General features: G+C 60.9%; 38 protein-coding genes (1 of these 38 cut by a window edge). 25 read left to right on the top strand and 13 right to left on the bottom strand.

Annotated features, from left to right (window positions below; translation table 11 throughout):
• Both VI340_RS18495 and VI340_RS18490 read right to left on the bottom strand, forming a co-directional pair.
• A protein-coding gene (locus VI340_RS18495; protein WP_008308257.1) for an acetamidase/formamidase family protein crosses the window boundary here: on the bottom strand, nt 1-282 show its start. 630 nt of this gene lie to the left of the window's left edge; the window shows 282 of its 912 coding nt (coding positions 1-282); it begins with the start codon at nt 280-282; its stop codon lies beyond the left edge, outside the window.
• 119 nt (nt 283-401) lie between these two features.
• Complete coding sequence (locus tag VI340_RS18490) at nt 402-1,508, bottom strand: tubulin/FtsZ family protein (RefSeq protein WP_336358925.1); 1,107 nt, start codon at nt 1,506-1,508, stop codon at nt 402-404.
• Nucleotides 1,509-1,704: 196 nt separating this feature from the next.
• Here VI340_RS18490 and VI340_RS18485 point away from each other — a divergent pair, with 196 nt between their 5' ends.
• The 14 genes from VI340_RS18485 to VI340_RS18420 all read left to right on the top strand — a co-directional run bounded on the left by VI340_RS18485 (nt 1,705) and on the right by VI340_RS18420 (nt 22,869).
• Entirely contained in the window at nt 1,705-2,853 is a 1,149-nt protein-coding gene (locus VI340_RS18485) for an FAD binding domain-containing protein (RefSeq protein WP_442905129.1), read from the top strand.
• A gap of 121 nt (nt 2,854-2,974) precedes the next feature.
• Nucleotides 2,975-3,484 (top strand): universal stress protein, encoded by a 510-nt coding sequence (locus VI340_RS18480; protein WP_049942820.1) that lies wholly within the window; start codon nt 2,975-2,977, stop codon nt 3,482-3,484.
• A gap of 255 nt (nt 3,485-3,739) precedes the next feature.
• Nucleotides 3,740-6,934, top strand: coding sequence for a molybdopterin-dependent oxidoreductase (locus VI340_RS18475; protein WP_336358924.1), 3,195 nt, complete (start codon nt 3,740-3,742; stop codon nt 6,932-6,934).
• Nucleotides 6,934-8,115, top strand: a complete 1,182-nt coding sequence (locus VI340_RS18470) for a 4Fe-4S dicluster domain-containing protein (RefSeq protein ID WP_336358923.1) — start codon at nt 6,934-6,936, stop codon at nt 8,113-8,115. Before VI340_RS18475 ends, VI340_RS18470 begins: the two co-directional genes overlap by 1 nt.
• Nucleotides 8,116-8,125: 10 nt before the next feature.
• The gene (locus VI340_RS18465) at nt 8,126-8,845 is read left to right on the top strand and encodes a TorD/DmsD family molecular chaperone (RefSeq protein WP_336358922.1); all 720 of its coding nucleotides are present in this window, start codon (nt 8,126-8,128) and stop codon (nt 8,843-8,845) included.
• The gene (locus VI340_RS18460; RefSeq protein WP_336358921.1) at nt 8,838-9,863 is read left to right on the top strand and encodes an ethylbenzene dehydrogenase-related protein; all 1,026 of its coding nucleotides are present in this window, start codon (nt 8,838-8,840) and stop codon (nt 9,861-9,863) included. The genes VI340_RS18465 and VI340_RS18460 overlap by 8 nt, the downstream gene beginning before the upstream one ends.
• On the top strand, nt 9,860-10,774 hold the full coding sequence (locus tag VI340_RS18455; protein WP_336358920.1) for a HEAT repeat domain-containing protein: 915 nt from the start codon (nt 9,860-9,862) through the stop codon (nt 10,772-10,774). Before VI340_RS18460 ends, VI340_RS18455 begins: the two co-directional genes overlap by 4 nt.
• Nucleotides 10,775-10,776: 2 nt before the next feature.
• A complete protein-coding gene (locus VI340_RS18450) occupies nt 10,777-11,388 on the top strand; it encodes a hypothetical protein (RefSeq protein WP_336358919.1) in 612 nt (203 codons plus the stop codon).
• A gap of 1 nt (nt 11,389) precedes the next feature.
• Nucleotides 11,390-12,637 (top strand): P-loop NTPase, encoded by a 1,248-nt coding sequence (locus VI340_RS18445; protein WP_336358918.1) that lies wholly within the window; start codon nt 11,390-11,392, stop codon nt 12,635-12,637.
• A 160-nt stretch (nt 12,638-12,797) separates the two neighbouring features.
• Complete coding sequence (locus VI340_RS18440) at nt 12,798-13,565, top strand: hypothetical protein (protein ID WP_008308278.1); 768 nt, start codon at nt 12,798-12,800, stop codon at nt 13,563-13,565.
• A complete protein-coding gene (locus tag VI340_RS18435) occupies nt 13,562-17,245 on the top strand; it encodes a hypothetical protein (RefSeq protein ID WP_336358917.1) in 3,684 nt (1,227 codons plus the stop codon). The genes VI340_RS18440 and VI340_RS18435 overlap by 4 nt, the downstream gene beginning before the upstream one ends.
• Complete coding sequence (locus VI340_RS18430) at nt 17,242-17,823, top strand: BREX protein BrxB domain-containing protein (protein ID WP_008308280.1); 582 nt, start codon at nt 17,242-17,244, stop codon at nt 17,821-17,823. Before VI340_RS18435 ends, VI340_RS18430 begins: the two co-directional genes overlap by 4 nt.
• Nucleotides 17,820-21,662: a hypothetical protein gene (locus VI340_RS18425; RefSeq protein ID WP_336358916.1), complete on the top strand. Its 3,843-nt coding sequence runs from the start codon at nt 17,820-17,822 to the stop codon at nt 21,660-21,662. Before VI340_RS18430 ends, VI340_RS18425 begins: the two co-directional genes overlap by 4 nt.
• A gap of 163 nt (nt 21,663-21,825) precedes the next feature.
• Complete coding sequence (locus VI340_RS18420) at nt 21,826-22,869, top strand: hypothetical protein (RefSeq protein ID WP_336358915.1); 1,044 nt, start codon at nt 21,826-21,828, stop codon at nt 22,867-22,869.
• A gap of 119 nt (nt 22,870-22,988) precedes the next feature.
• Here the strand turns inward: VI340_RS18420 and VI340_RS18415 are convergent, their stop codons facing one another.
• A complete protein-coding gene (locus tag VI340_RS18415) occupies nt 22,989-23,240 on the bottom strand; it encodes a hypothetical protein (protein ID WP_336330859.1) in 252 nt (83 codons plus the stop codon).
• A 151-nt stretch (nt 23,241-23,391) separates the two neighbouring features.
• On the opposite strand from VI340_RS18415, the gene pglX (VI340_RS18410) reads away from it, so the two are divergent.
• The 5 genes from pglX (VI340_RS18410) to VI340_RS18390 all read left to right on the top strand — a co-directional run bounded on the left by pglX (VI340_RS18410) (nt 23,392) and on the right by VI340_RS18390 (nt 37,671).
• Complete coding sequence (gene pglX, locus VI340_RS18410; RefSeq protein WP_336358914.1) at nt 23,392-27,762, top strand: BREX-5 system adenine-specific DNA-methyltransferase PglX; 4,371 nt, start codon at nt 23,392-23,394, stop codon at nt 27,760-27,762.
• A 9-nt stretch (nt 27,763-27,771) separates the two neighbouring features.
• Nucleotides 27,772-28,203, top strand: coding sequence for a hypothetical protein (locus VI340_RS18405; RefSeq protein WP_336358913.1), 432 nt, complete (start codon nt 27,772-27,774; stop codon nt 28,201-28,203).
• Nucleotides 28,204-28,205: 2 nt separating this feature from the next.
• Nucleotides 28,206-30,398, top strand: coding sequence for a BREX-5 system phosphatase PglZ (pglZ, locus tag VI340_RS18400; protein WP_008308300.1), 2,193 nt, complete (start codon nt 28,206-28,208; stop codon nt 30,396-30,398).
• A gap of 78 nt (nt 30,399-30,476) precedes the next feature.
• Entirely contained in the window at nt 30,477-34,673 is a 4,197-nt protein-coding gene (gene pglX, locus VI340_RS18395; protein WP_336358912.1) for a BREX-5 system adenine-specific DNA-methyltransferase PglX, read from the top strand.
• An 82-nt stretch (nt 34,674-34,755) separates the two neighbouring features.
• The gene (locus VI340_RS18390) at nt 34,756-37,671 is read left to right on the top strand and encodes a helicase-related protein (RefSeq protein ID WP_336358911.1); all 2,916 of its coding nucleotides are present in this window, start codon (nt 34,756-34,758) and stop codon (nt 37,669-37,671) included.
• 662 nt (nt 37,672-38,333) lie between these two features.
• Here VI340_RS18390 and VI340_RS18385 read toward each other — a convergent pair.
• The 5 genes from VI340_RS18385 to phnD form a co-directional block, all read right to left on the bottom strand.
• A complete protein-coding gene (locus tag VI340_RS18385; RefSeq protein ID WP_336358910.1) occupies nt 38,334-39,596 on the bottom strand; it encodes an RNA-guided endonuclease InsQ/TnpB family protein in 1,263 nt (420 codons plus the stop codon).
• A 297-nt stretch (nt 39,597-39,893) separates the two neighbouring features.
• Entirely contained in the window at nt 39,894-40,688 is a 795-nt protein-coding gene (gene phnE, locus VI340_RS18380) for a phosphonate ABC transporter, permease protein PhnE (RefSeq protein WP_008308309.1), read from the bottom strand.
• Entirely contained in the window at nt 40,688-41,503 is an 816-nt protein-coding gene (phnE, locus tag VI340_RS18375; RefSeq protein ID WP_008308311.1) for a phosphonate ABC transporter, permease protein PhnE, read from the bottom strand. Before phnE (VI340_RS18375) ends, phnE (VI340_RS18380) begins: the two co-directional genes overlap by 1 nt.
• 5 nt (nt 41,504-41,508) lie before the next feature.
• Nucleotides 41,509-42,324, bottom strand: coding sequence for a phosphonate ABC transporter ATP-binding protein (gene phnC / locus VI340_RS18370; RefSeq protein WP_008308314.1), 816 nt, complete (start codon nt 42,322-42,324; stop codon nt 41,509-41,511).
• Between the two features lie 15 nt (nt 42,325-42,339).
• Complete coding sequence (phnD, locus tag VI340_RS18365) at nt 42,340-43,518, bottom strand: phosphate/phosphite/phosphonate ABC transporter substrate-binding protein (protein WP_336330904.1); 1,179 nt, start codon at nt 43,516-43,518, stop codon at nt 42,340-42,342.
• A gap of 299 nt (nt 43,519-43,817) precedes the next feature.
• On the opposite strand from phnD, the gene VI340_RS18360 reads away from it, so the two are divergent.
• Nucleotides 43,818-45,119, top strand: a complete 1,302-nt coding sequence (locus VI340_RS18360; RefSeq protein WP_008308317.1) for an MgtC/SapB family protein — start codon at nt 43,818-43,820, stop codon at nt 45,117-45,119.
• A 122-nt stretch (nt 45,120-45,241) separates the two neighbouring features.
• Nucleotides 45,242-46,033 carry an HAD-IIA family hydrolase gene (locus tag VI340_RS18355; protein ID WP_336358909.1) on the top strand — a complete coding sequence of 264 codons (792 nt, stop codon included), beginning with the start codon at nt 45,242-45,244 and terminating at the stop codon, nt 46,031-46,033.
• 48 nt (nt 46,034-46,081) lie between these two features.
• Here the strand turns inward: VI340_RS18355 and VI340_RS18350 are convergent, their stop codons facing one another.
• From VI340_RS18350 to VI340_RS18330, 5 genes are all read right to left on the bottom strand, one after another.
• Nucleotides 46,082-47,026 carry a glycerophosphodiester phosphodiesterase gene (locus VI340_RS18350; RefSeq protein ID WP_336358908.1) on the bottom strand — a complete coding sequence of 315 codons (945 nt, stop codon included), beginning with the start codon at nt 47,024-47,026 and terminating at the stop codon, nt 46,082-46,084.
• A gap of 371 nt (nt 47,027-47,397) precedes the next feature.
• A complete protein-coding gene (locus VI340_RS18345) occupies nt 47,398-48,537 on the bottom strand; it encodes an ABC transporter ATP-binding protein (protein WP_008308320.1) in 1,140 nt (379 codons plus the stop codon).
• Between the two features lie 10 nt (nt 48,538-48,547).
• Nucleotides 48,548-49,450, bottom strand: a complete 903-nt coding sequence (locus tag VI340_RS18340) for a carbohydrate ABC transporter permease (protein ID WP_336358907.1) — start codon at nt 49,448-49,450, stop codon at nt 48,548-48,550.
• A gap of 1 nt (nt 49,451) precedes the next feature.
• The gene (locus VI340_RS18335; RefSeq protein ID WP_336330902.1) at nt 49,452-50,336 is read right to left on the bottom strand and encodes a carbohydrate ABC transporter permease; all 885 of its coding nucleotides are present in this window, start codon (nt 50,334-50,336) and stop codon (nt 49,452-49,454) included.
• Nucleotides 50,336-51,532 (bottom strand): ABC transporter substrate-binding protein, encoded by a 1,197-nt coding sequence (locus VI340_RS18330; RefSeq protein WP_336330909.1) that lies wholly within the window; start codon nt 51,530-51,532, stop codon nt 50,336-50,338. Before VI340_RS18330 ends, VI340_RS18335 begins: the two co-directional genes overlap by 1 nt.
• A 421-nt stretch (nt 51,533-51,953) precedes the next feature.
• On the opposite strand from VI340_RS18330, the gene VI340_RS18325 reads away from it, so the two are divergent.
• The 4 genes from VI340_RS18325 (at nt 51,954) to VI340_RS18310 (ending at nt 57,472) form a co-directional block, all read left to right on the top strand.
• Nucleotides 51,954-53,090, top strand: coding sequence for an oxidoreductase (locus VI340_RS18325; RefSeq protein ID WP_442905128.1), 1,137 nt, complete (start codon nt 51,954-51,956; stop codon nt 53,088-53,090).
• A gap of 189 nt (nt 53,091-53,279) precedes the next feature.
• A complete protein-coding gene (locus VI340_RS18320; RefSeq protein ID WP_008308328.1) occupies nt 53,280-54,449 on the top strand; it encodes a thiolase C-terminal domain-containing protein in 1,170 nt (389 codons plus the stop codon).
• A 32-nt stretch (nt 54,450-54,481) separates the two neighbouring features.
• On the top strand, nt 54,482-54,913 hold the full coding sequence (locus tag VI340_RS18315) for a Zn-ribbon domain-containing OB-fold protein (RefSeq protein ID WP_336358973.1): 432 nt from the start codon (nt 54,482-54,484) through the stop codon (nt 54,911-54,913).
• A 1,371-nt stretch (nt 54,914-56,284) separates the two neighbouring features.
• Nucleotides 56,285-57,472, top strand: a complete 1,188-nt coding sequence (locus tag VI340_RS18310) for an orc1/cdc6 family replication initiation protein (RefSeq protein ID WP_008308330.1) — start codon at nt 56,285-56,287, stop codon at nt 57,470-57,472.
• The last annotated feature ends 199 nt before the right edge of the window (nt 57,473-57,671 follow it).

The following is a 57,671-nucleotide window of genomic DNA, read 5'->3' as shown; positions in this document are numbered from 1 at the left end:
CGTAATTACGCGACCCAGATCCTCGGTGACTCGGACGTCTTCGATCTCAACCTTGAGGACATCGCCGGGTGTGGCTCCCTCGACAGCAACCGGCCCTGTAGCCGCATTCACTTCTTCAGGGATCGCATCCATCAGATCAGCGTCTGACTGAACGGCTTTGTTCAGGCTATCGATGGTTTCAAACGTGATCGGCTCGCCGTCGGAAGCCGTATACAGCGGTTCCATATTCGGGGAGAACTCGTAGACGTGGCCGTCTTCGTATGATATGACAGTCCGTGTCATCGTATGGTTTCGTTGAAAACTGTCACTTATAAATCTATTTGAGTATAATCCGCTTTGTCTCGTTTTTTCCGCACTTCAGACGGTCTGGCTCCAGTCCCACGAGAATCTAACGGGCCGTCTCATTCCGATTCGTCGACCAGCGTTTTGAGTTCCACCAGCCGCGGCAGTTCTGTGACGCCGCTAAGTACGACCAGGACAGACAACGTGTCCCGGTCTGGCGTCGGCATATCGCCGCTCCGCACCTCCGGTGACTGGAGTTCCTCCGTGAGCCATCGCCGCCCGTCGGTAACGGCATCCCGGATCAACCACGCGGGCGGTCCGGCAAACACGGCAAGGGCTCTATCAACCGAATCCAGCTCGCACTGGGCCGTCAGTTTGCCGCGTACAGCGCGGCGAAGTGTCGTCTCGACGGCGTTGTATGCCTCGATTTCGTCGACGTTGTCCGAGTTGTCGCCGAGAAAACGGTTCTTGAGCTGGTCTATGACTGTCCCGTCACTGCCGCCATCGTCCGCTTGCAGGTCCTGACTGGCGTAGCCAAGCGTAGTGAAACCCGAGTCCGAGAGGGTGTTGATTATTTCGCTGGCGTCGACGACGCTCTGGCCGACTGCGTCGGATGCCGTCGCCTCACCCGCTGCGAATAGGGCACCCAGCCGTGTCACGACAGTCTCGTTCAGCGTCTCGGCGGCCGTCTCGACCGTCTGTCCGCTTCCGAGCCACGCTTCGTTGTCGAACAGTATCTGCCCGTCGACGGTCGCTTCCAGCGCTCGAAGTGCTTGGATGGTGTTGGTGGCTGCTTCGTCGTCTCTGCCGGCAGGCAACACCGACAGGCAGTAGACCGGGATCGTGTAAATCTCTCTGAGTGCGTCGGCAATGTGGGCCGTAGCGCCACTGCCCGTCCCGCCCGCAAGTCCGGCCACGAGGACGAGAGCGTCGATATCGCTCGTTACCAGTTGGTCTATCGGCCGGCGCACTTCGAGCCGTTCGTCTTCGATGGCGGCAGTACCGTTCGTCCGGTCCCCGTTCGTTCCGGCCCCGTTTGTTTCGGAGAGTCCGAAGGCATGCCGCCGGTCGTCCGGAAGTGCGTCGAGTTCGTCGAGCGCTTCGGTGTCCGTATCGACGGCACAGGCCGCGCCGAGATACGTCGTCTCGCGGCGTTCGTTGTCCTGCCACAGCCGCTCGACGATCCGTCCCCCGGCACCACCGATTCCGACTGCCGCGACTCGCATACGTCGTGTTTAGTGTCGGCTGACATTAATAGTCCGACTCGGTGCGAGGCAACCACTGGGACTTCGTAGTATGATGAGTTACAGCGGAAGCGACAGGGGAACTTCAGGAGCGCCTCTCGGGGCTGGTGTTCGGGAGCGATACTGTCATCGGTCGGTGGACCAGAGGCCTTTCGTACGGCAAGCGCTGAGAGGGGCCGTGTCACAGGACCTCGCCAACGAACCATCCGATTCCCTGTCCGTCACCATCTCCGGCGGGTCGATGGGCGGCCTGTTTACCGGCATCGCTCTCGACAATGCAGGCCACGACGTGACGGTCGCCGAGCAATCGGCCGGCGACCTCCGAAGTCGCGGCGGCGGCATCGTCGCCCAGCAGTCGATCCGACAGTTCCTCTCACGCCACGACATCGTCGACCCGGCGACCATCACCACCCGAGCCAGTGAGCGGCGGTTTCTGACTGCTGACGGCGATGTACGGACGTCGACATCGGATTCGATGGTGTTCACCTCGTGGGACGCGGTCTACCGTCAATTGCGGGCGGCGTTCCCGGACGACCGGTACCACACCGGCCGGACTGTCACCGGTCTCAGGGCCACAGACGGCGCAGTTCGGTTCGCCGATGGGGACCGGACGGCGGCCGATCTGGTTGTCGCTGCCGACGGCGGGCAGTCGACGGCCCGTGCGCAACTGTTTCCCGAGACCGAACCGGAGTTTGCCGACTACGTCGCGTGGCGTGGTGTCGTCCCGGAGACTGACGTTTCGGACGCAGTCATCGACGCGTTCGACGGCCGTTTCACGTTTTATCAAGGGGAGCGGACGCTCATCCTCGCGTACTGTATCCCCGGCGGCGACGGAAGCACGGCTCCCGGTGACCGCCGTCTCAACTGGGTCTGGTACGACACACTCCGCGGGCGCGAGCGTGATATTATTTTCACTGACACGACAGGAGCGAGCCAGCAGTTCAGCGTGTCGCCGGGGCACCTCCAAAACCCGGTCGAAACGCGCCAGCGTGAGCGGGCGACCGAGATACTGCCGCCCGTGTTTGCCGACCTCGTGGCAACAACAGCAGCCCCCTTCGTGCAGGCGATTTACGACCTCAAGACCCCCCAGATGACAGTCGATAGGGTCTGTCTGCTCGGTGATGCGGCGTTCGTCGCCCGTCCACACACTGCCGCTGGTACTGCGAAGGCGGCCAGCGACGCCGTTGAACTAAAAGCCGCTCTCGACCGCCACAGTTCGCTCGGAGATGCGCTGGCGTCATGGGACGACGCCCGGACCGACTACGGAGAGCGTCTCGTTGCGCAAGGCAAGCGAATGGGCGACGAACGGTTATCCCTCGGGAGTTGATGGACTACCGTTCTGCGTGTCTCGGGTCTGGGTGCAGTACTGGCTCTTCGATTGCGGGCTGTCTTCTCGCGTCGTAAGAACGGACGGTATGTTACTTGTCTACGGCTCCGGTAATCAGCGTATGACACTCGTTGTGCCGTTCGACGGCTCCGAACTGGCCGAGGCAGCACTCGTTCGGGCGACGGAGTTCGGCACTGTCTTCGAAGAGGACGTGTTGGCCGTCAGTGTCATTCGAAAGGGGAATGCCGAGTACGCCCGGGAACACGGCTGGATCGGGCCGAACGAAGAATTCGATCTGGAGACAGTCGTCACCTCGCTGCACGAGCAGATGACGGATCTGTGTCCGAGTTCGGATTTCCGACATACAGTCGTGGATCGGTACGCGCCGGCCGGGTCGGTGGCGAAAGCCATCCGCAAGATGGCCAAGAGAGAAGACGCATCAATGGTATTCATCGGGAGCGAAAACGCCGGCCATCTCGTCACGAGCATCAGCAGTGTCGGCGGGTCGATCGCCTCGGACGACGCCTACGACGTCGTCATCGTCCGCCATCGGAACCCGTCCAAGATCGCTCAACTCAGGAACACGTCTCCGCACAGACAATCGAAATCTGATTTTTATCTCCCGGAGTAGGTACCGATAGTCTTCGACAAGTCAATACTGTTGGCTGTAACTATTTTAAGATATTCGCCACCCCGGGTGGCGAAATTCTTTACAGACTTACAGCCGACAGTAAAGTATTGAAAACAGAAGCCCGTCCTTGGACCCTTTTTCGCCGAATATCTTCGTGCCCCGTCTCACCAATTGGGAACCTGTGGTATTGTTCATTTAGCAATAGCCGTGGGTACCCGACATGCAGATACGCGCTGTCCAACGGAGTGATGTCCGGTGAAGCTGTCACGGCGCGACTTCCTGACCGCAGCGGGCGCTGGGACGGTCGGCGCGCTCGCCGAAGGAGCATGGGGCGCGACACAGTCCACGGAACCCATAACGAGCGTGGACAACCCGCTCAAGTCCTATCCGAACCGGGACTGGGAGCAGGTGTACCACGATATCTACGCGTACGACGAGGTGGACTGGACGGTGTGTCACCCCAACTGCACCCAGTCGTGTGCGCTGAACTTCTACATGAAAAACGGGGTCCCGATACGGGCCGAGCAGGTGTATCACAACGAGGAGCCCTCGGTCGGCCCGTCGGGCTACGAGGACGCCGGCGTCAGTCAGCACTGGAACCCCCGTGGCTGTATGAAGGGGCTCTCCCTGCACCGCCGGACGTTCGAGCCATCGCGCATCAAGTACCCGATGGTCCGCAAGGGGTGGGACCCCGAGGACCCCAACCCCGAGGGCCGCGGCGAGGACGAGTTCGAGCGCGTCTCCTGGGACGAGGCCATCGACCTCATCGCCGAGAAGATGGCGAACTTGGAAGACAACAAGCGGTTCCACATCTTCAACGCCATCAAATGCGACGGGCTGTTCACCCGGCACGGCTCGGGCCGCCGACTGGCGTCCATCTTCGGCGGCTGTGAATGGACCGAGTACGACTGGTACGCCGACCTGCCGCCGGGCCACGTCATCACAACGGGGTATCAGACCTCCGACTCCGACGCCGTCGCCTGGCGGAAGGCCGATTACACCATCATTCAAGGGAAGAACCTCATCCACAACAAACTCGCGGACAACCACTTCTTGCAGGAGACCCGCGAACGCGGTGGGAAGATGGTCGGCGTCTACCCCGACTACTCGCCGACGGTCCAGAAGTGCGACCGGTGGCTCCCGATCCGCCCCGGGAGCGACCCGGCGTTCGCCCTTGGCATGGCCCACGTCATCATGGCCGAGGAACTGTACGACGCCGAGTTCATGCGGAAGTTCACGAGTCTTCCCCTACTCATCCGGGAGGACACGGGCAAATACCTTCGCGCACACGAGGTGTTCGAGGACGTCGAACCGCCCGCGGAGGACCTCGACGAGCAGCACGAGCACAACGACTGGGGCGACTTCGTGGTGCTGGGTGAGGACGGCCAGCCCGTAGCGATGACCCGCGAGGAGGTCGGCGAGGAGATGCCGACCACGCCGCAGCTAGACGTCGACAGCGAGGTGGCACTGACCGACGGCTCGACCGTTGCCGTCAGGAGCGACTTCGCCCGCCAGCGGGACAACATCATCGAGAACTACGATCCGGAGACGGTCGAGGAGATCACCACGATTCCGGCGGACAAGCTCGCCCAGACGGCACGCGAGTTCGCCGACGCCGAGAAGGGTCAGTGGTTCACCGGCGAAGGGATCAACCACTGGTTCCACTCCAACGACGCGCTCCAGCGGGCGGTGTTCCTCGTCCAGGCGATGCTTGGCAACATCGGCGACGCCGGCCAGGGATACTACAACTACTCCGGCCAGTACAAGATCGAACTGCTGGACGGCTACCCCCACTACGTCAACCCGGACGGCAACGCCGCCCACGGGATGTATCCGGGCTACGCCTTCGCCTTCTTCGGCGGCGAAAAACTCGATCCCCACGAGATTCGCGGCGACTTCGACCGCGAGATGGACCTCGTCCCGCAGGGCGACGCCGAGGAGCCGGTGATGCCGGAGAACGCGGGGTCGTACACGATGTCCAAGCCGTCCATCCTGTGGACGATGAACTGCAACCTCCTGAACCAGACCAAGCATCAGGAGCACGTCATTGAGAACTTCGTCAAGCACCCCGACACCGAGAACGACCTGTTCGTCGTCTCGGACATGCATATGACCTACTCCGCCCGGCACGCCGACATCGTGCTCCCCGTGCCGTCTTGGCTGGAGTGTGACTACCCCGACATCACAGTCGGGCCGGAGAACCCCTTCGTCCAGATGGACCACGGCGTGATGGACCCCATCTACGACACCAAACAAGACGGGGAAGCCGTCGCGATGGTGGCCGAGAAACTGGACGAGAAGATTCCGCCCGAGGAGCGAAACGTCGACTCCTACCGGTCGTACTTCGAGGAGTTCCTGGAGGAAGACGGCGACGTGACCAACTACATTCAGGAGACCTTCGACCGCGGGATGACGACCCAGAGCATCGACGTCGAGGACCTGGAGGACGGCCCCGAACGGCTTGACCTGAAGACCTATCCGCGGATTCCGTTCTACTCGCAGGTCCACGAGGACCGGCCGTTCTACACGAAAACCGGCCGGATGGAGTTCCACAAGGAGGAAGACCGGTTCATCGAACTCGGCCGGGACGACATCGACCACGTCGAGAGCGTCGAGGGGACTCCCTACGGCGTGAACAAGAAGTGGGACGAGGCCAAGGACGAGGAGAACCCGCTGTATCACGACGAGGGCAACCAGTTCTACTACAACACCCCACACCCGAAGTACCGGACCCACTCCTCGTGGGGGATGACCGACTGGAACCTCATCTGGGCCTCGCGTGACTTCGGCAGCGTCAGCGGCGATCCGGAGGGGACCGACCGGCTGGTCGACGACTTCTCGTTCCCCACCGGCGACGGCGAGTCCGAAGACGTCGCGCCCCTCGGTGAAGCGTTCGTCGAGATGCACCCCAGCGACGCCAAAGACATCGACGTGGAGAACGGCGACTACGTCCGCATCACCGGGAAGCGCGGCGACCTCGTCGTGCGAGCGATGGTCAGCGAGCGCCAGCGTCCGCGGTCAGCCGGCGACATGGGGCAGTTGACGCTGTGGCACGGCTGGTGGCCCCAGCACTTCCCCGACGACGAGGCCGACGAGGACGGCGTCAAGGGGTACAACACGATTACCAACATCTGGCTCGACCCGCTGCAGGAGACCGACGACCTCGTCCACAAGGCGGTGTTCGGCGACCCGAACGTCTCCGACATCGTCGACGAGGACATCGCCTGGCACGGGGCGGAACTGGAACACGGTTACGAGGAGACGGTGTGGGCCCCGACGGGGACCAACCGGGACGACCTCGTGGACGTCGAGAAGTACGAGGAGGCGGACTGGTGGCCCGGCGACGCCCGCCGGGACGACCTCGTCGAGGACTACATCGGCGGGTCACTGCAGCCCAGCGGCAGCGGCTCTGGTAGTACCGGGACATCGACCCCAGGAGGCGACGACTGATGGCACAAACGTACAACCCACAACTCGGCCGCGAGCACAGCTACCCCTACGAACACCGCGAGGAGGAGCGCGACTACCACTGGGGGATGGTCATCAACACGAACCGGTGTATCAACTGCAACACCTGCTCCTTCGCCTGCAAGTCCACCTGGACCAGCGGCGAGGGCGAGGAGTACATGTGGTGGATGAACGTCGAGACCGAGCCCTACGGCGGCTACCCGATGGGCTGGGACATGCGGTTGCTCGACGACCTGGAGGCCGATCAGACCATCTTCGACGCCGCCGACAACGGCGAAAAGGTCCGCGGCTACATCGCCGAGAAGCAGGCCTGGGAGTACCCCGCGCTGGGCGACGACCAGGTCCACGGGGAGTACCCCGAAGGCGAGGTCGTCGAGTCCGACCTGGAGAACGACGAGTACCACGACATCTGGCAGTTCTACCTCCCGCGGCTCTGTAACCACTGCAAGAACCCCGCCTGTCTGGCGGCCTGTCCGCGGAAGGCCATCTACAAGCGCGAGGAGGACGGCATCGTCCTGCTGGACCAGGAGCGCTGTCGCGGCTACCGCCGCTGCGTGAAGGCCTGTCCGTACCACAAGCCGATGTACAACCCCGAAACGGGCGTCACCGAGAAGCCCGTCGGCTGCTACCCCCGCATCGAGGAGGGGAACGTCCCGCGGTGTGTCTCCTCCTGTATCGGGAAGACGCGGCTCCACGGCAACATCAACCGCGGGCCGGACGCCGGGCCGGCGGGGGGCAAGTCCTCCGCCGCGTCGGGGCGTTCGCCGATCAACTACCTCGTCCACTCCGACGAGAAGGTGGCCCTGCCGCTGTACCCGCAGTTCGGGACCCAGCCGCAGGTGTTCTACATGCCCCCCTACCACGTCCCGCCGGAGTTCCTGACCCAGATGTTCACGCCCAACACCGAGGTCAAGGAAAACGAGTGGCCCGGCGACACCTACGAGGAGTCGGTCCGCATCGTCCAGGAGCGGGCTCGCAACCCCAGCCACGAGGTGCTGGGCATCCTCCAGCTGTTCGGCGCGACGACGCGGCTCATCGAGACCTACAACGTCAAGGAGAACCGCGTGAAGGGATGGGACCGCAACGGCGAGAAGGTCGTCGACGTGCCCATCGAGGAGCCCATGGAGGTCCGCGAGGGTGAACAGTGGACCAATCAGCCCTGAGGTGCGTACAATGAAGAACACGCCACAACACCACACGCGACGCGCCGCGCTGTACGGGTTCGCCGCGACGGCCTTCCAGTACCCCGAGGAGGCCGTCATCGCCGATCTGCAGGACGATGAGGTACAGGACGCCGTTCGACAGGCCGGCGACGCGCTCGGTCTCGACAGCGAGGTCGAGGCGCTGCTGGACGCGCTGGACGGTGTCGACCGCGACTCGCTGGAACCGGCGTACAACCGACTGTTCGGGCTGCCCGGCGACGGGGGAACCTATCCAGTCGTCCCCTACGAGGCCCACTACACCACCGGCGACGAGGTCAACGAGAGCCAGCGCCGCATCGCCACGGTCGTGGGCCTGTTAGAGGAGTTCGGCCTCGAAATCAGCGACGAGTTCGACGAGCGCCACGACCACGTCACCGTGGAACTGGAGCTACTGCAGGTGCTGGCCGCCCAGCGGGCAGTCGCCCTCGACGGCGGCGACGACGAGACGGCCGTTCGCCTCGCACGAGCGGGTGCGACGGTGCTGGACGAGCATCTCGGCGACTTCATCCCCGCGTTCGCCCATCGGGTCCGGGAGACCGTGAACGGCGGCGGCAGTTCCGACCGAGACGTGCCCGAGGCGAGCGCCGTCTACGCCGCCGCCGCGGACTTAGCGGCGGCCCTCATCGAGTTCGACGAGGCGAGCCATCCCGACCCGGTCTCGCCCGGAACGGGGGTGAGAGCCGATGGTTAAGCTTGATTACGAGGCGGCCCGCCGGGCGACGACAGCAACGGCGGTCGTCATGGCGCTTCTGGTGGCCGGACAGATGGCCGTCGCTGCGGCCGTCACCGGCGGCCAGCAACCCCTTGTCGCGACCGACGAGGTCCCACAGACCGCCGACAGCGACCGCTGGTCGGAGGCCCCGTCACGGACCGTCTCGCTGTCGAAACAGCAGATGGCCGTCCCCTACGGCGGCGGGAGCATCGACGAGATGGAGGTACAGGCGCTGACCAACGACACCCACGTCGCTTTCCGGCTGACTTGGACGGACCCGACGAAAGACACGAACATCCGGTCGCCGAAGAACTACAGCGACGCGGCGGCCGTGATGCTCCACAGCGGCGAGAAACCGCCGATCACGATGGGAGCCGGCGGCGACCCGGTCAACATCTGGTACTGGCGGTCGCAGTGGCAGTACGGGACCGACCAGAAGGCCGAATGGAGCGGGGACATGTACGCCTACCCGCACCCGGACGAAGAGACCAAACCGGGGCGTGCGGCCGGGAACCCGCTGTCACAGGGCCAGTACGAAAACTACGGCCAGAACTACTACGCGGCCGGCTACGGGTCGCTGAGCAATGCCCCACAGCAGAACGTGGACGCACAGGGGACTCGCAACGGCGACGAGTGGTCCGTCGTCTTCGTTCGAGAGCACACCGGCGAGGGCAAACACGACGCGACGTTCAGCCAGAACGAGACGATGTACCTCGCCTTTGCCGTCTGGAACGGGAGTAGCGACGAGGTCAACGGCAAGAAGTCGCTGACGATGCAGTACAGCACGCTCGACACCGAATCGGGCGAACTCACGGCACCCGAGAGCGGCGGCAGCGGGGACAGTTCGAGTTCAGGTAGCGCCGCCAGCGGCGGCGACTCCAGTAGCGGCGACGGCGGTTCGGGCGGCAGTAGCAACCCGCTGTACACGTCGCTCGGGACGCTCATCGCGGCAACGGTCGCCGGCTGGACGGTCCTCTACTGGAGGCTGGCGCGATGAGCTACGAGAACTGGAGCGCACGCGGTCGGACGCCGGGCGAGACCGAGACAGAGGTCCGCAGCGCACTCGACGCCTCACGGGTCCGAACCCGGCAGGACGCCGCCATCGCACTTGTGGATGCGGCCGAGTCCGGCCTCGACCGGGAGACGGTTGACGCGCTGGGAGAGCGCGCACTGGAAGACGACGACCCCGAAGTACGACAGTTCGCCGTCGAGGCGCTCGGAGTCGCCGGGGCCGCGCCGGCCGTCGTCCGGCAGGCGCTTGACGACCCCGAACCGTGGGTTCGGGCCGAAGCCGTCGTCGCCCTCTCGCGGACCGGCGGCGACGCCGACCAGCTAAGGGGGGCACTGGACGACGACAGCGGTTGGGTCCGACGGAACGCCGTCATCGCGATGGGCAAGCGCGGCGACGCCGACCAGCCGCTGCTGGTCGAGTGTATCAAGACCGATCCCCATCCGGCGGTCCGTGAGTACGCCGCGCAGTTCCTCGGCGGCGTCGCCGAGGACGTACCGGAGGCCGAACGCATTCTGGCCGCGATGCTGGCCCGGGAGCCAAACGCCTTCGCCCGGGCGAAAGCCGCCGAGAGCCTCGGCGAACTCGCGACCGACCGCGCGGAGCAGGCCCTCGAAGCCCACGGTGTGACCGACCAGAGCGAGGACGTCGCCCGCGCGGCCAAACAGGCGCTCGCGAGCGCTCGCGGGACCGACCCCGAGGCGCTAGATGTCGAAATCGGGCCGCCGTCGGCTCCCGGAAGCGGACCGGACACGCCTGCAGAGCAGTCCGTCGACGGGTACGACCCCGCCGGCTCCTTTGGCTCGGCCCGATCCGGGAGCGGGTCGCCGGCCCCCGGCGGCGCGCCCGGGTTCGAGCCCCGGCGCGACCTGAACACCGACCCGGAGGACAGGACCTGACGATGCCATACGAACTCGACTCGACCGGACCGGCAGCGGAACAGGGCGAAAACAAGTCAGAGAACGACGATAGCGGCGGTCTTGAGTCGTCGCTGGGCATGACCATCCCGGAGGACCACGTCGGCGCGTTCGTCGCCGAGGCGCTGGAGGACCCCGAGCGAGCGACGACCTGGGACGACGTCGTCGACACGCTGGTCGCGCCCGTCGCCCGGGACGCCTGGGCGGCGCTGAGCCCGGTCGAGCAGGCCACCGAAGTGCTCTCGAAGGCGGCCGAGTTCGACCGGCGGGCCATCGAGTACTTCGAATCTGTCCCGCTGGACGGGGACCGGAGCGAAGCGGAGACGGACATCGACGAGGGGCTGCGGTGTCGGCGCAACGCCGACACGTTCCGGGACGGCGTCGCCGCCGCCTACGGCGGCGGGCGGCTCGACGACGACGGCCTCGTCGACGCCCTGGAAGCCGCGGAGTTCGATACTGAGATCATCGCCAGGCGCGAGGACCTCATAGAGCGTATCGACAGCGTGTTCGAAATCGACTACCGCCCCTACGGCGGCACGTTGATGGACGACGACGATGGTCCCGAACCGGAAACCGAACACGGGGAGACGTGGTAACATGTCCGGAGAGCAGCCCGAACCAACGGAAGACGCTGTCAGGGACGCGCTTCGGACTGTGGCCACGCCCGAGAGTGACGAGGACGTGATCGCCGCGGGGCTGGTGTCGTCCGTGGCTACCACTGACGGGACCGTCAGCGTGGAGACGGCGCTGTCCGGCATGGACCCTGCCACGGCGGACGCGCTCGCCGACCGGATGCGGGCGGCGGTGCTAGAGTGTGGCGGTGTCGAGGCAGTCCGCATAGAGACGGACATCGCAGAGCCGGACCACGGGACCGTCGTGCCCGGCGTGGACCAAATCATCGCCGTCGCCAGTGCGAAAGGCGGCGTCGGCAAGACCACCGTGGCGACCCAGTTGGCGCGCGGACTGGCCGCGTCCGGCGAGCGGGTCGGCCTGTTCGACGCCGACGTGTACGGTCCGAACACGCCGGAGTTACTCGACATCGGGGGGCCACTCGGCTCGACCGAGGACGGCCGCGCCGAGCCGGTCGAGGTCGACGGCCTGCAAGTCGTCAGTGTCGGCCTGATCGCCAACGACGAACCGATGGCATGGCGCGGCGCGATGGCCCACGAGGCCGTCGAGGAACTGCTGACCGACGCCGCCTGGGACGTCGACACGCTGGTGCTCGATCTGCCGCCGGGGACCGGCGACATCGTGTTGACGACGCTGCAGTCGTTCCCCGTCGACGGCGCGGTGTTCGTGACGACGCCGTTTCCGACCGCGGCCAGTGATACGGAGCGCTCGACGGCGCTGTTCCGCGAGGAGGGCGTCCCGGTACTCGGAGCCGTCGTCAACATGGCCGGGTTCACCTGTCCCACCTGTGGCGACGACCACGCGCCGTTCGGCAGCGACCCCGACCTCAGTACGGACGTACTCGCGGAGCTCCCCATCGACGACTCGCTTCGCTCGACCGAGGGAGACGTCCCAGCAGCCTTCCGGGACCTGGGCGACGACGTACGCGAAGCCCTTACGGACCGGACGACGGTGACGGTTCCCGAGACTGCGCTCGACCTTCGCGGCGTCCCCGACCGGGCGCGTATCGAACAGGTTCGCGCGGAGTTCGGCGCGCTCGCTCCCGGCGAGTCGCTCCATCTCGTGACGGACACCCGTCCGGGCGACGTCAGCGGAGCCCTCGAAGATCTCACCTCGGCACCGCCACGGGTGGCCGTAGAACAGAAGCGGTCCGGCGTGTGGGCGCTACAGATATTCAAGACCGCCCCTGACCCAGCCGAAGACGTACCCTGCTAACCGACGGTCGAACACCCGGGTTACCGGACGCCTCCGATTCGGTTTTCCCTATCAACTAAGTGGTGTGGCCGGTTCGAGATGATATATGACTCTCCGCACCGACGGGAGGGGTGTTTCTCTACCGTCGCTCGACTCGACATTTTCTGACGACGAAGTGACGATGGTTCTTACTAGATGCGGGCTTCTCGTTGACAGAGCGGAGACGCTCGCTCGACTGTACGCCCACCATCGGGACTGGACGGTTGTCGAAGAGAAGTGGATCGAAGAGCGATTCGACGAGCGCAGCACGCGTGGGAGTTCGAAGGGCATTTACCGAGCTCTCAGTTCGCGGTTCAAGACCGCTGGCAGCGAACTTCCCTCTATTGTCCAGCTCCCCTCTGTACTCGACCGGTGTGAGACGGTGCGTGACAAAGCGCAGGTGTTGTATTTCTATTTGCTGGAAGACGACCCCCTCGTGAAGTACACGGTGCATCGATACGTCGACCGCCTGCAGGAGTCCGGTGTCGACGGGCTGGGCTTCGAGCAGGAGACGATAGAGCGCCTCCTGAGCGAGTTCCATTACGAGGACGGGAGCGAGTTTGACTATGCTGAATCGACGACGCGCCGGTGGGGAGAGGGGCTCCGGTCGGTGCTGCGCGATATCGGTGTTCTCGACACACAACAGACCTTGCAGGGACAGATCCCAAACCTCGGGTCGACGCCGTTACTCGTCGCATCAGGCTACTCGTGGGAGATCCACGGCGACGACTGGCTCTCCCAGCCGACCGGCTGGCTCTACCTCTTCCAGTCGGACCAGTACTGGGACGCCCTGGCCGAACGCGTGAGCGACGATCCGAACTGGGAAGCGAGCGGGATTCACGGTGAGTTGCGGCTCCAGCCGGTCGATGACACGTACGGCTGGGCTGAACCGTGGGAGGGCGAAGTGTGACGGACGAGGGCTGGTTCGCTGCCGACGTCGGGAGCGATTTCGAGGAGTCCGTGCGCATCGACCGCGAAGACGACGGTCGGGATCATCGGCTGGAATCGATCGACACCTACCACGTAACGGAGGAGTCCGAGGAGTTCATATCCGACTTCTTCTCGCGGCTACTCGGTCGGTCCGAGGATATGCGGTCGGGCGCGAACTACTGGCTCTACGGGTACTACGGGAGCGGAAAGAGCCACCTCCTCAGCGTGCTCCGCGGACTTCTTGACAGCGAATGGCTGCGACAGCGAGACGATGTCTGGGAACGGCTACCCGACGGTCGGTCGCTAGAGACGCTCGAGTCAACGTGGTCATCGATTCACGAGGAATACGAGGTCATTCCGGTCTCGGTGAACCTCCTGAAGTATCAGGGCCAGAAGAAACTGAGCTTCAGCGAGATCGTCCTCCGAAGCGCCCACACGTCGGAACGACTCACTGGTGCAGAGGGAGGGCTCTCCTCGCAACTCGACGTTGCCTTCTTCGAGGACTGGTACCGGACGACCGACGCGTGGGACGACCGGACCGCCAACACCCACACGGCACTCCGGGGTACGGTTGACAGCCCCGAGAAGTACAACTGGGAGGACGTGCAGCAGTACAACGCTCTAGCCGATGCCGTTCTCCCGACACTCTTCGAGCAGGAGACCGGCACGGCGGATGGTCTAGACGACCTGATGCCGTCGGATCTCGACCCGCAGGCGATGGTCGAGCGCCTCGAACAGTTGCGGAGCGATCGCGAATCGGAACTCGGCCGCCCGGTCAAACTCGTGCTGTTGCTCGACGAGGTCAGTCTCTTCATCGGGACGGATTTCGACCGCCTCACCGAGTTGCAGACGCTCGCGGAGAGCGTCGACGAGACCGGCGACGGCGACATCCAACTGGTGGCGACAGCACAGGCCAAAATCGAGGACGTCCAGCCGCAGTTCGCGGCTCGCGGGGCCGACTTCAGCATCGTCAAGGACCGGTTCCCGCATCGGTTTGGCCTGCCGAGCCGACACGTCGGCGAAATATCGACGCAACGGCTACTCAAAAAGTCGGAAGCCGGGAGGGAGGACACGGAGCGCGTCCTCGACCGTACCAGCAACGAGCCCGAGACACTGCTCGTGTACTCCGGTATCGAACAGAACACCGAACCGCCGCTCGACAACATCGATCGCGAGCGTCTCATCGAGTTCTATCCGTTCCTCCCGTATCAGCCACCGCTGTTTCTCGAAATTCTCTCGAACCTCCGGCAGGAGGCCCACGATCCGGCGAAGTCGATTTTCTCGGGAACCGCACGGGCGATTCTGGCCCTCGTTCACGGCCTCCTGCAAGAGTGGCTAGAGGCCGGCGACGAGACTCACGTCATTTCGCTTGTCGACTTCTACGACCTCATCGAGCCGGAACTCGATGACATTACGCCACAGGACGTGGGAGTCATCGAGGAGATCGAGGAACAACACGAGGCAGGCGAACTGGAGGAGATCGACGTGGCTGTCGCGAAGGCCGTGTTGCTCCTCCAGCACATCTCGGACACGATTCCGATGTCCGAGCGGAATCTCGCAGTCGCCGTGTTGAGCGACCTCGACGGCCCGACTCAGTTCCAGATGGAGAACCGCGTCGAGGACTCGCTCCAGCGGCTTCGGAAGTTCATCCGTCCGACGCACGACGAAACCGGGCCGAAGTACGCGTTCACGCATCCGGAAGAGCGCGAGATCATCGAAGCCGCAGAGCGGAACCTCGACAACCCGGACTGGCAGTCCATCATCGAAGCCGTGGACGGGTATCTCTGGGAGGACATCGTGCGCGACCTCTCGCTCCCGACGTCGGCCGAGTACGGAGAGACTGGCGAGCAGTACCCCGTTCGCTACGGGTTCAGTATCGACGGGATAGAACTCGATACGACCGTCGATGCTGCGGACGCACTCGATGTCGAGGTCGCCGTCAGAGGTATTTCACCTGCGGCGACAGACGTCGACCACGACGGCGACCCGCTCGAATGGACGATCGGTCAAGACGGGCTCGACGACCTCCGAGATAGCCTCGTCGAGTGGTGGTCGCTCAGAGATGCCGTCGGAGACCACACGCTCCCACAGTCTGTCGAACGGGATCTCTCCGATCGCGCGGCTCGCGTTCAGAGCAAGCTCGTTGGGGCTCTCAAGAGTGGGGCATTCGACGTCAAGGATCGCGGCGATCAGATCGGGGGAATGGGCTCGGGAGTCGAGGAGTATCTCGACGTCACCTATCCCGACGACTTCCATCCCGTAATGTTGCAGGTCGGCGACGAACACTTACAGGAGCTCCGGGGGCTCTCCGCCCAGGACCCGCTCCCTGCGTGGGCCCGGCAGATCGATGTCGCGACGGAAGACCCCGAAACGCACGGCGGGTCGATCCAGAACAACGTACGCGCCTTCACCGGCCGACAGTTGAAGCAACGCGGCGGGAACCTCGCGATGGCGACGATCCTCGACGGCATCGTGAAGAAGAAGCCGATCTACGAGGACGCTCGCCCCGCGCTGTGTGCGATTATCTGGGGGCTCTGCCGGAAGGGGGACTTCCTGCCCGTCGACGAAACGGGCGACTCCCTCGAACTCGACGCCGTCATCGACCTGAACAAACTGACGACGACGCGTCTCAAGATTTCGGGGAGTGGCGGTGTCCGAGGGATTCTCCGCGAGGGCGGCTTCATCGACTCGACGGAGACCATACCGGACGGAATCGTCAGGCTCCAGTCCGCGAACGACACGCTCGCGGGCCGACTCGGGAGTCTCGTAGAAGACGTCACACTGGTCGCCGAGAGTGACATCCAAACGCGCGCCGTTCGCACCCTCATCGAGTCGTTCGCGGAGGCGCTCGAAGCCGAGCAGCAGAGCGCTATCGACCGAAGAGAGGCCGTCAAGTCACGCGATACCGACTGGGCGGCAGTCGTCGAAGCAACCAACGACGCACAGGGATGGTACGACGACGCCGAGGAGGTGTGGAGTTTGCGCCTGCCCGCGCTCACACGAATCGACGCGCAGCTAACGCTCGCCCAGCAGTCGTACGACTGGCTGACCGAGGAGTGTGACACGGCCAGCCAGACGCTCCGTGGGAGTATCGACGGCTACGGGGGCGAGTGGTGGACACACGATGGGTGGGATCGGTTCAACGACGCCCAAACCACCGCACCAGCGCTCGACGACGCGATCGGGACCGCGTGGGACTCGTTCCGAGAAGAAACCGGGGTCGATGCGTTCGTCGACGAGTTACAGGCGCATCCGTGGATCCAGCCCCTGAGCGAGTTCGAATCGAACGTTCGGCCGGCTTTCGAGAGTGAATACATCACACCGCTCCGCCGCGCCGCATCGTGGTACGCTGACGTCTCGAACGCAGTGTCGACGGTGACTGGCGGAACGACCAACGCCGAAGCTGACGACTTCATTCGAGCGACGAACACACTCCTCGACAGCGACCCTCTCGCCGTGGTTACCGGTAGCGACATCGGCGAGTTACGAGCGACGTTCGAAGAGCTACAGACACTCGTTGGGGAGCAGTCTCCCGCGGACGTCACGGCGATCGGGGTGCTCCCGTCGGATCGCGGATCGCTTGACTCCGAACTGGAACGGCTCGTCGAACACCACGACCTCAGTGTCGAACGGACTGAGACGGGGGTGGTCATCCGATGACGACCAACCGTCCCTTCCGGGACTTCACGGACCGGGTCGCACAGTTCGCCGACGGGCGACGGGGCATCCGAAACCCGTTCGTCATCGTTCCCGTCCAGCCGAAGTACGAGCGACGCGTCGCCGAACGGCTCACCGAGTGGGCGACGAACCCGCATCGAACCGAGGAGTTCCCGGACGACGGGACCGTCCAGATCCTCCGGTTAGACGAGGCGTTCGTCGAAACAGAAGTCTTCGAACTCGCAGTTGACCTCGGGAAGCACAGCCAACCAGCGACGATCACCGAGACGATGCAAGACCGGCTAGCGGCAGAACTGGTCGGGATTATGCTCGATAGGATCGAGGCACCGGGCGAGCAGCGACACGTCGTTCTCCTCACGCATCTCGGCAGCCTCTACCCGTTCACGCGTGCGTCGGAGCTCCTCGACGAACTCGACCGTCGCAACGTCCAGTCCACTATCGGTATTCCGTTCCCCGGAGATATCGTCGGTGGGAAGCTGAGTTTCTTCGGCGAGGAATCGCGTAACTACTACCCGGCCCACCAGATCGAAGGCCGGGTTGAGGGGGTGCATCTCCAATGAGCGACACACATATTCACGACATCTTCCAGCAATCACCGACTCGCGAACTTGAAGAGGTCCAGAAGGTAAACGCCAGAGCGCAGGCCGAAAACGACGTCCGCGAGTTCTACGAGACCGACAGCGCTCGCGACGTGCTCACCACGCTGGGGGACCTCGTCGACAAGTATCCACACGAGCAACCGCGTTTCCTCTACATCTCCGCGACGTTCGGGTCGGGGAAGACACACCTCCTGAAACTCATCGGGTTCGCCGCCGATACCGAATCGGAGTTCACCGACCTCGGCGAAGAGCTGGCGAACAGGTGGCCGGGGTTCCAGTCGTTCCGACAGAGCGTCGCTGACTCGCACGTCGACCGGCTGAAACCCGTGTTCCTGAACCTCCTCAACCGGGACGCAGCACAGGAGCCGCCGCTCCCGTATCTCATCTACGAGGCGATCGGCCGCGAACTCGGCTATCCGACTGATCCGAACTGGCTGCTCGAGTGGGCGTGGCAGCTCGACATGAACCACGGTGACTGCTGGGAGCGGCTACAGCAAGTCGAGCACGACGGACAGACGTTCGAGGATGTGTACGACGAGCGGGCGTCGCTACGGAGCTGGCTCTACGACGCCGTTCCGACGCTCGATGACTCACCGTTCGCGTCTCGGGCAGAGGTCAAGCAGTCGATCGACGACGCCATCGCGGAGGTCGATCCCGACGAGTTCGACCCCGAGGAGCTCGTCGACCGCGTCGAAGCGGCGCAAGCGTCGCTGAGCACGCCGGAGACCGAGACGGAGTTGCTGATCGGGCTCGACGAGGTGGCGCTGTTCATCGGCGATGGCCGCCATCGCTACAGGGAGTTCCAGGAGACGATGGAAGCGCTGACCGAGCTCGGCGTCGGGCCCAATCCCCCGGTCATCGGGACGGGACAGTATCCGATCGAGCGTATCCACGGCGAGTTCGACGATACGGAAGTCACGGAGCAACCGTGGTACGGTGCCCAGGAACCGTTGGAGGGTGCCGACACCGAAATCATCGTTCGGAAACGGTGGCTGCAGAAGGATGTCGAGGGCGGACAGGCCGTCGAGACCGCGCTCCGGGAGATGCCCGACCTGACACTCGACGCATACACAGATATCGCCGGGGCCGATCCGGACGCGGTCGAGTCGTACCCGTTCCGGGAGTACGACCTCGGGTTGCTCCGGACGGTGATTCAGCAACTGATGCCGCGTGGACGCGTGACTGAAGAGGAGTACGTGCAGGGTCGGGCGTTGCTCATCCTCGTCCGCTCGCTGTTCACGCGGTTCGAGTGGGGCGACAAGCAAGTTGGTGCCCTCGTCACATGGGACGAGCTGTACGACCTGTTGGTCGAAGAGACGACCTACATCCCGCTATGGGTACAGGAGATGGTCGAGAACAAACTCGTTCCCTCGGCCGGCGGCGACGAGAACGCGTTCTCAGTTCGGGTGGCAAAGGCGCTGTACCTGCTGAATCAGGTTCGGTCCGCGGTGCCGTCGACGCCGGCGAACCTCGCCCGACTGATGGTCACGTCGACCGACGAGTCGTTCGAGTCCGTCCGGGACGATGTCGAATCGGCGCTGTCTGCCCTCCTCAAGGATCGGAAAGTACTGACGGAGACGAACGACCGCGGCGACGAGGAGTACCTGCTGGTCTCCGAGGAACAGGAGGACATCCTGACGCGGGCGAAGACTCGCGCACAGCAGATTCCGTCGCATCGGCTGTCGGCCAAGTTGGAGAACTCCATCCGAGAGGGAAGCGATCGCCTGCTCTCTGCTGGCAGTCGACACGAGGTGGATTTCCAGGGAGAGCGCAAAGTCCCGCTCCGGTTCGGCTACTCCGTCCTGGATCCGATCGAGCAAGCACCGACGCCGGAGTTCGACGCTGTTCGTGTTCGGCTGGTCGCGAACCGCGACGCCGAGATCAGCGACCAGGTTGCTGCGTGGCAGGCAACAAACGAGGGGTGTGACGGTGGTGAGCATATCCTCGTCGCCGTCAGTTTACAGCAATCGACAATCGACCGCCTGCGGGACGTGATGGGGATGCAGGAAGTGCTCTCGGAAGAGACGGACACGTATCCGGACCTGGAGTCCGATCACCGCGACGAACAGCGGGCACTCGAATCGACGATTCGCGAGCAGCTCGAAGAAGCGGACGTCTACGTCCGGACGGGCGGGACGAGAGGGCGGTACGAGGACGCATTCGAGCAGGTCGTTCAAACGGAAGTTCAGTCCGTGTTCAGCGGAACGCGGTTCGTCCTGACGAACGGTATCACGGAAGTCGACGACGCCAAGCGGATGGCACAGTTCTTCCGCGGTGTCGCCGACTGGCCGCTCACGAGCGAGGACGCTGTCACGCTCGGGGTAGATACAGACCGCGCCGAACTCGCCGACGGCCGGTGTCAGGAATTCCTCGACGAGTACGCGGACACCCAGTCGCTTCGTGCGGAAGACGTGCTTACCCAGACTGTCCAGCGTGGCGGCGCGTATCGCGGGACGCCCCAGGAGTCGATCTCGGCACTGCTGATCACGCTCGCAACGGCCAACGAGATCGCACTCCGGCGGGACGACGAGTACATTACCGAACCGGAGGAGATCGGCCGAGCGGTCAGAAACAAGACGAACCTGACCGAGGTACAGATCCGCTTCGAGTCGATAGGCAAGATCGATCCAGAGCAGATTCGGGACACCGTCGAGACGCTGATCGGCGAGGAGCCGGACGGGACCGACCCCGACGCGTGGCTCTCCGCGTTAGCCGAGTGGGGTGACGAGAACAGCGTGCTGGTGAAACGCGTCCTGCGAGGCGTCAGCAGGGAGTTCGGCGACGGCGCTTCGCTGGACGAACTCGAAACGGCGCTCCAGCCCGCACTCGGGGGCGGATCGCTCGAAACGGATGCGTTCGCGTCCGAGACGGTCGAACGGCAGTCCGAGCGGTTCGCTCGGGCCAGCGGGCTCTTCCAGCCGAGCGAAGACGGCCAGTCCCTCTGGGAGCAGTTCAGCCAGCGGACAGTGGAGATGAAGCGGCGCTACCCCGGTCCGGACATTACGGGGGAGATGCAAGCAGTCATCGGCGGGGACGAAGTGCCAGATGCCGACCGGCTTCGAGCACTACTCGAAGAAGCTGACACGCACAGGCGTACCGTCGTCCGTGCGCAGTACGAACGCATCACGGGCGGACCGCCGACGGACGAGGAGCCCGAGAGCGTGGTGTCCAGTCTCGCGACGTGGCTCTACGCTCACGATGGGAGCAGTAAGGAAATTGCCGACCGCGTCGCCGTCGAATTCGACGGCGTAACCATCGACGACCTCTACGATCTCTTCGAGACGGCGTGGCGGGGTGACTCGTTCTCCGAGGAAGCCCTCGTCGACCCGACGGTCGTCCAGCAGGCCAAGCGGTACGAGCGGGCACGGCGGCTCCTCGAAGCATCCGGTGGCGAGGCCTCGCTCTGGTCGCAACTCCGCGACGCGTCGAAACGACTCGCCGAAGACCATCCGAATCACCCAGTCACGGCCGACGTGAGCGAGATGCTCAGTCGGTCGCAGCCGCCGAGTGTCGACGATGTAGAGCAACTCCTCGATGCGGCGGAGAACCCGTTCACGGTCGACGAGCGGCTCGCGGAACTCGCCGCGGACCTGCAGTCCGAGCACCCCGACCACGACATCACCGACGAGATTGTCGATGCAGCAGCGGGTGCCCGCTCGCCGAGTGAGGAACGAGTGGGTGAATTGATCGAAGAAGCTGAACAGGTGCTTGCGGGCGTGGACGAGCAGTTGCGGCGGATTCAGGAGACGATGGATGACCTACCGGATGGCGCTGTCGTGTTGATCGAGTCGCTCGACTGACACACCGGCGTTGCAAAACACCGAACTCATTTATGTTCAATTCGTAATTACGCAACATAGAGACGTTATCACGGTTGAAACGACGTGCTTGTCCGAAATCGCACTCATCGTTTACTGGTGGCTCCAAAGGATTATCATGCGTCTGTGATACTATCTCGACATCATGCTTAAAGTCGGAGACGAAGAAGACGTTTCCACATTAGAGACAGTCTCCCTGAAAGACGAGGGGTTTCGTGAGGATGACCTCCGAGAGTGGATCATCAATAGTCCCGAGAGCATCCTCGGAGAGGATTTTCGACTCATCGGTCGGGAGGTCTCGGTGAAGCAAATCGGGGACGGCATCGATCTTCTCGCCATCGACCGGGACGCTAATGTAGTCGCCATCGAACTCAAACGAGGCGCGTTGAAGCCAAAAGTCGATTTTCAGGGGCTCAAGTACGCCGCCTACACCTCGCACTGGGATTACTCCAAACTCCGCGACCAGTTCGAGAAGTTCAAGTCGACGTCATGGGGTCGGACGCTCTACGAAGAGGAAACCACGTTCACCGAGGTACTCGACGAGTTCTGCAACGAGGACTACACGCTTAATCAGGATCAGCGAATCGTCTTCGTCGGTGAGTCCGTCCGCGAGCGGCTGGACATCGTGCTCCGGTGGCTCAGCGACAGATCGATCGACATCTCCGTCATCGAGTTCCAACTCCTCAAGGACGGCGACCGGCTGTATCTTGATGCAGAGCAGACAATCCCGACGCCGGAGCACACCGTGACGGACGTGAGTCCAGACACCTCTGACGAGCCGTGGAAGGATGACGGGCAGAGTTGGCACCTCAATGAGCGTTCAAACGAGGAAACAGCCGGTTTGCTGGAAGATGTCACATCTGCACTGCAGGAACTGGAGTTCCTCAACGGGCCGGAGTGGGGGCAGAAGCACTACGTCGCGTTCAACAAGGGCCGAAAACGTCGCATCGCGATCCGGACGAAGCGGACGCTGTTCCACATCGACCTGTACGACGTCAATACGGCGTCGCTAGACGCTGCGGAGATTGCGGATGCACTCGGGATCGATGCTGAATCGGTTGCAGTCAAAGGGGATATGCGGGGTAGTGGTCGGAGCGGAGTGCGAATTACCTGTAACCCGAATCAGAAGATCGATTTTGACGCGCTTGAATCTCAGGGTCGGGAGATACTCGACGAGACTACTGAGTGAGATAGGGACAGCAGAGGCTGCATTCCCATTCTTTTAGAACCTTGACCCAACACTGGGTCGGCTTTCGCTGTGTCGGCTTTCTGTTCACGGAAGACGCTTAGAATGCTGTGCTGTGGCAGTTAGAATCCGCTATTCTCGGCCATTTCCAGAGCTTTCATCAGCACAATAAGGATTAGCGCGACGATCGAGAAGAACCCTGCAAGCTCAAAGAGCGCCATCGGGTTCTCTACGAACCACCAGAAGATTGGTTCGAGAAACTCGATCCCGTAGAAGTCCGCAAGTATCTTCGATATCACGGCACCGAAGACGGCTATCAACAGTAGATACAGGAAGTACCGAAGCTTTCGAGGACCGGCGAAGTCATCAACCATACCTCAGCTTCCACATTTTGGCATAAATGCTTCGTGGGGGGTTACCCCCGTCGGCCTATCACCGAGTGCTAATCCAACCGCCGTCCGAGAGATCGAGGGACAATCTTCAAGACATCGCAATGGCTCTGCTTGAAACATCACGGATTCTCGTATGGACGGACAATCTACCCACCCCCGCAAGGCCCAGCTCGACAAGGAAGAACGCGAGCATCTCGAAGCCGTCGTCACCGAGATGCGCGACCGGGTCGAGGCGAACGTTCGCTACCAGCTCGAAGACGAGTACGGCCTCGACGAGAAGCCGGACACCGTCGGAGCAAGCGCCGACGAGTCCTCCCTCGCTGCCGCTCGCGAGGACGGCGACGCGTCCCTGAGCGAGACGCAGGAAAACCTGGTCGAGGCTATCGAACTCGAAGCCGCCGATGGCCACGATTGGGAGGCCGCTCACGAGCAGTATATCACGGGCGTCGGCTACACTATCGTCAACCGTCTGGCGGCGCTCCGTTGTATGGAGGTTCGGGACTTCATCGACGACGAAGTCACGTCGTTCCGCGACGACGGCCTTACACCGGCCGCTGACCGGTTGGTTACCGAGGAGTTCATGCTGGAGGAGGAGGCCGTCCTCGAAGCCTATCGGAACGAATGCGACGCCCTCGCTGATGAAATAGAGATCCTCTTCGACCGCTCGACCGCCTACAGCCTGATCGACCCCGACGACGACACCTACGAAGATCTCTGCGGAATGCTGGACGAGGTCCCCGACGAAGTCTGGCGGGCCGACGACGTGCTGGGGTGGGTGTACGAGTATTACAACGTCAAACTCCTCGATGACCTGCGTCGGAAGGGCGACCGCGAAGGATTAGAGCCCGAAGACGTGCCGGCGGCGAACCAGTTCTACACGCCCCATTGGGTCGTCCGGATGCTCACCGATAACTCGCTCGGCAAACTCTATCTCGAAGACAACGGAACGCTGCAGGAGACCGTCGAAGCACAGGACGCGCTGACGCCGGACGAGCGCAAGAACCGGCCACTCTCCCCCGACGAATCCCCGGACTTGGCGGATTTCTGTACCTATCTCGTTCCCTCGGAGGAGGAAGGCGAGCCACCGGCGTTCGACGGCCCAGAAGACATTCGCGTCATCGACCCGGCTTGTGGAAGCGGCCACTTCCTCCTGTACGCGTTCGACGTCCTGGAGCGCATCTGGCGAGCAGAGACCGACCTTGACCACGCGGAGATTCCGCGGGAGATTCTGCGGCACAACCTCCATGGTGTCGACCTCGATATGCGGGCCTGCCAACTGGCCGCGTTCAATCTCTATCTGAAGGGGCGGACGCGTGCCGAAGCCGAAGGGGCAACTGGCTTCGATATGCCAGAAGTCGGCATCGTCTGTGCTGACGCGAAGGTGGCCGACATCGAGGGCGTCGAGGAAGTGTTCGACGAGGTCGCTGATGGGAAGGGTGATGTTGAGAACGCACTGCGGCGGATTCTCGATGCATTCGAGGAAGTCCACGGCCTCGGAAGCCTGCTGGATGTTCGTGGGACGCTTGGCGAACTGTTTGAAGACGGAATTGATCAAGAGAGCGTCCAGATTACTTTGGAAGATGACCCGACTGAGCATCACACGCTCGGGCAGATTCTCCACAGCCTTCGAGAGGCTGTTGACGAGCACCGGGAGGAAGACTCGTTCTTAGCGCAGGATTTGCGGAGCTTCGTACGCCTGTTGGATGTGTTGGCACAGGACTACGATGTGGCGTTGATGAATCCGCCCTATGGGTCACGAAGCAGAATGCCGAGTACCGTTCAAGATTATGTCGAGAGCCATTACGAATATACTCCTGAATTTTATATCAACTTCTTTGAGGTTTGTGAGCAGCTTACTCTTGAGAACGGTCGGATTGGGATGCTGGTTCCCAGATCATTTATGTTCAAACACCAGTTCTCTGACTTCCGTAAGGACTTCATCGGGTCGCGAGGAAGTTTTGACTTCCTAGCGGAATATGGAATTGGAGTTTTGGATAATGCAACTGTAAGGACTGTTGGAACAGTAGTCCGATCTGAAAAGAACCAAGACACAAGTGGAACGTTCCTACGACTCCATGATGTGGAGACTGAGGCGAAGGAAAGGGTATTCACTGAAATCTTGTTAGGTGAATCGGATATTACCCGTCTCTTTGAGGTTGACATGGAGGAGTTCAGAGCTATCCCTCGTTCTCCAATCTGCTACTCGGTACCAGAAGAGGTTCGAGAGCTACATGAAAGAGATTTAAAGGTGGATGCAGAACAAGCGCAGGTTGAGGGAGACTCGGCTTGTCATGCGATTCCGGGCCTACTCACAGGTGATGACGATCAATTCGCGAGGTATCACTGGGAGGTAAACTCCTTCGAAGAGTTCAGCCCGATTTCGGAGGGTGGCTCTCTATCTTGGGTTATACCGCATATCACAGAAACGGTCTTTTGGGGGGCAGACGGTAAAATTCTTAAGCGGGCGAACCACTCTGTCCGCACTCCTAATGAAAACCTCTACGGGAGTGAAGGTCTAACTTGGACATATATTAAGGATACCGGTAGAAGATTTGGTTATTATCCCGGTGGCTTGTTTAGTCATAATGGGTTCTTGCTCGTTCCGCAAGAGAAAAAGTCTCTCTGGATGATGTTGGCGGTAATAAACTCAAATCTGTACCATAATCTCATACTGTCGCAAACTATTGAGAGAAATTGGAATGCTGGTGAAATAGGAAGCATTCCGTGGCTGAGTGAGCTTGAGGAAAATTTGGAATTAGAGGAGTTTGCTAAGAAGCAATACCAAACCGTGCTCAAACAAAGACTGGAAGAGCCGACAAGTCCGTACTATATCGGCCCATCACTGTTGCCAGACAGCTACTCTCCGTCTTTGGATATAACCCATCCCCATCGAAAGGACATACAGGCAAGCTTCGATCTGACTGCTGATTCTGAATCTCCTGCTTCTCCAGTTACAGAAGCGGCTCGATACGCACGTAAGAAGCAGATCAAACGAAGAGAATATCTCGAAAACTTAGCGGAAAAGATCGACAGTACAATCTATGATGAGATCGGAATCTCTGAGAGCACCCAAAAAGATATTGAGGCGGAAATCTTCCTCCGAACCTCCGAAGACCCCGAAGACCGCGAAGTCCCCGACCCTGAGTCCGTCCCTGAAGTCCCCGACAACCTCGACGAGCAGGTCAAAGACCTCGTCCACCACTTCGCGATGGAGGCTGTCCGCGAGGAATCTGATGGCATCATCCCAGTCGAAGGCACGGACGAACAGGCGGATATGCTCGACCGTATCGTCGAGCGGTTCGAGGACGCATACGGTGAGTACGCCGAAGACCGACTCGTCGAAGTTGACGACATCCTCGGGGCCGAGTCCGCCGCCGACGAGGCCTACCCCAACCTCCGGGCGTTCGTCGAGGACGACCTCTTCGCCTACCACGTCGACACGATGGAGAACACGCCGATCCTCTGGAAGCTCAGTACGGCGCGGCTCCTCGCCGACGCCGAGAGCGAGGGCTTTGCGTGCTTCGTCGACTATCACCAACTCGACGCCAGCCTCTTCGACCGCCTCGGCAACACCTATCTCGAACCACGGAAATCTGCCCTCCGCGACCGGCAAGCGGCGGCGAACCAGCGCCGGAACGACGAGTCGCTCTCTACGAGCGAACGCGCCGACGCGACCGAGGAGTTCGAGTTCTGTTCGAGCGCCCTCGAACAGATCGCAGAATTCGAAGCGGTACTTCAGGAACTCGGGTCGACGAGCGAGCGGGACTTCGACGACGGCGACCGCGAACGCGTGGATGGACTGGCCCCCAAGGTCGCCGCGTTCCGCGAGGAGACTGCGGCGCGCATCGAGACGCTCGAACGACTCCGCGAGGTGAACGGCGAGGAGTGGTTCCAAGACACCTTCTCCGATGGCTTCTGGGACAAGGTCGACGAGTGGCGCGACGAGTGGCTGGACGCCCTCGGTGAACTCGAACACGCCTGCGAGGAGTACGCCAAGCCCAGCGACGAGCCCGTCGAAGCCCACCTCGCCGACCTCTTCGACTACTTCAACTGGCGGCTCAAGGGTTCGGACCACTACTCCAGCACGGGCATCCTCTTCATGACGTACTACTTCGAGCGCGAAGGGAGCGACCTTCTCGATGAGGACGGTGAGCCATTCGGCACCCTCACCGAAGATGAGGAACTGCTCGCGTCGCTCGCGACGGGCATCGACGACGCGTCCGTCCTCGACGACGAGTACCTCCAACAGATTGCAGCCGAGGAAGATGTCGACGACGTGGACGAACTCCCACCGTTAGCGGAGTTCAAGGCGCTCGCCGCGGAGATCGACGACCGCTGCCAGACTGTGGACAAACAGATTCCCGCGGACTGGGCAGACCGAGCGCTGTCGGAAATCACGACCGCCGGCTACCAACCCAACCACAAACACGGCGTCGCGATCAACATCACGCCGCTGGCCGAGCAAGACATCGTCCCCGAAATCGTCGAGGACAAAGTGCTGTAAGTCGGACCCATGAGCAACGAAGTCGAATTCCCGGTCGGGAAAGCGATTCTTGCGATGCTCTGCGGAGCATCGCTGTTCCCGATTAGCTACCCTGTATCGTACTTTTTCGGGTACCTCGGCGTACTGAGTTGGGACTCCGTCGCGATGTGGGGCTTTCTTGGCCCGATGTTCGTCATCGGTGTCCCAGTCGTGCTGTATGATCTCCCTGAGCGGTTTGCGGAGAAGCTGACCGGGTACTGGCTACTCGTGGCTAGCGTCGGGTGGGTGACACTCATCAGTACAATGCAGTTTTTCAATTCAGCCGTCCCAGAGTCACGTATGAATGTCTACGCGATGGGCACGACGTTGCTCATTGTTGTTTCGACTCTCTCGATAGCAGCCTACCTTGACTACACCAACGCACCGGTAGACGAGTATCTCGACGGTCTCCGTCCCAACTGATTATGCAAGCAACGCAAACGCTCCCCGAAGCCGCGAAAGACACCATCCGAAACGAGTTCGACCGAGCCGAATCAGCGGACCCGATTGTCCTCTGGTGGGACGACGGGAACTACCTCGAAGACGTCATCGAGCAGGCCTGTGACGAACTCGGCGTTCACCTGAAAGTCGCCGAGGAGACGCCGCTGGAACTCCGTGCCAACCCGGTCGACGGCGAACAGGTCTGGTACGTTCCACACGTCAAAGAGCCCGAAGACGCCGAGGGCGACTTCGACTGGTTCCGCGACGTCGAGCACACCGGCGGCGAGGTGGAGATGAGCATCGAAGACCTCACCGTCCACGCGTTCGAGCGCGGGCAACTCGACGCGTGGGAGCTGAAAACCACGACGCGGTCGGACGACCCCGCAAAGCGCCGCGAGATCGCGCGGATTCTCCACGACCAGCTCACCGGCGGCCAGCTCCCGACGCTCGAACAGCTCCGCACGCGGATCGTCACCGGCGGCTACACCGACCCGGTCGCGTTCGTGCTGGAGAACGGCTGGGGCGACATCGACGACAGCCCCGGAACCATCGAGCAGATGCAGGACTTGCTGACCAGCGAGGGCGTCGACGCGGTCGCCAGCGAGGACGAACCCGCGGGGATCGTCGCGGCGACGCGTCGGTGGGCCGTCGCCGAGTGGCTGATCCACGCCGGTGTCGACGCCGAACGGTTCCCGACGGAGTGCCGCGCCGAGACGGCCGGCGATCACGACCTCCCCGAACTCAAGTCGCTGTTGAACAACACCACCTCGGCCGGTCTCCTCGCCGACCGCTACCTCGGCGAAGCGACCTGGCCCGATGTCGTCGCGGACGTCGACGACCCGTGGGACCTCGCGGACTGTCTCGTCGACGCCGCGCTCGAACGGCGACTCTGGGAGGAGTGGCACGCGTCCTTCGACGCCGGCGACTACGAGACGTGTCTCACGCGCGCGGCGGAGCGCTACGACGCCCTCCTTGGCAGCGAGGACTTCCGGGGCACCTACCGCGGTGCCTACGGCCCGGACAGTCCGTGGACGCAGACGTGGGAGCAGGCCGCGGAGGTCGCCCGCCTCGCACACCAACTCGAGACGTGGGACGAGGGGGCCACCGACGACGTCGTCTCGCTGTACGCCGACCCGGACGACGGAACGTGGCAGATCGACAACGCGATGCTCAACCTCGTCGTCGCCGGCGCGCCCGAGTCCGACCTCCCTGCCGACCACCCTGCCGTCGATACCCTCGACGACCTCCGCACCCAGCTCCAGTCGGAATACGTCGAGTACCTCGAAGCCCTCGGCGACCGCGTCACCGAAACTGTCGAGGCCGGCGCTCCGTTCGTCGACGAGGACCACTCCTATCAGTTCTTCACGAAGGAGTCCGCCGGCCTCGAAAGCGGCCAGACGGTCGCACTGTTCGTCATCGACGCCCTCCGACTCGACCTCGCGCGCCGGCTCGCGGACGAGTTGCGCGACTACGTGGCGACGCTCCCGGCCGACGCCCCCGAATTCGCCGTCGACGAAGACGTCTGGCTCGGGACGCTGCCCTCGGAGACCGAGTTCGGGAAGGCCGCACTCACGCCGGGAGAGATCCAGATGTTCGACGTCTCGCTGGTCGACGGCGAGTTACAGCCCCTTCGAAACAACCGAAAGGTGAACACGAACCGGCGGAACTCGCTGTTGGGCGGCGACGGCTGGACGGTCACTCGCGACACCGAGGACGGCTGGCAGTCGACGCGCGTCGCCTACTTCAAAAACGACCTCGACGACATCGGCGAGAAGGAACTCAGCGACCTCGAGGCGATGCTGGCCCGACGCGTCGACTCGCTCGCGGAGTTCATCGGGACGAAGCTCGAACAGGGAGAGTGGGACCAGGCCTACGTGCTGACCGACCACGGGTTCGTCCTGCTCCCGGACAGCGCGTCGCCGGAGAAGATTTCTCGGCCAGCGGAAGCGTCCGACTCCGGACGCCGATGGATCGCTGGGGAGGACGTGGACGAGGATTCGCCCGGCGTGTTACTCGACTCCAGCTCCCGGCTGGGGTATCTCGATGCCAACGTCAGCGTCCTGGCGAGCCCGCTCAAGCGGTTCAAAAAGCAGGGCCTCGGGGACGCACGGTTCTACCACGGTGGCCTGCTCCCACAGGAGTTCGTGCTCGATTTCATCAGCATCACGCAGGGGTAGCTGTCCTGGTCGAGCCATCGCGATGGGGCAATATTCAAGAGACCACAGTTGTACTGGGAGAATATCACTGACTCTCATATGGATGGGAACGCTCTGGCCCCCCGAAAGGCGCAACTCGACAAGGAAGAGCGCGAACACCTCGAAGCGGTCGTCACCGAGATGCGAGACCGTATCGAGGCGAACGTTCGCTACCAGCTCGAAGCGTCTGATCTGGCAGACCGTCCTGATGACGCGTCCCTGAGCGAGACGCAGGAAACCCTCGTGGAAGCTATCGAACTCGAAGCCGCCGATGGCCACAATTGGGAGGAGGCCCACGAGCAGTACATTACGGGCGTCGGCTACACGGTCGTCAATCGGCTGGCCGCGCTTCGCTGCATGGAGGTCCGGGACTTCATCGACGACGAAGTGACGGCCTTCCGTGACGACGGCCTCACACCGGCCGCTGACCGGCTTGTCACCGAGGAGTTCATGCTGGAGGAGGAGGCCGTCCTCGAAGCCTATCGGAACGCGTGCGACAAACTGGCCGCGGAGATCGAGATCCTCTTCGACCGCTCGACCGCCTACAGCCAGATCGACCCCGACGACGACACCTACGAAGATCTCTGTGGAATGCTGGACGAGGTACCCGACGAAGTCTGGCGAGGCGACGACGTGCTGGGCTGGGTGTACGAGTACTACAACCGCCCGGTCGTCGAAGCGCTCGACGCGAAGAACACGCTCGAACCGGAGGACGTGGGACCGGCGAACCAGTTCTACACGCCCCATTGGGTCGTCCGGATGCTCACCGACAACTCGCTCGGGAAGCTCTATCTCGAAGCCACGGGACAGGAAGACGCCGTTCCGCAGCCGGACGCACTCAGCCCCGAAGAGCGAAAAGAGCGCTTGGTCACGCCGGAGGACAGCCCGTCCGTTCCCGAACTCTGTACGTACCTCATCCCGGACGAGGAGGCCGGCGACGCACCGGAGTTCGACCATCCGTCGGAACTGCGGGTCATCGACCCGGCCTGTGGGAGCGGCCATTTCCTCCTCTATGCGTTCGACGTACTGGAGCGCATCTGGTGGGCCGAAACCGATCTCGACCGCGCCGAGATCCCGGCGAAGGTGCTGGAGCACAACCTCTACGGCGTCGACATCGACCTGCGCTCGTGTCAGCTCTCGGCGTTCAATCTGTATCTGAAAGCCAGAACACGTACCGAAGCGGAAGACGGCCAGTTCGAGATGCCCAGCGTCGACATCGTCTGTGCGGACGCCCGCGTGGCGGACGTCGAGGAAGGCGCAGAAGTGCTGGACGACATTACCGGCGAGGGAACGGACCTGCGTGCTGCGCTGGGCGAGATCATCGACACGTTCCAGCACACGGAAGCCCTCGGGAGCCTGCTCGACGTGAGTGGGACGCTCGAAGACGTGTTCGAGAGCGGTCAGACGGACCTCTCGGACTGGGGCGACGGAACACACCAGTCGCTGAACTCCTTCTTGAAGGCACTTCGAGAAGCCGTTGGTGAACGCTCGTCAGATTCGTTCGGCGAACAGAACCTCAAGAGTTTCCTGAATCTGCTGGTAGTGCTAAGCCAATCGTACGACGTGGCGCTTATGAACCCGCCGTATGGTTCGGGGGGACGAATGCCGGACACCGTGCAGGAATACGTCGAAGAGAACGAGAATTACAAATATACGACGGAGTACTACATCAACTTCTTCGAGGCGTGTGATCGGCTGGCCAAAGCCGACGGACGCACGGGGATGCTCGTTCCGTGGTCGTTCATGTTCAACAAGTCCTTCCAGACCTTCCGGGAGGATTTCGTCGGTGGGAGAGGTGCGTTCGACTTCTTCTCGGAGTTCGGGTACGACATCCTCGACAACGCGACCGTCGGCACTGTCGGGACAGTTGTTCGCTCCGAGGCAGACAGCGGGCAGACAGGGACGTTCATCCGCCTCCCGGATGTTGCAAAGGGTGAGAAGGAAGGGGAATTCATCAGCGCGTCTTTCGAGGCTTCTGAAACCGGTGTCAAGCGACTCTATCATCGAGACCTGTCCGAGTTTGCGATGGTTCCCGGCACGCCGCTTTCTTATTGGGTGCCGCGAGGCCTGCGAAGCATCTATCAGTCCGATACCGTTCTCGACGCGGATAATGCGGGCTTAGAGGACCGGGAGACGCTTGGAGACATCAAACAGGGTACCGCAACCGCAGACGATTCCCGGTTCGTGCATAAGTTCTGGGAAGACAGGGGCGCTGAATGGGTGCCGTTTGCGAAGGGGGGCGCTGATGCGTGGCTTTTGCCTCGAATAAAGAACACCATCCTCTGGGGAGAAGACGGGACGGAAGTCGATAGATACCCGAAATCCTACCCCCGCAATACAGACGCCTACTTCAACGAATCATTAACGTACACCGTCGCAAAGCGAAGCGGTCGGAGGTTCGGGTATCTCCACGATTCGTCCGTCTTCGGTCACAAGGGCTCGGTTCTGATTCCGGACCGGGCTATCTGGAACGCCCTCTCGTACACGAATAGCCATCTATTCACGTATCTGATGCTTGCACAGACCTCCGAGCGAATGTGGGAGGTCGGGTTCGTCTCGAAAGTCCCGTGGCGGAAAGACCTCGAAGAGATCGACGAACTGGCGACCCTCGCCCGGGAGGCCGTCGGGCACCTCATCTCGAAGCGGCAGTACGACTTCGTGTCGCCGCATTACGATGGGCCTGTCCTGCTCGATGCACTCGGTGTCGATGACCCGCTACCGCAGTACGACCATCCACACCGCGAACTTCGGGACGAGCTTGCTCTCGATAGCCCGACACAAACTGTGTCCACGGCAGACTCGCTCAATCAGGTCGGAACTGCCGCCGCGAAGCACTTGGCGCGAGTCGAGCAAACCCTCCAGTCCTGTGCGAACGACATCGACGATGCCGTCTTCGATTGCTTCGACATCACCGACGGGCAGCGCGAAACGATCCTTCAGGAGATCGCGCTCCGAACCATCGAAGATCCACGCGAACAGGAGGCGTATGCTCCAGCGGCCATCTCAGAGCCGTCTAGCGACTTCCCGCAACAGGTCAAAGACCTCCTTCTCCACTTCACGCTCCGAGCGATCAACGACACCGATGACGGCATTATCCCGCTTTCCGAAATCGACGGCACGGACGACCTTCTGACCCACATCGAGGCGGAGTTCGAACGTGTCTGGGGCGAGCACGCGACCGACCGCCTCGCGGAAGCCGACGCGGTACTCGGGAACCGTAGTGCGAGCGACGAAGCGTACCCGAACCTTCGGGCGTGGCTCGAAAACGACCTGTTCGAGTACCACGTCGCGGAGTTCGACCGAACGCCGATCCTCTGGCGGCTCTCGACCGAGCGACTCGTTTCCGACGCCACGGGCGAGGGCTTCGGCTGTCTCGTCGATTACCATCAGTTGGACGCGAGCATCTTCGACCGGCTGCAGAACCAGTATCTCGAACCGCGGCGGACGCACCTTCGCGAACGGCAGGCGGCGGCAAACAGCCGTCGGAACGACGAATCGCTCTCGACCACTGAGCGAGCCGACGCCGCCGAAGAGTACGACCAGTGTGAGAGCGCCCTCGAACAGCTCAGCGCGTTCGAAGAACGGCTTGGCGACCTTTCGCAGGCCACCCCGCGTGACTGGCCCAGCGTGAATCAGGAACGCGCGGCCGAGGCAGCCGAACGCGTGGCGGAGTTCCGGGAGCGGACAGCATCACGGCTAGACACTCTCGAAACCCTCGCCGACCTGAAGGACGTAGATATGGCAGACCTGTTCAGTCCCTCGTTCTACGAAACGGTACAGGAGAACAAAGACGAGTGGGTCGATGCGCTCGACGACCTACAGACTGCCTTCGAAGCGTACGCCGAAGACGGCTCCGAACCCGTCGAAGCTCACCTGTATGACCTCTTCGAGTACTACGACGATCTCGTCGGCTCCGCCCACTACGCGAGCAACGGGATCCTGTTCATGACGTACTACTTCGAACAGTTCGAGGATGCCGAGCAGTCACAGATCGGAGACACCGGCGTCGCCGAGCGGCGGCGACTGCTCGCAGAACTCGCGGCCGACGTTGACGAGTATCGGCAACTGGCCGACGAAATCGCTGCAAACTGCGACGAGGTTGCGACCGATATCTCCGGCGATTGGGAGGAACGGGCGCTCTCAGAAGTCGTGACCGCGGGCTACCAGCCCACCCACAAACACGGCGTCGCGATCAACATCACGCCGCTCGCCGAGCAAGACATCGTCCCGGAAGTGGTGGCAGACAACGTACTCTGAGGCGGTGGGGAACCGATCTCCGACAGAGGCGGTGGCTGACAAGGTTCAAGAGTCTATGCCGTTTTGGAACACGTAGCACTCGATGACGGATTCTTCATTCTCGTCCGGGCAACGAGTCCTTCTCAACGGAACGCCGGCTGAAGTCATCAAAACACAGACAGTCGGCGAGATCGAATATTTGAGAGCATACATCGACGGGGAAGGCGTCAAGACTGTCTGTCTCGACGATGTAGAGATTCAGCCACAGCAGTCCGGAATCGAGGAGTTGGCCAACCAGCGAATCGACGACCTTCATCCGGATCACGATGCGGTCGCGGCGCAGTGGTTCGACCTCCGGACGCAGGCGACGAAGCTCAAACTCGCTCACGAACAGGGACAGCTCCTGAGCATCTCGAACTCGCTCGTTCGACTGGAGCCGTATCAGCTTGACGCCGTAAACTGGGTGATGCAGAAGCTCCGGCAGCGGGCGCTTATCGGTGACGACGTCGGGCTCGGGAAAACGATAGAGGCGGGCCTCGTCCTCAAGGAACTCGCTGCACGGAATCGTGCTGACCGCGTCCTGTTCGTCGTTCCCGCCCACCTCCAGAAGAAATGGATCCGGGATATGGACCGCTTCTTCGACATCGACCTGACCGTGGCAGACCGCGCGTGGGTGGAAGGTGAGCGCCGACGGCTCGGCGAGGAGGCTAACATCTGGGCCCAAGACCAGCAACGGCTCGTCACCAGCATGGCGTTCCTGCGGCAGGACGAGTTCCGGCCTGCACTCCGGGACGCGTTCTGGGACGTCGTCGTGGTCGACGAGGCCCACAAGGCTGCAAAGCGGGGGGATTCACCGAGCAAGACGGCACGGATGATTGACGCCGTCACGGGGAACTCCGACTCGTTGCTGCTTCTCAGCGCGACGCCACACGACGGGAAGGGCGAGGCGTTCCGCTCGCTCGTGGAGTACATCGATCCGTTCCTCGTCGCCGAAAACCAGGAACTCTCACAGGAAACAGTCGACCGCGTAATGATCCGTCGCGGGAAGACCGACATCTACGACGAGGACGGTGACCGCGTCTTCCCGGACCGCGAGGTCAACTCAGTATCGGTCTCGATGACTCACGACGAACGACAGTTCTACCGGGCGGTCACCGACTACGTGAAAAACGTCTACAACCGCTCGGAGAAGCTGAACGAACCCGCGGTCGGGTTCGCGATGGCGCTCATGCAGAAACGACTGGTGAGCAGCGTCGGCGCGATTCACGCGACGCTCCGACGACGACTGGACGACCTTCTCGACGAAGAGGCAGAAACAGACGGTCTTTCCGAGGAAGCACGAGCCTACCTCGACGGCGAGGACCTAGACGAGGACGACAAGCAACACGCGGAAGACGAGATCGCCGGTCTGACCGTCACTAGCACCGACGAACAGCTCCAAGAGGAGATCGATACGCTCCGCGACCTCGTGTCCCTGGCGGAGGATCTACCGGTCGACTCCAAGGCCCAGAAAGTCAGACGGTTCATCTCCCAACTCCTCGAGGAACAGCCGGACGAGAAACTCCTGTTGTTCACGGAGTACCGCGATACGCTGGACTACCTTCTCGAATTCGTGCAGGACGAGCCGTGGGCCGACGAGATTCTGGTGATTCACGGCGACGTTGACAAGGACGAACGGACCCGGATCGAAGACGAATTCAATCACGGGCAGTCACGACTCCTGTTCGCGACCGATGCAGCGAGTGAGGGGATCGATCTCCAGCACAGCTGTCACATCATGGCTAACTACGAGCTTCCGTGGAACCCGAACCGCCTCGAACAGCGGATCGGCCGCATCCATCGCTACGGACAGGAAGAGGAGGTCAAGGTCTGGAACTTCCTCTTCGACGACACCCGCGAGAGCGAGATCTTCGAAATGCTCCAGACCAAGGTCGAGGAGATCCGCTCCCAGCTCGGAAACACAGCGGACGTGCTTGGCATCCTCGACGACATCGACGTGGATTCGCTCATCATGGAGTCCATCGAGAACGACGACCCGCCGAGTGCGACCAAAGCGGAACTCGAGGAGCTGATCGAGGAGCGCCAGCGGACGCTCGAGGAGTGGTACGAGCGGAGCCTCGTCGATACGAGCACCTTCGACGCGGAGAGTCGCCGGCAGATTCAGGAGGTCGTCGACGAGTCAGCGGACGTCTACGGAAGCGAGGGAGACATCCGCGAGTTCTTCGAGCGAGCAGTCGAAGCCTTCGGAGGCGAATTCGAGAAACGCGGTACCAACCTCTATCAAGCCGAGTTGCCTGATGGGATCAATTCGCCCGGCCAAGATGCGACGTTCGGCCCGTTCACGTTCGACCGCGACTTCGCGATGGATCACGAGGACATCACCTACCTCGCTCCGGACACGGACGTCCTGCAACGGCTCATGGCACGCGTGTTGGAGGACGAGCGCGGTGCGGTCGGACTCAAACTGCTGCCGTTCGTCGACACGCCGGGGATCACCTACAACTATCGCGTAGCGTTCGAGGACGGCACTGGCGATGTGATTCGAGAGGAGACCATCCCCGTCTTCGTGGATGCGACGCAAGAGGACGCTCAGCAGGCGCTTGGTGAACGTGTCGTCGAGGGCGATTCGGTAGCAGCAAAGCCCGACGTCGACGGCTTGCGAACGGTTCTCGACGCTCAATCCGACTTACGGACGGCCGCCGACCGGTACGTGAGCGTGCGTGTCAACGAGATCAAGAACCATCTTCAGGAGAAACGTCACAAGGAGACCGCCCAGGAGTTGGAGAATCTCGAGGAGTATGCACAGGCGGAACGAGAACGGATCGAGTCCTTCATCGAGGAGTACGAGCGCAAATCCGACGCCGGCTCGGATATGGACATCGCGATCCGTGGCCAACAGGAGCGACTTGAACAGCTCGAAGAGCGAATCGAGACACGTCGCCGTGAATTAGAGCGCCGAGAACAGATCATCTCACTGGCGCCCGAGGTTGAGAACTACTGTTTGACTCTCCCATTATGAATCGGTTTCTGAACGAGACTACCCCAGTGTCGGAATTCCGACGGGCTCGCTGACAGTCGGCTGAATAATTTTCCTTCCGAGAGCGCGTTCGTGGCCGCGCAATCACAGAACCGATAGACTGCAAGCCGATATCACAACTGTTTTTGTTACCAACTGTGTACCGGTAGGTGGGTTCTGGTCCTCGCTCCATTTCCCCCTTGAATCCGATTCAGATCATCGATTGGCCCGAGTCCAGAACCTGTCGTCGTGGATGACGACTTCGAATGGTGCGTTGCACGCCACTCCCCCCCGGCTGCCCACCATTCCGTTGCTGACCTGAGTGAGGAGATAGCAGCCCTCGTGACACGTATCCGGGAGTTCGTCTGCCGTCACTACCAGTCTCTCCAGCAGCGGGGCGGCCACAGACTGGTTCGAGTATATCAGCGTGACCCTGGTGTAAGACATCGTAAGCTCACGTATACACATTGGTGCGAGCATCACGGTCAGGCAGGAGATCCACTCCGGTATCCGGGCCGCACCGACGGCCCCGATATCCTGCTTCCTTGCGGAATGACTTGTCTCGCGACGCTGTATCCGTCGATAGAGGCACTCTTGACTTCCTCCACACGACTGAAGTCGTGGGATTCCCACGGCACCGCACCGCTTGATTGGGATATTATGGTTCACGGAACGACCTGTTCTTGTGGGGCTACTTGCCCCGTGGATTTGTCGAACAGGTATACCGATGGCTGAGCCAAGCAGCCGTTACTCCTATCCTTCGCAGGACTCGGAGTTACCGTTTTTCGCATATTCTCTGCCGCGTTCAGGTCACTGTTCGCAACTAAGTCGCAGTTTGCACACACGTACAGGCCACGTTCAACCCGATTTGAGTTAGCTTCCGTCCCACAGTCACAGCAGGTTTTCGATGTTTTCAATCCTGCTTCGTCCACACGCACTACGTCGATACCGCGTTCGTGGGCTTTGTACTCGATGTGGTTGAGCAGTGTTTCAAACGCCCAGTCGTGCAGGCGTTTGTTGCCGTGTCGTCCCCAGTCTTGGTCGTCACGGATGTTCTTCGGATGGCCGACTGCAATTGTCTCAACACCTCGGTCAGCACACTGCTCAACAATGTCTTTCGAGAGAGCGTGTAGGAAGTGTTCTTGTCGCCGGGATTTCTTCTGTCGTGCCCACTCTGCGTGGTCGCTGGGGCCATTCTCGCCTTCCGTGTCGTATTCCTGCTGTCGGAAGTAGTGAGCGTCTTCTTTCAGGGCGTTCCCTGGATACAACAGCGTCTCGTCACCGACAGAGACAGCCGCAGTGTTGCAGATACCGAGGTCAACACCTGCTGTCTTCTCACCGGGCGTCTCAGGCGTCTCAATCCGCATTTTACAGACGAAACGTAGCTCCCACTGCTCACCAGTCCAGACAGCACGCACCGTCTGGACGTTTTCAACAGCGTCAAGCGTCTGGTCGTCTGCTTGGAGTGTGTATTCACAGAGTATGTAGTCGGCGGCGTATCGCGACTCTTTCATGTTCGTGCCCTTGGAAAGTCGGACACGGTTGTACTGCGTGTCGAGTTTGAAGCCCTGGTTTTTCCACGTCATCGTCGAGCGTGGGTGGTCGTCGCCGTGTTTGCGGTAGCCGGGTGGGTTCGCCTCCGGGTCGTCTTGTTCGTACCACGAGACGAACGCCTCACCGAGTTCTTGAAGAACTCGCTGACTAGATTGGCTGTGCAAGTCTGCATAGCGTTCGTGGGTTTTGAGGTACGAACAGAGTTCGTCGGCGTCTGGAATGTGGCCGATAGCGTCCCAGACACGCGAGATCGTCCATCGCCCGACGTTCCACAATTTCGACGCGGCAAAGCCATGCGAATCGAGGTCGTCACAGACTTGCGAGTGGTTGCAGATACTCGCTTTGAGTGTCCGAGTGACAACCTGATTCGACATATGTAAGCATAGTATTTTTAATTACATAAACGTTGGACATCTCGGCGTGGAATATCCAGCCGTGGCTACGAGCGTAGAGAGATGCCCAGTTGTCGGCTTCATCCACACCCGTAAACGGGTGGGCTTTCGCCTCGCTACTGCTGTAAAACGGAGAGTGGGGAAACCAGGTTGGCAGACACTGGCGTTGGCCCCACTGGCAATATACAGCCCAAACATATAAGTTTTTTGATAGATAATCTACAATATTATGTATTTAGCTAGACGGATAATAATAGGCGATACGAGCGGACTGCTCGCCTACATTACTTTCTTGCGCAGATAGGCCGAGATGGCTTCACTGATGAGCACAAGGCCCAGAATCGAGATGAGGATCGTCAGGACTGCTTCCCAGTTGAAGTAATTGATCTCAGTCTGGAGCGGGACACCGATCCCGCCTGCGCCGACGAACCCGATGATCGTCGACGCTCTGACGTTGATATCCCATCGAAGCGTCGCGACACTGATGAACGCCGGCTTGATCTGTGGAACGATACTGTAGATGAGCACATCAATCGGCGATGCTCCAGCTGCAGTGATCGCTTCGACAGACCCGCGGTCGATCTCCTCGATGGCTTCCGCGATTAGCTTTGCAGTGAACCCGATCGATCTGATCGAGATCGCCAGCACGCCAGCGAGGGCCCCAGGGCCGAAGATAACCACGAAGATCAGCGCCCAGATGATGACGTTGACCGAACGGGTGAACGAGATGATGAACTTCCCCAGCAGGTACGCCGGCTTGTTGGGCGACGTGTTACTGGCTCCGAGGAACGCAACCGGGATCGCCATCACGATGGCCAGTGCCGTCCCCAGGATGGAGATATTGATCGTCTCGAGCAGCGGCCCGACAATCTCCCGGGAGTACCCCACATTGGGGGGATACATCCGGCCGAAGAGGTCGGCCAGCTCACGCGGGGCAGTCACGGCGTAGCCGTAATTCACTTCCATGGCGCGCCAGGCTGCGACGAGAATGACGAGTCCAGCTAGCAGCCCGAAGAACCGGAGTAAGCGCTCACGGCGGTCGAACCGGCTCCAGGAGTCAGTGCTGTTTGACATTATTGGATCCGCCTCCGAGCGAGAGCGCTGACACCTTCACCAACCATGACGATGGCGACGATGACAGCGATAATTGCCATGCTAAACTGGTAATCGTACTTATCGAAGGAGTTCAGCAGCGTGATACCGATACCACCCGCTCCGACGATTCCGACGACAGTGCTGTGTCGGAGGTTGATGTCCAGGCGGTAAATCGACAGCCCGACGATCCGGGGCATTACCTGCGGGAGAACGCCGTAGAGATACGTCTGAACGGGCGTCCCGCCGGCAGCAGTGATCGCCTCCATCTGCCCACGATCGATGTCTTCGATCTCCTCTGCGAGGAGTTTCGCGAAGAATCCGATCGTTTTGAACGCGAGGGCAAGGACACCAGCGAGCGGACCGAATCCGACCGCTTTGACCATAATGATCGCAACAATGAGCTCGTGGAGTGAGCGCGTGACTGCAACGATGCTGCGACCGACGTAGTAGACTGGCTTCGGCGAGAGGTTATTTGAAGCCATGACAGCGACCGGCACGCTGACGATGATGCCGATTGTCGTGGCGACAATCGTCATCACGATACTCTCGACGATCCCCTGTATGAGGAGGTCTCGCTGCGACGGAGTGTACGCTGGTGGGAGCATACTCGTGACGAGTTCGACACCAGCTCCGATCCCTCGCACGAACCGGCTGGGGGAGATCCGAAGGTTCCAGAAGCTATACGCGAAGAACAACAAGATAAGCCCGTAGATGAGATACTTGACTTTCTTGTTGTAGAAGACTGTGGGCCGCTCCCAAGATCCTTCAACGGCCGATCCAGATTCAGCAGCCATATTGATTAGTCACCTCGTTCAGCAATGACGTCGTCAGAGCCGGTGCTGCTACCAGCACTCGGCTCCTCGCGGTCCGCAATGGATTCACCACCGCGATAGATTTCGTCTCTGGCTGCCTGATCCAGATCGTCAGGTGGGCCGTTAAAGACGATCTCACCGTCACTGAGTCCGATGATCCGGTCCGCGTAGTCGACCGCCAGATCGACTTCGTGGATGTTGATGATGATCGGGATATCGTCTTCGTGAGCGATGTCCGTCAAGAGGCTCATAACCTCCCGGGAGGTATCGGGGTCCAGCGCACTCGTCGGTTCGTCAGCGAGCAGAATTTTCGGCCGCTGAATGACGGCACGGGCGATACCGACGCGCTGTCGCTGGCCGCCGGAGAGTTCGTCTGCACGGTTGTTCTCGACGCCCTCTAGGTTCACCCGACTGAGGATCTCCCGTGCGCGCTTGATATCCTCTGGTGGGAAGTTCCGACGGAACGCGTTCCACGTACTGAGATAGCCAAGGCGGCCGGAGAGTATGTTCTCCATCACCGTGAGGCGCTCGACGAGATTGAACTCCTGAAAGATCATGCCCATATCGCGACGGACATCGCGAAGGGCTGATTTGTCCAGGCCGGTCACCTCTGTATCATCGAGCGAGACACGCCCGCCAGTTGGCTCGGTCAGCCTGTTGATACTACGAACGAGCGTGCTTTTTCCGGCCCCGCTTGGCCCGATGATCGCGACGATCTCGTTACCACTGACTTCGAATGAGACACCTTTGAGTGCTTTATCACCGGAGTCGTACGTTTTTTCCAGATTATCTACAGTGAGCATTATTCGGTTCTCTTCTTAGCCTTCGATGTTCTCGGTGTTGTACTTGATGTCGTTGTTCTCCTGAATCTGGAGGATGATATCGTAGACAGTGGCGTAATCAATCCCCGTCCATTTTCCGCGACCGCCGAATACCTCCGCGATCTTGGTGTCCGAGTAGTCGTAATCGAGGAATGCCGCCCTGATGCCTTCCTGAATTTCTGGTTTCAGGTTGTAGCGGTAACAGAAGCTCGTTGTGGGGAACGGATTGCTGGCCCACACGACTTTGAGATTCGACGGATCAATGTTGTCCGCCTCCGCAACACGCGTGACACAGGTGCTACAAACGGGGGCAGCGTCGTAGTCGTCGTTTGCCACACCGAGGATGCTCTGTTCGTGCCCGCCAGAGTAGCTCACTTCGTAGTCGTCTCCCGGAGTAACGCCCTGGTTCGAGAACAGCGCACGCGGAGCGAGGTTCCCGGAGTTAGACGACGGTTCGGCGTGTGCGACACGCTTGCCTTTGATATCCTCAAGCGACGAGATGTCGTCGTTATCCGCCTGTGTGGCGAGCCACAGCCGATAACCGAAGTCCCCCTCCTTCGAGATCTGGAGCGAGAACGGGACAGCGCCGGCCAGATTCACAGCGAACGGCGTTGGCCCAGTGGAGAACCCGGCGACGTGGAGGCGCTCGGATCGCATCGCCTCAATCTGGGACGCGTACGAGTTGAGGGGGAAGTACTTGACCGATTTCCCCGTCTCTTCGGCGATGTTGTCCATCAGCGGTTGCATCGTATCCCGGTAGACTGCCGGGTCCTCCGTCGGCGTCATCGCAAACGCGATGCGGTCCGGGTCAATCAGGTCGTCTTGATTATCGGGAGTACTCTGGACGGGGTTACCGTAGCGGGGCTTCTCGCGCTCCTTCATGTTCTTCAGGTCCTGCAGGGAGCCCGTCTCGAACCCTGCCTCGATGAGCGTCTGCATCAGCTGCGGGAACTCCGGGTTCGCCGGATCGAACTCGGGATAGTTGGTACTCTGTCCGGAACTACCGTCACCACTACTGGAGCCGTCACTGCTATCAGTGCTGTCACCACCAGACGCTTCGGTGTTCTGGCTACTCTCCTGAGAACAGCCTGCAACGCCCGCTGCAAGCGCAGTAGCGCCAATTTTCAACACAGATCGTCGGTCAACTGGGTTTTGTTTCATTGTCGACGCAGACATGTGCGAAACCTGGGTTAAAAAGTATTTATGTTTAAATCTGACAAAACAACAAACCCGTCATACCGAGTTTTACGCGCTCTTCATATAAAAACTAGAATAAGTATTAGATTTAGACATATGAAGGATACTGGACACTAAGCAGTAATCGAGGGCGACCTTCGAGTTCCGCAGGGGCCACGGCAATATTCAAGCGATCCTCAAGGCCAACACCTATTACCCATCAGTATATTTGTCTCCATATAGAATATAGTAGTATATAGACTATATAAAAATGACGGAACCACCGTTTGTAAGATAAGATGACTGTAATGAGTGCAATCGCGAATACGGCTGCTTTCGGAGGTATAGAGGGGATAACTGTCGATACTGAGATACTCCACCTATTTATTGCAGGTGCACTGGGTATGCTGCTCGGGCTCGAACGAGAGTGGGCCAACAAGTCTGCGGGAATCCGAACGTTTACGCTGACGAGTCTGGTCGGCGCTGCCGCAATGTCACTCGACGAGAGGATACTGCTTGCCTTGGGAGGGGCATTGGTTCTCGTGCAAGGGGGGTTGCTCGGGATCCGGGGAATAGTCGCACAGTGGACCAGCGACGATAGTGAGTTGGAGTTCGGCCTGTCTCTGACAACCTCGACCTCGTTACTTGTCGCGTACGCGGTCGGGATACTGGTCGGAGCCAATCACGTTCTGATCGGCGTCATTATTGGCATAACGTCGTCGTTCCTGCTAGTCCTTCGGCGGGAGCTACACGAGTTTGCGAACCAGCTATCGCGAGAAGAAGTACGCAGCGCAGGTGAGTTTGCGATCATCTCGTTTGTCGTGTATCCGCTCCTGCCTGGCGGGACGTACGGGCCATGGGACGCGATTGATCCGAAACTGGTCTGGATGCTCGTGATCGCAGTCAGTGGGATCGGGTTTGTCAACTATATCGTGATGCAGCGATACGGCAGCAAGGGGATCGCCGTAACTGGCTTCTTCGGCGGGCTGGTGAACTCCACTGCCGTGATCGGCGAAATCGCGGGCCGGGCAAAGAACAATGCGGGGATCACAGAGCTCGCAGTCGGAACGATACTGATAGCCGACGCGGCGATGGCGGTCCGTAATTTAGCGATCATCGTTGCATTCGTCCCCGAGTCGGCTGTCAGCGTTGGACTCCCGCTCGGCCTGATCGCGATTAGTGGCGTCGGACTCGCATATTACGATAGCGACTGGGAGGGAGATCTGGAACTGGATTTCGACTCGCCGTTTAGCAGCGCGAATGCGCTGAAATTCGGACTGCTCTTCCTCGCTGTCTTGATTCTGACTGCCGGAGCACAGCGCATCTTCGGAACAGCCGGGTTCCTGATTACGAGCTTCCTCAGCGGCATCGTATCGAGCGGCACGACGACAACGACCGCAGTGACGCTGACGTCGACGGGTCAGATATCGCCGGCAGTAGCGGCGCAAGGCGTGCTGGCCGGGACGCTCTCCAGTATACTCGTTAAAATCGGGTTTGCAGCGAGTATCAACCGCTCACTGCTAGCGCCGGTGGTACGAAAGTCACTCTACTTGTCGCTGATCGGAATCAGCGGCGTGGTTATCAGTATCCAATTGATATGAACAGTCAAAGCTATCAGCGTGTTTCGAGGGTCGCCGCGGCCCCTGCGGCAGAGGAAGCGCCTGTGGTCACGTCGGCAGCGGCTTCTGCCGAAGCGTCACTGTTCGAAATGGAGGAACTCTAGATGACGTACACCAGTGCCATCATCGACCTCGACGGGACGATCTATCGCGGGGATTCGTTAGTCGAAAACGCTGCAGAGGGAGTGCGGACAGTACGTAAGGCGGGGCTTTCGACGCTGTTCGTCACGAACAAGCCGATCGACCGCCGGGAGAAGTATTGCGAGAAACTGAACGCACTGGGCATCGAGTGCAGCAGTGAGGACATAATCACGTCCGCCACTGCATCAGCGGACTATCTATCCGCGCAGCACCCGGAGCGCGAAATCTACGTCATCGGCGAGGACGCTCTGGTCGCGGAGTTGCGTGCCGCTGGATTGAAAACGACGTCCGACCCCGAACGAGCGGGCACTGTGATCGCATCACTTGATTTCGGTTTCGATTACCAGGCGCTACAAGATGCGCTAATCGCACTTACGGAGAACGACGCGCTTTTCGTTGCGACCAACCCGGATCGAACGTGCCCGGTAGATGGTGGTGAGATACCCGATGCAGCAGGGATGATCGGGGCAATAGAAGGAGTTACCGGGCAGGAATTGGATCAGTTGATCGGCAAGCCGTCCAACGTAATCCTTCAGATGGCGCTGGAACGGCTCGGTGGCGAGCCGGAGCGCTGTCTCATGATCGGTGATCGCCTCGGGACAGACATTAGAATGGGGAACCAGGCCGGGATGGAGACGGTACTGCCGCTAACTGGCGTTACCAGTACGGCGGACGTAGAGGAGAGTGACGTGAGCGCGGACCACGTCGTGACCGACCTTTCAGAACTGGCAGCTATCGTAGAAAACGGACAGTAGGTCCGGAAACAGGAGAGTAACTGTTTCCAGGGTCTCGATACCCAATTCTCAGTCGAGCACTCCGGGGTAGTCAGCGATGATTCCGTCGACACCGGCCTCGACCAGTTTCTCCGCCTGATGCCATGTCGTTATCGTGTACGGGATTACCTTCCGACCTTCCTCGTGTGCGGTCTCGACCAGATCGATCTCGGCGAAATCCGGGTCTTCGAGATAGTAGTCCTCGTTGAAGAAGGGCGTGTTCATGATCATATTGTACGGCGGCTGGATGTACTCCGCGTCCAGATCACGGACGATAGCAAGACCGTCCTCGATTGAATCCCAGAACAGGTACGCAATTGGAATACTGGCGTCCGCGTTTCGGACGGACTCCAGCGCAGCCTTCTGGAACGACTGGATGATAACGTCGTTTTCGTGATGCGAAAGGACTTCGAGTGCCTGTTCCGTGAACGGGTCCCAGGTCTCGACATCGGATTCCGACGCGTCGTCGTCGGGAGAGACACCAGCGGCCTTCCACTCGATGTCGAGTGGGATACTGTCCGGAGTCGCTTCGACGAACTCGTCTAGTCGGGGGATCGTCTGTCCGCTGTCACGGATTTCAGCGTTCAGAACCGTCTGCACGTCGTTCTCCCAGACGTACCCGGATTCGTCTGTCAGGTCGTCGAGCTTATCGTCGTGGAAAACGACGATTTCGAAGTCCTCACCCTTCCAGGGCTTCCCGCCCGCAGGCACGAGGTCACATTCCATCATATCGGTATTGTACTCGTGACTGCTGGGACCGCCGTACGCCGCCTGCTGAACTGCGGCGATGGTGTTTTGCGGATACAGCCCGCGGTAGCCACGGTGTGCAGCGAGGATCGGTGGAGAAGCGATAGGCGGTTCGGTACTGCTGTGATCGTTTTCCCTGCCAGCCGCAGTGCCTACAATGGAGCCCAGTGCGGCAGCAGACGTACTCTTCAGCACGGTTCGTCGGCATATGTCTGGTATTCGAACCATTCCGTGGCCTATTACCTACACAATCTATATATAACTATTGATTGCACATATCAGTATATACCATTGCGTTTTCTTGAGTTTATTTGGGTTATACAGCAGTAGAAACGGCTGCAGAGTGAATGTATATATCAATATATAGCATAATACCGGTTGAATCCCAGCTTTGTTGAGTTGAGACTACATGTAGCAAGCTAATCGGACGGAACTGGGCTTGCACAGCGCTCTCGCTAGCAGCGGCTCTGGGACAGTGCTCTGCCACTATCCCGTGGTCGATTCCGGTCGTCGCGTTCGAGAAGACCACAGCACCGGATCGAACCGAAAGTGTCGGTGCTCGTCGCTTCTATCGGAGGATCGAGAATCGGGCGGAAAACCTAAAGAGTGCTATCGATGGGGCCAGTTTCTTCGGGTGGTTGCGCCGCCGCTGCGTGATAGATGGCCGCGCCCGTCTGTGGGTCGAACAGGTGGAGCCGCTCAGTCTCAACTGTCAACGCAACTCGGTCGCCCGGCTCGACGGCCGTTCGGGGTTCGGCGTGTAGTTTGAACTCCTGATCGCCGGTCCGACACTCCAGCAGGAGGCTATCACCGAGCGGTTCGGTGACGGTTACTTCAGCGGCGAACGAGCTTCGGTCGGCCGAATCAGCTACCGAAAGGCTCTCCGGACGAACGCCTAGCAGCGCCTGTCCTCCGGCGACTGTTTCCAAGCCGTCGCCCTCGGGTAACGGGATGCGAAACGTCGGCCCGACGGCCTCGTATTCAGTGCCATCACTGGAGATATCCACGGCGAGCATGTTCATCGCGGGGTCGCCGATGAACTCCGCGACGAACCGAGTCTCGGGGTAGTCGTACAGCCGCTGTGGGCTGTCGACTTGCTGGATGCGGCCGTCGTTCATCACCACCACCCGGTCACCGAGCGTCAGCGCCTCTGTCTGGTCGTGGGTCACGTAAATTGTCGTGGTCTCGAATTCGCTGTGGAGTTTCGCCAGTTCAGCCCGCATCTTGATCCGGAGTTTGGCGTCGAGGTTCGACAGCGGTTCGTCCATGAGGAACACCTCCGGGTCCCGGACTAGTGCGCGGCCGAGTGCGACCCGCTGGCGTTCGCCCCCGGATAGCTCGCCTGGCTTTCGGTCGAGCAGGTCGTCGATGTCGAGCACCGCTGTGGCTTCTCTCACTTGGCGGTCGATTTCCTCGTCACTGAAGTCGCCAGCCGACTTCATCCCGAACGTGATGTTCCGGCGCGCGGTCATGTGCGGGTACAGCGCGTAGTTCTGGAACACCATCGCGACGTCCCGGTCTTTCGGTTCGACAGCGGTGACATCCTCATTGCCCATCTGGATCGTGCCGTCAGTGGCCCGCTCTAGCCCGGCGATGAGCCGAAGCGTGGTGCTTTTGCCACACCCACTGGGCCCGACGACAGTCACGAACGCCCCGTCCGGGATCTGGAGGTCGATGTTTTTCACGGCGACGACACCATCGAATTCCTTCCGTACGTTCTGTAAGGTTACGTCAGTCATTGGTATCCTCTCATTTTTGTTGGATCGTAAACGTCTCCAGCAACTGTCGTCGGAACAGCACTAGCAGCGCCAGCGGTGGCAACAGGGTCAGTATCGACCCGGTCATCACCATTGACCAGGCCACTTCGCCGGTGCTGGCCTGTCCTCGAAGCAGATTCAGCCCAACCTGTGCGACCTGCAGGCTCTCAGCGTTGATGATCACCAGCGGCCAGAGGTACTGGTTCCATGTGTAGACGAACATGATCACCGAGACGCCCACGAGGACGGCACGGGACATCGGGACCAGGACCGACCACAGAAACCGCAGCGGACCGACACCGTCGACCTTTGCCGTCTCGACGAGCGAGGCCGGAATCGACAGGAAGTGCTGGCGCAGGATGAAGACGGTCGTCGCACTGGCCAGATATGGGACCGTGATAGCGAAGATCGTGTTACCCATGCCAAGCTCCGTCGTCAAGCGATACAGTGGCACAAACCTGACCGGGACCGGGAGCAAGAGCGTAAAGAGAATAAACAGGAACACGGCGTTCTTGTACGGGAACCTGTAGTAGACGATCACCAGCGCGGCCAGCAGCGACACGATCAGCTTCCCGACGACGACGGCGACAGACATCACGAACGAGTTGAGCATGTACCGCCAGAATTCGAGGCCAATGAGAGCACGCCGGTAGTTCGACAGCGCGTGGCCACCGGGTGCCAGATCGCCGATAGAGGTGACGATTCCGGCCCGCTTCGTGGAGACGAGGGCCGCGATCAACACTGGCAGTACGATCAGGAACGCGACGGTAGCCGCAAGCACATGCAGCGTGAGCTGCTCAGTCTCGAATCGCCGGATGCGCTCGCTAGTCATTCGTCCCGCAGTACGGGAGCGCTCAGCGGCAGTAGTCAACGCAGTGAGGAGTGACCCGAGCATGTTAGCCTCCGTAGTAGGCGTACCTGTCGCTCAGCCGGAACTGGCCGTACATCAACAGCCCGACAGCGACGAACAGCACCACGGACTTCGCCGAGGCGAACCCGAACTCGTAGAACTGGAAGGCGGTCCGATAGAGGTCGTAGATGAGAATGTTCGTCGCACCGGCGGGACCGCCCTTGGTCATGAGATCGACCATCGCGAACGTACCGAAGAAGCCGTAGATCGTGTTCATGATCACCAGGAACACGAGCGTCGGCGAGATGATCGGGACGTACACGCGGAGCAGTCGCTGCGTTCGGGAGACGCCGTCGAGTTCGGCCGTCTCAGTCAGCGACTCGGGGACGTTGCCGAGTGCGGCTGTCATGAAGATAACGTTGTACCCGACCTGCTTCCACACCGCTGCGATCAACACGACGACGAACGCCTGTGGACCGTTGCTGAACCAGTTGACATCGATGCCGAGAGCCTCGATGTAGCTCGTGAAGATGCCGATGTTCGGGTGTGCGATGAACAGGAACACCAGCCCAGCGACTGCCGGCGGCAGCGCGTACGGCCAGATGACCGCCACCAAGTACAGTCCCTTCCCGACTTCGATCTCGTGGATGAGAAAGGAGACACACAGGGCAACGGCCATCACGCCGACGACGACACACGCAGCGAACAGGACCGAGATCATGACGCTCCGGAGATACTCCGCGGAGCCGGCTAACCGCCTGTAGTTCTCTAGCCCGACGAACACGTCACCCCGGGCGAGCGAGGCCTGGTAAAAGCTCAGCCCTATCGCACGGACCGTCGGGTAGTAGAGGAACACAAGCGACACGAGCATCGTCGGTAACAGCAACACACCGGCCTCCAGGCGGTCTGTGAAGACTTCGCGCGTGGACATTAGCTGTAGTATCGGTCTAGTTCGTCTTCGACGGCCGATTTCAGCTCGGAGAGCCCCTCGTCGACGCCGACCTCGCCGCTGAACAGCTCGACCGACATATCCTGAATTGTTGTCTGGACCTGACGAGCCGGGCCGATGAGCATCCGTTTCGTCGCCGCCGTGTTCTCGGCCTGTGTCAACTGGTCGAACGCGGTTCGGTACATCGGGTTCTCCGCAAACCAGCCGTCGTTCTCGAGCTGCTCGACAGCGGACTGTCGGATCGGGTAGTAACCAGTTCCCTTGTGCCAGGTGATCTGTGACTCCGGTCGACCCATGAATTCGAGGAAGCTGCCGATGTCGTCCTGCCGCTCCTGTGGCAGTCCAGAGGGAACGAACCACGAAGCCCCGCCGATAACTGGCCCGGTCCGGTCGCCGTCAATCGTCGGGTAGAACGCGTTGTCGACCTCGAACCCGTTCTCCTCCGCGCCGGAGCGGATACCAGTAACCGATGCCGTCGAGGTCATCAGCATCGCGGCTTGCCCGGTGAGGAACGTGGACGTTGCTTCGCCCCAGGCCTCGATCCCGGGGTTGCTGAACAGGCCGTTGTCGGCCATCTCGTGCCACCACTCGTACAGCGACCGGGCCGTCGCGTTGTCCGTTCGCATCGTCGTCGGCTGGCCGGCGTGGCCGTTCTCGGCGTCGAGGAGCGTCTCGCCGTCGACGGCGTAGAAGTGCTCGACGAACCAGACGTGGTTCGGCCAAGTGAGACCGGCGTCGGTGACGCCTTCGTCGACGAGCGTCTGCGAGTAACTTCGGACTTCCTCAAGCGTGGTCGGCGGACTGTCCGGGTCGAGTCCGGCTTCCTCGAACGCCGACCGGTTGTAATAGAGGATGGCGTTGGAGTTGTTGAACGGCATCGACGTAAGCGTCCCATCGATAGTGAAAAACGAGGTCACGTTCGACAGGAAGTCATCGACCGGATAGTCGTCGGAGAGCAGGTTCTCGACGGGCTCGACGGCGTCCGTATCGAGGACCTGTTGGGCGAACAGGCTGTCGATCTGGAAGACGTCGGGGACCTCGCCGGAGTCGAGTGCGCTCAGTGTGTTCGTCAGCACCCCCTCGTAGGAGTCCTGAAAGACGAGGTTCGCGTCGATGTCCGTCTCGGACTGGAACTGGTCGACCAGCCCCTGCAGCGTCTCACCGTTGGTACCACCCATGGCATGCCAGATGGTGAGGCTGTCTTCGTCGACCGGCCGGACACTGGCACCGCTACTACTGCTACATCCGGCTAGCCCCACGGTCCCAACCGTGAGTGCAGCCCCCGAGGTTTTCAGAATCGACCGCCGCGATACATGGTCGTACCCGCCACCACATTGAACCATACCCTTTGCCAGCAAGGCATGAAAAATGAATGATTATAATTGCTCTCTATAGCAGACAGTACGCGTATATGGGCGTCATAACTGAACGATAGACGTAGCAAGTGAGCGGCTGGCTCCCGAGTCTCCGTGCGTTTGGAGGCTCCCCAGTCACGCCGGAGTGAACACGTTCGAAGCGTGCTTCGAAATGGCAAATGTATTATCTTTTCACTCACGGGCGACTGATTCGGCGTATGCTGAACCAGCCGTTAATTGTCTTATGCGCTTACCGGGTGATGTGACACTGTTCGACGGAACTACACTCAACGAGTTGTCGTTAGACAACCGAGTTGGCCTCGCGCCGATGACACGGGTGAGCGCCACCGACGACGGCCGTGCGACGGCGGAGATGGCACAGTACTATCAGCGGTTCGCCGACGGTGGGTTCTCGTTCCTTATTACAGAGGGGATCTATCCAGACAACGCATACAGCCAGGGGTATCTGAACCAGCCAGGTCTGGCGACCGACGCACAGGCAGCGGCCTGGCAACAGGTTACCGAGGCGGTCCACGACGCTGGTGTCCCGATTTTCGCCCAGTTGATGCACGCCGGAGCACAGAGCCAGGGGAATCCACATGTCGACGGGGAACAGACCATCGCCCCATCGGCGGTGCAACCGGACGGACAAAAGGCCGAAGCCTACGGCGGGAGCGGTGACTTCCCTACGCCGAAAGCAGCCACGGTCGACGAGCTAGCCGACATCCGTGACGGGTTCGTTACCTCGGCGCAGAACGCCATCGAAGCGGGGTTCGACGGTGTCGAGATCCACGGTGCGAACGGGTATCTGCTTCACGAATTCCTCTCGGGAGAGTTCAATCAGCGTGATGACGAGTACGGTGGTGAGCCTGCGAACCGAGTGCGCTATCCGCAAGAGGTTGTCGTTGCGGTCGACGAGGCGACACCCGCCGATTTCGTCGTTGGCATCCGTGTCTCACAGTCGACCGCCCTTGACGAGGACCACCGGTGGCCCGAAGGCGAGGACGCCGCAGCGGTGTTCTTCGAGGAACTGTCGATGGCCGGCGCCGACTACATCCACGTCACCGAACCCGATGCGACCACGCCGGCGTTTGGCGACGACGGACCGACGCTGGCCGAGGCCGCGGCTACCTACGCAGCGGATGAGACAGTCATTATCGACAACGGCGGGCTCGGAACGCCTGACGCGGCACGCGAGAAGGTCGATGCCGGTGCCGACCTAGTAACGCTGGCGACGAGCGCACTCGCCAATCCGGACTGGCCTGAGAAGGTCTCGGAGGGTGAAGAACTGACCGCATTCGACCCTGCTGAGTTCCTCGCTCCGTCCGCAGAACTCTCGGAGCATGAACTGCAGACAAGCGGTGCCTCGGCCGACGACTGAAGCAGTCTGGACACCAGATACCGCGACGCGAAAGACGGTCCGAACGCCGATTCGAGGGGTGAGTTAGATCGGAGACGAGCGACCCCGGCGGCACCTGCGATGCTATGTTCGTCGTTCGACGGCCCAATGTTTCAACTATCGATAAAATGGGAATTACTAACTAGGCCCGCAGAGATATGGGAGGTACGAATGCCAGATCCAGTCATCGCGTCGGTCGGTGCCTCGCCGCTCGGCCGCACAGACCTCCCGGGCCGCGACCTGTTTTCGGTCGCACTTGCGGAGGCGTTCGACGACCTGCCCGACCCTGCCGACATCGTCGAGGCGGTGTACGTCGGCAACCAGTCGGAGACCTACGAACACCAGATTATGCAGGGGACGCTGCTGGCCGAGTGGGCCGGCCTCCGACACGTCCCCGCCGAGCGAGTCGAAGGGTGTGCCGCCGCGGGCGCGCTCGCGCTACGACACGCGGTCAAGGACGTCCGTAACGGCGAACACGAGGCCGTGCTCGCGTGCGGCGTCGAGAAGATGACGTCCGCGGGCACCAGCGGTGCGACGGACGCGCTCTCGGCGGCGTTCGACCGCGCCATCGAGCAGCGTTCCGGCATCACCGCCCCCAGCCAGTACGCACTGCTCGGCCAGCGGTACCTCCACGAGACCGACGCCACGGAACGCGACCTCGCCGAGATCGCAGTGAAGAACCACGCCAACGCCGCTCGCAACCCTCGGGCACAGTTTCCGAAGGAAATCGACGTCGCGACCGTCTTAGAGTCCGACCCCGTCGCCCCGCCGTTGAAGCTCTACGACTGCGCGCCGGTCGGGGACGGTGCCGCCGCCGTTCTCGTGACGACCGCCGAGATGGCGGCCGACCTCGACCAGCCGCAGGTGCGCGTCGCGGGTAGCGGGGCCTCCGCGAACAACATCGCGGTCGCCGAGCGGGACATGACCGACATCGCGGGCGCTCGGATTGCTGCCGAGACGGCCTACGATGAAGCCGGTATCGATGCTGAGGCCGTCGATATCGCCGAGGTTCACGACGCCTTCACCGTCTGCGAGGCGCTGCTCGCGGAGGCCGCCGGCTTCGCTCCCGCGGGAACGGGCTACCAGAGCTATCAGCCGCCAGCGGAGCGGGCTGACGGCTGGACAGATGTGCAGTTGAGCCCGAGCGGCGGCCTGAAGGCCCGCGGTCACCCCATCGGTGCGACCGGGCTCTTGCAGGCGCTCGAAGCCTACGAACAGCTCACGGGGGCCGCGGGCGACCGGGCAGTCGAGGATGCCGAGACGGCCCTGTTGCTCAACGAGGGGGGCGTCGCGGACGCGGTTACCGTTGGCCATGTGCTCACGACGGCGGAGGCACCATGACTGACGGCGATCTCGATGCCAGCGGAGACAGCATGACTGACGGCGGCCTCGATGCGACCGACCCGCGGACGCTGCCGGGCTTCTTCGACGCGCTCGCCGATGGCGAACTCCTGGGCGGGGTCTGTACGGACTGTGGACAGGTCCTGTTGCCGCCGCGACCGGCCTGCTACGCCTGTGGCAGTCGCGCCGTCGACGTCGAACCACAGTCCCCCGAGGGTCAGATCTTCTCGTACACGGCGGTCCACACGCCGCCGCCGGCGTTCGCAGCGGACGCGCCCTACACGGTCGCCGTCGTGGAACTCGCGGACGGTGGCCGCCTGCTTGGCCGCGTTGCCGCCGACTACGCCGATGTCACTATCGGCGACGCGGTCGAACTCACGGTGCGGGAGCCGACGGCCACAGAGCGTGAGGTCGCGCTCGACTACGAGAGCGACTGGCCGGTCCACGTTTTCGAACCGCGGTGAGGGGCAGGCCGACTCCACAGCGATTATCGGTGAGTGACCGGGAGCCCAGTCTGGTACGAGCGAAACTGGAGAGGGGCACTGAGGTGAGGAGACGCGCGTAATACGCTGAAAATGGTTATTAGGGCGCTGCCGGGTAGCTGACAGATGGACGGGTGACCGACAGTACGTACTGCACCACTACTCAAAACCTCTGGATACACAGCGTCTCTCCACCAGTTGTCATAATGGGTGTGTCTATTCGTGCCGGCGGTTCTCAGTCGCAACTGTGGCGAAGTCACAGGAAAAGCTCAACAGCGAGCGCAACCGCCGCCAGGAATAGCCAGAACCCGAGAACAAGTATGGCAAACCACTTTCGTCCATTCCCCGACAAACTCGGCGTTTCTGAGGGATAATACGGAGCTAATGGATTATTTGGCTGTGGTTTTTTGTCGGCCATAATGGACAATGCAGCTTCAAGTCGTATTACGGTTCTGGATTCAGTCAATCCGCACGCTTACCGAGCGGTTGTCTTACTCTCGCTCATGAATAAAGTCTACTCCGGGTATCGTCTGTCGGCGTAAGTTTGGGCCGTGTGGTTCATCGCTGTGTCGAGTCGATAGATATCTCAGCCGACTCTCTGGCTCGACTGGAAGTTGTGGATGGTCTGCCCCAACAACTGTAACAGGAATGTGTCCACACCCCCACCCCACTGGTTCCGCTGTTAGGGAATAAATAGACGGCACCACCCCCATGGGAGGGGGTGCTTTGCTATTTTGTGATAACGTCCTACAGTTGTGGTTTCTTGCCGAGACACTTGAAGTTATTCACTAGCTCTAGAGATATTCAGGCCGCGATCTGGATAGGTCACCACCAACTGCCAGTCCTAACAGCGGAACCAGTGGGGTGGGGGTAGGGGTCGAAGAAGAGGTATCCCAAGATACTCGTCCTGTTCAGGGTGGCGAAACAGCGTGGTCCCACACCGTATACCCCTTTCCATCGAGCTAACAGCGGAAGTAGTGGGGTGGGTGTGTCGCTCTACAGCTACAATCCCGCGAAATCCTGCTGTCTAACCACTCGCAGTTACTCGATCCCGTTCCTCGACCAGGGAACTTCTCGGCTACCGCGCTAACAGCGGAAGCGGTGGGGTGGGGGAGTAGGAGGGTCGCTATCCCATTTCTCATCTAACAGCGGAAGTAGTGGGGTGGGGGAGTAGGAGGATTGCTATCCCATTTCCCATCTAACAGCGGAAGCGGTGGGGTGGGGGAGTGGTCAGTCAGGTGCCCCCTCTCATCTAACAGCGGAAGTGGCGGGGTCACTCATTTATATACTCAACCGAACAGCGGAAGCAGCGGAACCAAAGGTTAAGACACTCCGTGTTGCAACTACACACAAATGAGCGATATTACGTTTTCGCCCACCTCCACAATATTCGAACAACGCGAGGCACTACTCGAAGAGTGGACTCCTGAGGAGCTCGTCGGACGTGACGAGGAGCTCCAGAAGTATCACGCTGCTCTCCAGCCAGTCATCAACAACGAAACTCCGTCGAACATCTTCCTGTACGGGAAAAGCGGTGTCGGGAAGACTGCTGCCACCCGATACCTCCTCTCCGCCCTGGAACGCGATGCAGCAGATGTCGACGGACTGGACCTCAGTACGGTCGAAGTCAACTGCGATGGACTCAATTCGAGCTATCAGGCCGCGGTCGCAATCGTCAATACACTTCGTGATCCGGCGAATCAAATCTCCAACACCGGATATCCACAGGCTTCAGTGTATCAATTCCTCTTCGACGCACTCGATGACCTGGGTGGCACGGTACTCATCGTTCTCGACGAAGTCGATCACATCGAAGACGATTCGCTGCTGTACAAACTTCCCCGCGCCAGATCGAACGGTGACATCTCCGAAGCGAAACTGGGCGTCATCGGTATCTCGAACGATCTCGACTTCCGCAATCAACTGTCCTCGAAAGTCCGGTCGAGTCTCTGTGAAAAGGAAGTGTCTTTCTCGGCGTACAACGCCAACGAGCTTCAGCTCGTTCTGAAACAGCGTGAGGCTGTCGCGTTTCAGGACGATGTCCTCGATGACGGCGTCATCGAAATGTGTGCTGCGTACGGCGCGAAAGACTCCGGGGACGCCCGCCAGGCTCTGGACCTCCTCCTTGAGGCCGGAGACCTCGCTCGGGAGTACGACGATGAACTCGTAACGGAACATCACGTACGCGAAGCCCGGCAGCGGCTTCAGACCGACCAGGTCGTTGAAGGTATCCGTAACTACTCCGATCACGGCCAACTCGTTCTCTATGCGCTCACCGGGCTCGCCAAAGACGATGACACGCCAGCCCGGACACGAGACATCCTGGGTGCGTATCAGGAGTTAGCCCGTGATGAGGGTCTGGACCCGGTTTCAGAGCGTTCCGTCCGTGACTATCTCGGTGAACTCACACAACTCGGAATTGTGTCCTCGACGGAGTACAACCGGGGGAAAGGCGGTGGCAAGTACAAGGAATTCGAGTTAGAGCAATCCATCAGTTCGATCAAAACGGGCCTATCAGAACTCCTGCAAAAAAGTCCGTAACCCCACCGCTTCCGCTGTTAGCCACCCCACTGGTTCTGCTGTTAGACGGAGAGCAGACATAGACAATCTCTCCGACGGAATTCCGTACCGCGAGCGACAAGCCGTTGAGATCCAACGAATGCGGGGCCCGATACCGATGACGTGCTCTGACTGTCGTCAACGCTGAGCGGAGCGTCCCGAAGTCAAGGCTGAACGGCAT

This window comes from Haloarcula sp. CGMCC 1.6347, assembly GCF_037078395.1.
GTDB lineage: Archaea > Halobacteriota > Halobacteria > Halobacteriales > Haloarculaceae > Haloarcula > Haloarcula amylolytica.
The sequence above is the reverse complement of the archived record's forward strand: the minus strand, read 5'-3'. Positions and strand labels throughout refer to the sequence as shown.

What these genes read in the sequence shown, in the direction of transcription:
- VI340_RS18490 (WP_336358925.1), bottom strand. Translation starts at nt 1,508, where the DNA reads ATGCGAGTCGCGGCAGTCGGAATCGGTGGTGCCGGGGGACGGATCGTC.
- VI340_RS18480 (WP_049942820.1), top strand. Translation starts at nt 2,975, where the DNA reads ATGACACTCGTTGTGCCGTTCGACGGCTCCGAACTGGCCGAGGCAGCA.
- VI340_RS18470 (WP_336358923.1), top strand. Translation starts at nt 6,934, where the DNA reads ATGGCACAAACGTACAACCCACAACTCGGCCGCGAGCACAGCTACCCC.
- VI340_RS18465 (WP_336358922.1), top strand. Translation starts at nt 8,126, where the DNA reads ATGAAGAACACGCCACAACACCACACGCGACGCGCCGCGCTGTACGGG.
- VI340_RS18460 (WP_336358921.1), top strand. Translation starts at nt 8,838, where the DNA reads ATGGTTAAGCTTGATTACGAGGCGGCCCGCCGGGCGACGACAGCAACG.
- VI340_RS18455 (WP_336358920.1), top strand. Translation starts at nt 9,860, where the DNA reads ATGAGCTACGAGAACTGGAGCGCACGCGGTCGGACGCCGGGCGAGACC.
- VI340_RS18450 (WP_336358919.1), top strand. Translation starts at nt 10,777, where the DNA reads ATGCCATACGAACTCGACTCGACCGGACCGGCAGCGGAACAGGGCGAA.
- VI340_RS18445 (WP_336358918.1), top strand. Translation starts at nt 11,390, where the DNA reads ATGTCCGGAGAGCAGCCCGAACCAACGGAAGACGCTGTCAGGGACGCG.
- VI340_RS18440 (WP_008308278.1), top strand. Translation starts at nt 12,798, where the DNA reads ATGGTTCTTACTAGATGCGGGCTTCTCGTTGACAGAGCGGAGACGCTC.
- VI340_RS18430 (WP_008308280.1), top strand. Translation starts at nt 17,242, where the DNA reads ATGACGACCAACCGTCCCTTCCGGGACTTCACGGACCGGGTCGCACAG.
- VI340_RS18425 (WP_336358916.1), top strand. Translation starts at nt 17,820, where the DNA reads ATGAGCGACACACATATTCACGACATCTTCCAGCAATCACCGACTCGC.
- VI340_RS18420 (WP_336358915.1), top strand. Translation starts at nt 21,826, where the DNA reads ATGCTTAAAGTCGGAGACGAAGAAGACGTTTCCACATTAGAGACAGTC.
- VI340_RS18415 (WP_336330859.1), bottom strand. Translation starts at nt 23,240, where the DNA reads ATGGTTGATGACTTCGCCGGTCCTCGAAAGCTTCGGTACTTCCTGTAT.
- pglX (WP_336358914.1), top strand. Translation starts at nt 23,392, where the DNA reads ATGGACGGACAATCTACCCACCCCCGCAAGGCCCAGCTCGACAAGGAA.
- VI340_RS18405 (WP_336358913.1), top strand. Translation starts at nt 27,772, where the DNA reads ATGAGCAACGAAGTCGAATTCCCGGTCGGGAAAGCGATTCTTGCGATG.
- pglZ (WP_008308300.1), top strand. Translation starts at nt 28,206, where the DNA reads ATGCAAGCAACGCAAACGCTCCCCGAAGCCGCGAAAGACACCATCCGA.
- pglX (WP_336358912.1), top strand. Translation starts at nt 30,477, where the DNA reads ATGGATGGGAACGCTCTGGCCCCCCGAAAGGCGCAACTCGACAAGGAA.
- VI340_RS18390 (WP_336358911.1), top strand. Translation starts at nt 34,756, where the DNA reads ATGACGGATTCTTCATTCTCGTCCGGGCAACGAGTCCTTCTCAACGGA.
- VI340_RS18385 (WP_336358910.1), bottom strand. Translation starts at nt 39,596, where the DNA reads ATGTCGAATCAGGTTGTCACTCGGACACTCAAAGCGAGTATCTGCAAC.
- phnE (WP_008308309.1), bottom strand. Translation starts at nt 40,688, where the DNA reads ATGTCAAACAGCACTGACTCCTGGAGCCGGTTCGACCGCCGTGAGCGC.
- phnE (WP_008308311.1), bottom strand. Translation starts at nt 41,503, where the DNA reads ATGGCTGCTGAATCTGGATCGGCCGTTGAAGGATCTTGGGAGCGGCCC.
- phnC (WP_008308314.1), bottom strand. Translation starts at nt 42,324, where the DNA reads ATGCTCACTGTAGATAATCTGGAAAAAACGTACGACTCCGGTGATAAA.
- phnD (WP_336330904.1), bottom strand. Translation starts at nt 43,518, where the DNA reads ATGTCTGCGTCGACAATGAAACAAAACCCAGTTGACCGACGATCTGTG.
- VI340_RS18360 (WP_008308317.1), top strand. Translation starts at nt 43,818, where the DNA reads ATGACTGTAATGAGTGCAATCGCGAATACGGCTGCTTTCGGAGGTATA.
- VI340_RS18355 (WP_336358909.1), top strand. Translation starts at nt 45,242, where the DNA reads ATGACGTACACCAGTGCCATCATCGACCTCGACGGGACGATCTATCGC.
- VI340_RS18350 (WP_336358908.1), bottom strand. Translation starts at nt 47,026, where the DNA reads ATGGTTCGAATACCAGACATATGCCGACGAACCGTGCTGAAGAGTACG.
- VI340_RS18345 (WP_008308320.1), bottom strand. Translation starts at nt 48,537, where the DNA reads ATGACTGACGTAACCTTACAGAACGTACGGAAGGAATTCGATGGTGTC.
- VI340_RS18340 (WP_336358907.1), bottom strand. Translation starts at nt 49,450, where the DNA reads ATGCTCGGGTCACTCCTCACTGCGTTGACTACTGCCGCTGAGCGCTCC.
- VI340_RS18335 (WP_336330902.1), bottom strand. Translation starts at nt 50,336, where the DNA reads ATGTCCACGCGCGAAGTCTTCACAGACCGCCTGGAGGCCGGTGTGTTG.
- VI340_RS18330 (WP_336330909.1), bottom strand. Translation starts at nt 51,532, where the DNA reads ATGGGTGGTACCAACGGTGAGACGCTGCAGGGGCTGGTCGACCAGTTC.
- VI340_RS18325 (WP_442905128.1), top strand. Translation starts at nt 51,954, where the DNA reads ATGCGCTTACCGGGTGATGTGACACTGTTCGACGGAACTACACTCAAC.
- VI340_RS18320 (WP_008308328.1), top strand. Translation starts at nt 53,280, where the DNA reads ATGCCAGATCCAGTCATCGCGTCGGTCGGTGCCTCGCCGCTCGGCCGC.
- VI340_RS18315 (WP_336358973.1), top strand. Translation starts at nt 54,482, where the DNA reads ATGACTGACGGCGGCCTCGATGCGACCGACCCGCGGACGCTGCCGGGC.
- VI340_RS18310 (WP_008308330.1), top strand. Translation starts at nt 56,285, where the DNA reads ATGAGCGATATTACGTTTTCGCCCACCTCCACAATATTCGAACAACGC.